The organism is Microbacterium sp. B35-04 (genome assembly GCF_010634885.1).
Lineage (GTDB): Bacteria > Actinomycetota > Actinomycetes > Actinomycetales > Microbacteriaceae > Microbacterium.
The window spans coordinates 1-45,909 of sequence record NZ_MWLP01000087.1; the positions used below are offsets into that span (position 1 = coordinate 1).

The window sequence follows — 45,909 nt, forward strand, 5'->3', positions numbered from 1 at the left end:
CGTCGTCCTCGCCTCCCTCCAGGACGCGGCGCGGATTCCCGAGGACCCCGAAGACCCGGCCCTCCTGGAGCAGGTCGAGATCCGACTCGAGTACCCCTCGGCGCAGGCCTGGCTCCGCACTCTCGCGGCGGTCCGGCTCGTTCTGGCGACCAGGCTCGGCATCGAGGCGGAAGACGACCATGACGTCACCGATCCCCGCTTCGGCATCTACGACTGGATCGGCTACCGGCTGGACGGTCTCGTTGCCGCGCTCGACCTCGACCGCTGACGAGCGAGCTCAGGGCACCGGGAAGACCAGCGTCGCGAGGCGCATCGGATCGTCGCGTGCGACATGCCGCTGCTCCTGCCGCGCCCATCGCTCCCAGTGCGGGCGGAAGGCCTCCCCGTCACGCGCGAGAGCGCGCTGCTTGCGCGACGCGGCGGGTGACTCGAGCCACACCCGAACGTCCCCGAGGCGGGCCGTCGCCGGTGTGAGCAGGCCGGCGCCCTCGACGATCAGAGGCAGCGAGGGATCGACCGCGTGTGCCTCCGCCGGCTCGCCGACCGTCCAGTCCCAGCGCTGCCAGACACCTACGAGGCCACGCGCATGCGGTGTGAGGATCAGCTCTCTCGCCAGCTCCACGCCGTCGTCGAGGCCATCCCAGCCGGGGTAGACGGAATCCAGCGCCACGACCTGCACACGCCCCCGCAGTGGCCACTGAGCGACGAGCGCACGCGCCAGGGAGGACTTGCCGGCACCGCTGCGGCCATCGATGAGGATGACCGGATTGGATGCCGCCACCCCCGCGATCGCCCTGGTGATCTGGTCGACGGCGATGGCGAGCGAGTTGCCGACCGCGTCAGGGCTACTTCTTGAGGGCGCGGATGACACGGCTGAGCGCGCGGCCGGCGAAGAACACGAACGGGACCGCGACAGTGAGCAGCGCGATGAGGTTCGGCTCGAAGCGAAGGTCGTCGCCGCGGCGGATATAGGCGCCGACCGGGATCGCCCAGCCGCCCCCGCCGCCCCCGCCGTTTCCCGCCTCGTCGGAGCCGCCGCCGAAGCCCGACCATGTCAGGGCGACAGGGATGATGCGGACGCCGTCGACGTCCTGCTGCTCGCCGTATGCGCTCTTCACGCCGAAGGAGGCGGACTGCTGGCCGAGTTCGAGTGCGATGTTGGGCATGGGTCAACGGTAGCGGGCGCGGGCGCTCCGGCACAGCTGCCGCCGCAACACCGCCCAGAGCCGGCAGAACGCACCGCCCGGCTCGTCAGCCCTGGTCGAGCCGCGGCGCAGGTGGACTCGTGGGGATGGTGCCGCCGCCGCGCGTGCCGAGCAGGGTGGCGCGCGTGACGGCGCCGCGGCCGAACTTCGCGGCCGCGCCGTCGAGCGCATCCTCGATGCGCCGCCAGCCGGCGTCGTCGTCCCACAGCGTGGGCGCCGCCGCTCCGGCGGGACGCAGCTTCTCGGCGCGCACGCCGATCAGACGCACGGGCAGTGCGCGATCCACCGACGCGAACAGTTCGAGTGCGGCATCCCCGATCCGCTGGCCCACCGCCGTGGGCTCGACCAGGGTCTGCGAGCGGGAGATCGTTGTGAAGTCCGCGAAGCGCACTTTGATCGCCACGGTCGAAGACTCCCAGCCGTTGCCGCGCAGCCGCGCGCCGACCCGGTCGGCCAGCCGGCGCAGCTCCGAACGCAGCACCGCTGTGTCTGCGATGTCGTGATGGAACGTCTCTTCGTGACCCACGCTCTTCTCGACACGCCCGGTGTCGACGTGGCGGGCGTCGATGCCGCGGGCCAGGTGCCAGACACGATCGCCCATCGCCGGACCCAGGGCTCGATCAAGCAACTCGCGCGGTGCCTCGAGCACGTCGGCGATGGTGCGGATGCCCCGGCCCTCGAGAGCCTCCGAGGCCTTCGGACCGACGCCCCACAGCGCACGCACCGATCTCGGGGCGAGGAACGCCGCCGTGTCGGCCTCAGCGATGACGAGGAGTCCGTCGGGCTTGCTGATGGTGGAGGCCATCTTCGCGACGTGCTTCGTCGCGGCGGCTCCGATGCTGCAGGTGAGCCCCGTCTCGTCGAGCACCCGCTGGCGCAGCATGCGTGCGATCCGCCCGGGACTCCCCCACATCCGGCGCGCTCCGCGCACGTCGAGGAACGCCTCGTCGATCGACAGCGGCTCGACGAGCGGTGTGACGTCGCGGAAGATCCGCATGACCTGCGCCGACATCTCGAGGTAGCGCTCGAAATGCGGCGGGACGACGATCGCGGTCGGACACAGGCGGAGCGCCTGACTGACCGGCATCGCCGATCGCACGCCGAAGCGGCGGGCCTCGTACGAAGCGCTGGAGACGACGGACCTGCTCTCGGGCGCGCCGATGATGATCGCCTTGCCCCGCAGCGACGGGTCGTCGAGCTGCTCCACCGAGGCGTAGAACGCATCCATATCGACGTGCAGGATGCCGGCACCGGTGTCGTCGGCGTTCTCCGGCGAGACGAGACGCCCGGATCCGTCACCACGCCCCATATGATCCATTCTCGCAGCAGCCGCCGACATCGAAATCGAGAGGGCGGACCCGGCCGGGTCCGCCCTCTCGGTTCACGCAGGTGTGTGCACCTGGATCAGTGCCTACGCGCCGGTCGCGCTCGCCCGCTCGAGCACCAGCTCGCGCACGCGTGCGGCATCCGCCTGCCCCTGCATGGCCTTCATGACGGCGCCGATGACCGCACCGGCTGCCTGCACCTTGCCGTCGCGGATCTTCGCCAGCACGTCGGGCTGCGAGGCGAGCGCCTCGTCGATGGCCGCGATCAGCGCCCCGTCGTCAGAGACCACCGCGAGCCCGCGGGCGTCCACGACCTCCTGCGGCGAGCCTTCGCCGGCGATCACGCCTTCGAGCACCTGGCGCGCCAGCTTGTCGGTGAGCGTGCCCGCGTCGACCAGCGCCTGAAGCGCGGCGACCTCGGCGGGCGTGGCCAGCTCGGACGCCTCGCGGCCCTGCACCTTGGCGAGGCGCGCGATCTCGCCGGTCCACCACTTGCGTGCGGACGCGGGCGACGCACCAGCCGCGACGGTCGCAGCGATCTCGGGAAGGATGCCGCTGTTGGCCGCATCCTGGAATTCGAGGTCGGTGAAGCCCCACTCCGTCTTCAGACGGCGGCGGCGCGCAGCCGGCGGCTCGGGCAGCGCCGCGCGGAGCTCTTCGATCAGCTCGATCGGGGGCGCGACCGGCAGCAGATCGGGCTCCGGGAAGTACCGGTAGTCGTCGGCGTCCGACTTGGGACGGCCCGGCGACGTGGTGCCGGTGTCTTCGTGCCAGTGCCGGGTCTCCTGCGTGATCGTGCCGCCCGCGGCGAGGATCGCCGCCTGACGCTGGATCTCGTAGCGCACCGCGCGCTCGACGGAACGCATCGAGTTGACGTTCTTCGTCTCGGTGCGGGTGCCGAGCTTCTCCTGGCCACGGGGGCGCAGCGAGACGTTCGCGTCGCAGCGGAGGTTGCCGCGCTCCATCCGGGCCTCCGAGATGCCGAGCGCGATCACGATGTCGCGGATCGTGGCGACGTAGGCCTTGGCGATCTCCGGCGCACGGTGCTCGGCGCCGAAGATCGGTTTGGTCACGATCTCGACCAGTGGCACGCCCGCGCGGTTGTAGTCGACGAGCGAGTACTCGGCGCCCTGGATGCGGCCGGTCGAGCCGCCGACGTGCGTCAGCTTGCCGGCATCCTCTTCCATGTGCGCGCGCTCGATCGGAACCGTCACGATCTCGCCGTCGGCGAGCTCGATGTCGACGGACCCCTCGAACGCGATCGGCTCGTCGTACTGCGAGATCTGATAGTTCTTGCCGAGGTCGGGGTAGAAGTAGTTCTTCCGCGCGAAACGGCTCGACGGGGCGATCGAGCAGCCGAGGGCCAGTCCGAGGCTGATCGAGTAGCGCACCGCCGTCTCGTTGACGACAGGGAGTGCGCCCGGGAGCCCCATGTCGACGGGTGCAACGAGCGTGTTGGGCGCCGCGTCGTGATTGGCCGAGTTCGCGGGGTTCGCGGCGGCCGAGAACATCTTGGTCTCGGTGTTCAGTTCGACGTGCACCTCGAACCCGAGCACGGGCTCGAAGAGCTCGAGGGCCTTGTCGAATTCCAGCAGCTTGTCCTTCGCCATCAGCGGACGCCTCCGTTCGCGCCGAGGGCCGGGGCCCTGTCCAGGATCGGGCCGCCCCACGAGTCGACCAGCAGTGCTTCGAGCGCCGCACCCACGCGATAAAGGCGCGCATCTTCGTGCGCGGGCGCCAGGAACTGGATGCCGACCGGCAGGCCGTCTTCTGCGGCGAGGCCGGACGGGATGGAGATGCCGGGCACGCCGGCGAGGTTCGCCGGAATCGTCGTCACGTCGTTCAGGTACATCTGCAGCGGGTCGTCGATCTTCTCGCCCAGCCGGAACGCCGTGGTCGGCGCCGAGGGCGTCGCGATGACGTCGACCTGCGCGAACGCCTCGGCGAAGTCGCGCTGGATGAGCGTGCGGACCTTCTGCGCCGAGCCGTAGTAGGCGTCGTAGTATCCCGCCGACAGCGCGTAGGTGCCCAGGATGATGCGCCGCTTCACCTCGTCGCCGAAGCCGGCGTCGCGGGTCTTGGCCATGACGTCTTCGACGGTGCCGCCGGGAACGTCGACGCGGAGCCCGAAGCGCACGGAATCGAACTTGGCGAGGTTGCTGGATGCCTCGGCCGGGAGGATCAGGTAGTACGCGGCGACGCCGTACTCGAAGTGCGGCGCGCTGATCTCGACGATCTCGGCGCCCTGCGCCTCCATGGCGGCCAGCGCCGCGCGGAACGACTCCGACACGCCGGCCTGGAAGCCGCTGTCGGGAAGCTCGCGGATCACACCGACCCTGAGGCCCTTGAGCCCCTGGCCGCTGGCTCCCTCGCGGGCGGCCGCGGCGAAGGACGGCCAATCGTGCGCCAGCGACGTCGAGTCGTGCGGGTCGTGCCCGCCGATGACGTCGTGCAGGAGCCCGGCGTCGAGCACGGTGCGGGTCACCGGGCCGACCTGATCGAGGCTCGATGCGAGAGCGATCGCTCCGTAGCGGCTGACACCGCCGTAGGTCGGCTTGATGCCGACCGTGCCGGTCACGTGCGCAGGCTGGCGGATCGACCCGCCGGTGTCGGAGCCGAGCGCCAGGGGCGCCTCGAACGCCGCGACCGCGGCCGCCGAGCCGCCGCCCGAGCCGCCGGGGATGCGCGTGAGGTCCCAGGGGTTGCGCGTCGGACCGTACGCGGAGTGCTCGGTCGAGGAGCCCATCGCGAACTCGTCCATGTTCGTCTTGCCGAGCGGGACGAGGCCCGCCGCGCGCGAGCGTGAGACCACGGTCGCGTCGTAGGGCGACATGTAGCCCTCGAGGATCTTCGACCCGCTGGTGGACGGCATGTCCGTCGTCACCAGGACGTCCTTGATGGCGAGCGGCACGCCGGCGAGTGGACCGAGGTCGTCACCGGCCGCACGGCGGCGGTCGATGTCGGCAGCCACGTCGAGCGCGTGCTCGTTGACGTGGAGGAAGGCGTGGACGTCGGCATCCACCGCCGCGATGCGGTCGAGGTGCGCCTGCGTCGCCTCGACGCTGGACACCTCGCGGGCGGCGAGCTTGTCTGCGAGCGCGGCAGCGCTCAGCTTCGTGAGATCGGTCACGTGGGGCCCCTTACTGCTCTTCGCCGAGGATCGCTGTCACACGGAAGCGGCCGTCCGCAGCATCCGGTGCGTTCTGCAGCACCTGCGCGGGCGTCAGCAGGTCTCCCGGAACGTCCGGCCGGAACACGTTCTCGAGCGGGATCGGGTGACTGGTGGCGGCGACATCGGGTGTGGCGACCTCGGAGACCTTGGCGATGTTGTCGACGATCGCGTCGAGCTGGCCGGTCAGGCGCTCGACCTCCTCGTCGCTCAGCTGGATCCGGGCGAGCACACCGAGATGGCGCACGAGATCGGGGGTGATTTCAGACACCTCCCCAGCCTACCGGGGCCGCGGCCCGGCCCCACGGCGGTCCCGGCGTAGGCTGATCGCGTGACGACCTACGACCCGCCGCGCCCCTGGATCGCCAGCTACGCCGAAGGCGTTCCCGAGGACCTCGTGCCCGTCACCGGCTCACTCGTCGACATCGTGGACGCATCCGCGCGCGACTACCCGGATGCCGCGGCCCTGCAGTTCTTCGGGCGCGAGACGTCGTACCGCTCGCTGCACGAGCAGATCGAGCGCGCGGCCGCAGGGCTCCGAGAGCTCGGCGTGAAGGCGGGCGACCCCGTCGCGATCGTGCTGCCGAACTGCCCGCAGCACATCGTCGCCTTCTATGCGATCCTGCGGCTGGGCGCCGTGGTCATCGAGCACAACCCGCTGTACACGCCCCGGGAGCTCCGCAAGCAGTTCGAGGACCACGGAGCGAAGCACGCGATCGTGTGGACCAAGGTCGTGGCCACCGTGCAGGAGTTCCCCGCCGACCTGGCGGTCACGGGCCTCGTGTCTGTCGACGTGATCAAGGCCATGCCTCTCAGCACCCGGCTGGCTCTCAAGCTCCCCATTGCGAGGGCGCGCGAGTCACGCGCGGCGCTCACCGAACGCGTGTCGGGCACGGTGTCGTGGGAGCAGATCGTCGGTACGGCGCCGCTGCCGGCATCCCATCCCCGCCCCGCGACCGACGACCTCGCCCTCATCCAGTACACGAGCGGCACCACCGGCACGCCGAAGGGTGCAGCGCTCACGCATCGGAACCTGCTCTCCAACGCCGCGCAGGCGCGCGCGTGGGTGCCCTCGATCGTGCGCGGAGACGGATGCGTCGTCTACGCCGTGCTGCCGATGTTCCACGCCTACGGACTGACGCTCTGCCTCACGTTCGCGATGTCCATGGGCGCCCGGCTCGTGCTGTTCCCCCGCTTCGACCCCGACATGGTGCTCGACGTCGCCAAGAAGCATCCGGCGACCTTCCTTCCCCTCGTCCCGCCGATCGCGGACCGCCTGCTCAAGGCCGCACGAGAGAAGGGTGTCTCGCTCGAGGGCACCGAAGTCGCCATCTCGGGGGCGATGGCGCTGCCGCACGAGCTCGTCGTGCCGTTCGAAGCGGCGTCCGGAGGCTTCCTCGTCGAGGGCTACGGGCTCAGCGAGTGCTCGCCGGTGCTGATGGCGAACCCCGTCGCGAACAACCGCGTACCGGGCACGGTCGGTCTTCCGCTGCCCGGCACTGAGTGCCGGGTGGTCGATCCCGACGACCCGACCAAGGATGTCCCCGCCGGCGAGCGGGGCGAACTCGTGGTGCGCGGCCCCCAGGTGTTCGGCGGTTACTACGGCAAGCCGGAGGAGACCGAGGCGGTCTTCGCCGACGGCTGGTTCCGCACCGGGGACATCGTCACCATCGATGACGCCGGATTCGTGCGCATCGTCGACCGCATCAAAGAGCTCATCATCACGGGCGGCTTCAACGTCGCTCCGACGGAGGTCGAGATCGCCCTGCGCCAGCACCCTCGCGTCGAAGACGCCGCGGTCGTCGGCCTGCCCAGCGAGCATTCCGGGGAGGACGTGATCGCGGCCATCGTGCTGACCCCGGGCGAGGACGTGGATGTCGAGGTCGTGCGCGAGTTCGCCCGCGGCATCCTGACGCCGTACAAGGTGCCCCGGCGGATCTACGTGGTCGACGAGCTCCCGAAGTCCCTCATCGGCAAGGTGCTGCGCCGACAGGTGCGCGACCGCCTGCTCACGCTCACGACCGGAGCGTGAACCGACGCCCGACGGAGCGCTCGTCGGGGCGATGGGAGAACCGGTCCGCAGCGACGTCGAGCGTGGAACCGCCGCGCCCCTTCAGCGCTCCCGCTACCCCGCGTCGGATGCGAGAGCGTCGAGCGCTGCCGGTCCCTCGGTGACCAGCACGTGGAACTGGGCGGCATCGAGGATGCGGATGCCGAGCTCCTCCGCCTTCGCGAGCTTGGATCCGGCGCCCGGCCCCGCGGCCACGAAGTCGGTCTTCTTGGAGACACTCGAGGCCGCCTTGCCACCGGCTTTGAGGATCGCCTCCTGAGCCCCTTCGCGGCTGTACCCGTCGAGCGAGCCCGTAGCCACTACGGTGAGGCCCGCGAGCACTCCCCCGGTGCTGACGGCCGCACCCGGGCCGGGATGACCGGGCGTCGCCAACTGCGCGCCGGCGGCGGCCCAGCGCTCGACGATCTCGCGGTGCCAGTCGACCTCGAACCAGTCGATGAGCGAGTCGGCGATGATTCCGCCGACGCCCTCGACGCCGGCGAGCTCGTCGCGCGACGCCCCGCGGATTGCCTCGACCGACCCGAACCACTGCGCGAGAGCACGCGCGGCGACGGGTCCGACGTGGCGGATGTTCAGGGCGACGAGGAATCGCCACAGCTCCTTCGTCTTCGCGCGCTCGAGCTGATCGAGCAGCGTGATCGCCTGAGCCGAGGGCTGGGGACCGACCGCCCCCGCCTTCTTCTCAGCGGCCGACGGGTTGCGGCGGAACGGTGCCCGCCGGACGAACTCGCCGGACTTCTCGTCGACGCGCGGTTCGCCGGTCTCGGCATCGCGCACGACCACCTCGATCGGCACGAGCTGATCGAGGGTGAGCTCGAACAGGCCGGCCTCGGTCTCGAGGGGTGGGAGGTCGGGCACCGACGGCTGCGTGAGAGCTGCAGCGGTCACCTCGCCGAGCGCTTCGATGTCGAGGCCGCCGCGTGACCCGATGTGCTCCACGCGGCCGCGCACCTGCGCGGGGCAGGCCCGCGTGTTGGGGCAGCGCAGGTCGATGTCGCCTTCCTTCGCCGGCGCGAGCGCCGAGCCGCATTCGGGGCAGTCGGCGGGCATCACGAACTCGCGCTCGGTGCCGTCGCGCAGCTCGACGACGGGGCCCAGGATCTCGGGGATGACGTCGCCCGCCTTGCGGAGCACGACGGTGTCGCCGATGAGCACGCCCTTCGCACGGACGACGTCCTGGTTGTGGAGGGTCGCCTGCCGCACCACCGACCCCGCGACCCGTGCGGGCGCCATGACGGCGAACGGCGTCGCCCGACCGGTGCGCCCGACCGAGACGACGATGTCGAGCAGCGTGGTGTTGACCTGCTCGGGCGGGTACTTGTAGGCGATCGCCCACCGCGGAGCGCGACTGGTCGCGCCCAGCTCGTCGTGGAGCGCGAGCTCGTCGACCTTCACGACGACGCCGTCGATCTCGTGTTCCACGTCGTGGCGGTGCTCGCCGTAGTGCGCGACGAAGTCCAGCACGCCGTCGATGTCGTCCGTGGTGCGGAAGTAGGGGCTGGTCGGCAGACCCCACTCCGCGAGCAGCGCGTAGATCTCGCTCTGCGAGTCGACCGGGGGCCGGCTCCACGCGCCGATGCCGTGGACGAACAGCCGGAGTGAGTCGAGGCGGGCCTGCCCGGCCTCGTGCTCCAGACCGTCCTTCTTGTCGAGCTGCTGACGCAACCCGCCCGACGCGGCGTTGCGCGGATTCGCGAACGACGGGAACCGGCGCTCGGCGCTGACACGCGCCTTCGCCTCGTCGAACGCCCTGCTGCGGGCTCGCGTCTCGTCGACGGCGCGGTCGCGCATCTCGGCCTGCAGCGCGTTGAGCCGCGCGAACGCCGCCACGGGGATGAACACCTCGCCGCGGACCTCGACGATGTCGGGGTGGCCGGTGCCGGCCAGGCGCTGCGGGATGCCGGCGACGCGGACGGCGTTCATCGTCACGTCCTCGCCGACGCGGCCGTCGCCGCGTGTCGCCGCCGACGTGAGCACCCCGCGCTCGTAACGCAGGCTGATCGCGAGGCCGTCGATCTTGAGCTCGGTCAGCCACCGCACCTTCCTGCCCGCGGCCGCCTCGGCCTTGACGCACCACTCCCGCAGCTCTTCGGCGCTGAACACGTTGTCGAGGCTGAGCATGCGCTCGGCGTGCTCGATCGGCGCGAACATCGAGCTCTCGGCGGCTCCCACCGTCTGGGTGGGCGAGTCCTGCCCCTGCAGCTCGGGGTGCATGTGCTCGATCTCTTCGAGCCGCCGCATCCATCCGTCGTAGGTGGCGTCGTCGACGATCTCCGCGTTGCGCCCGTAGTACGCGTCACGCGCGCCGAGGATGCGCTCGGTCAGATCCTGGGCTTCGACTCGCGCGACCTCGAGGCCGGCGTCTGCGGGAAGTACGGCATCCGTCACCCCGCCAGTCTAGGAGCGGGCTCCGACAGCACCCAGGCGCGGGAGCGATACACCGCCCGACGGCCAACCCGGCGGGTGAGCGCCGCGGCGCGGCATCCGTCCCGCCTCTATGCCTCCACCGGCACGGCCGAGACGGTGCGATCGATCGTGAACTGCCCGATCACACGCGTGCCGTCGTACAGCACCGCCGTCTGCCCCGGGGCGACGCCGTCGAAGGGCGTCTCGGGCACCACTGTCAACAGTCCCGCGGCGAGCGTGGCCGACGCGGGCACCGGGTCGGCGTGGGCACGGATCTGCACGTGGCAGGCGAACTCCCCCGCCTGTTGCGGTCGGCCGGCCCACGAGTACCGCTCCCCCGCGATCTCGGCGGTGGCGAGGGCCTCCTTGGGCCCGACGACGACGGTGTTCGAGACCGGCCGCACCTCGAGCACGAACCGGGGCTTGCCGTCGGGTGCCGGCACGCCGAGCTGGAGGCCGCGGCGCTGGCCGACCGTGAACGCATGGGCTCCCTCGTGCGAGCCGACGACGGCGCCGGTGCGGTCGAGGATGTCGCCGCGCTCGGCGCCGACCTTGTCGGCGAGCCAGCCGCGGGTGTCTCCGTCGGGGATGAAGCAGATGTCGTGACTGTCGGGCTTGTGCGCCACCGTGAGGCCGCGCTCCTCGGCCTCGGCCCGCACGAGCGCCTTGGACGGCGTCGCACCGAGCGGGAAGTAGGTGTGGGCCAGCTGCTCGGCGTTCAGCACTCCCAGCACATAGGACTGGTCCTTCGCAGCGTCCGACGCGCGGTGCAGCTCGAGACCCTGGGGTCCGTCGACCAGCGTCGCGTAGTGGCCGGTGCAGACGGCGTCGAAGCCCAGCTCGAGCGCGCGCTCGAGGAGCGCGGCGAACTTGATCTTCTCGTTGCAGCGCATGCAGGGGTTGGGCGTCCGGCCGGCGCGGTACTCGGCCACGAAGTCGTCGATGACGTCATCGCGGAAGCGCTCCGAGAAGTCCCACACGTAGAACGGGATGCCCAGGCGATCGGCCGCGCGCCGGGCGTCCATGGCGTCCTCGATGGTGCAGCAGCCGCGGCTGCCGGTGCGGAGCGTGCCGCCGGCCCTCGAGAGGGCCAGATGCACGCCGACGACGTCGTGGCCGGCGTCGACGGCCCGCGCGGCCGCCACCGCGGAGTCCACTCCGCCGCTCATGGCCGCAAGGATTCGCATGGGTCCAGTCTACGAACCCGCACCTGACCGTGGCCCGGATGCCGCCCGCGCGCGCTCGACCGCTTCCGGCAGCACCGCCAGCACCGCGTCGACGTCGGCGTCGACGGTGGTGCGTCCGAGCGTGAGCCGGAGCACCTGCCGGGCCTCGGCCTCCGTCCGTCCCATCGCGATCACGACGTGCGACGGCTCGGGCACCCCGGCCTGGCACGCCGACCCAGTCGACACCGCGATGCCGGCACGGTCGAGCAGGAAGAGCAGGGTCTCGCCCGCCGCACCGGGGAAGAGCACGTGCGCGTTCCCCGGCACACGGTCCACGGGATCGCCGAGCAGCTCGGCACCGGGGATCGTGTGCCGGATGCCGCTCACCAGCCGCTCACGCAGAGCCCCGAGCCGCACCGCCTCGGCCTCGCGCTCCGCCTCGGCCGCCTCGGCGGCCACGGCGAATGCCACCGCCCCGGCCACGTCCTGCGTGCCGGCGCGCAGCCGCCGCTGCTGACCGCCGCCGTGCTGGAGCGCCGTGAGGTCGGCGCCGCGCGCGACCACGAGCGCGCCGACGCCGGTCGGCCCGCCGATCTTGTGGGCCGACACGCTCAGCGCCGTCAGCCCGGCGCGGCCGCGGGCATCCCCTCGCCAGCCGCGGAACGACACGGGCACGTGCCCGAAAGCGGCGACGGCGTCGAGGTGCAGCGGCACCTCGGCCGCCGCGGCCGCCGCGGCGAGCGCCGCGGCGTCGTTGATCGTCCCGGCTTCGTTGTTGGCGACGAGGGCGGTGGCGAAGGCGGCGTCCGGCAGCGCGGCCGAGAAGGCGTCGAGGCGGATGCGGGCAGCGGCATCGATGCCGACGTGCCGCACGTGGGCGCCCTGCGCCTCGAGCCATTCCACAGCGTCGAGCGTCGCGTGGTGCTCGCCGTCCGGCAGCACCACGGCGTCCGCGTCGGCGGGTCTTGCCCACCAGAGTCCCTTCACGGCGAGGTTGACGGCCTCGGTGCCGCCCGATGTGAAGACGACCTCGATCGGGTCCGCGTCGATCACTGCGGCAAGGCGCTCGCGCGCCTCTTCGAGCACCCGGCGCGCGTGCTGCCCGGCCCCGTGAATCGACGAGGCGTTGCCCGCCACCGTGGCCGCGTCGATCCAGGCGTCGCGCGCCTCGGGACGCAGCGGCGCGGTGGCGGCGTGGTCGAGGTAGATCTGCTGGTCGCTCATGCGCACCCGCTCCCCTCTCGATCGCGTTGCCGACGACTGCGCCCGAGTCCCGTGAGGCACGGCACCGGGTCTCGTAACAAGTCCGACTCCGACCATGGTTATGGTAGTCCGCATGGTCAGCCCGGAGTCCGTCCTCTCGCCCCCGGCTGCGGGCTTGCTCAGCCCGCAGCTCGATGGGCTGGGCGTCGTGCTGCTCCCCCACGGCGGTCGGCTGCGGGTGTGGTCGGGCGCGGCGGATGCCGTCGACCTCGTCGTCTTCGACGACACCGACCTCGACTGGATCACCGCGACCGAGCCGCTCAGCCCGATCGGCGGCGGCGTGTGGGAGATCACGACACCGCTCCTGCGCCCGGGCGCCCGATACGCGATCCGCGTCGATGGACCGCAGGCGCCCGGCAACACCTTCAACCGCGGCACGCTCCTGCTCGATCCGTACACGCGCGGCGTCGTCCGCACCGGTTACGACGGCTGGCGCTCCGCCGTGGTCGAAGGCTCCTTCGACTGGGGAGGTGTGCACAAGCCCGCGGTGCCCATGGATCGCACGGTGCTGTACGAAGGTCATCTGAAGGGCCTGTCGAAGCGGCATCCCGACGTCCCGGGAGCACTGCGCGGCACCTACGCCGGACTCGCCCATCCGGCGATGGTCCAGCACTTCCTCGATCTGGGCGTCACGAGCATCGAGCTGCTGCCCGTCCACGCCTTCACCACTGAGCCGCGGCTGCTCCAGCACGGTCTCACGAACTACTGGGGCTACAACTCCCTGGGCTTCTTCGCCCCGCACGCCGCCTATGCCACCGAGGATGCTCGCCGGCAGGGCCCCGAGGCGGTCCTCCGCGAGTTCAAGGGCATGGTGAGGCTGCTGCACGAGGCCGGGCTGGAGGTGATCCTCGACGTCGTGTACAACCACACGGCCGAAGAGGGCATCGGCGGACCGCGCTCGAGCCTGCGCGGTATCGACAACCGCGCGTACTACCGCCAGGAGGACGACGGCGCGTACATCGACGTCACCGGCTGCGGCAATTCCCTGGACACGTCGACGGATGCCGCCGCCCGCCTGGTCCTCGATTCGCTGCGGTACTGGGCGAACGACGTGCAGGTCGACGGGTTCCGGTTCGACCTCGCCGCGACGCTCGGCCGGGACTCGGCCCACCACTTCACGCCGGAGCATCCGCTGCTGCGCGCGATCCTCGACGATCCGGCTCTCGCCGGCGTCAAGAAGATCGCCGAGCCGTGGGACGTCGGCATGGGCGGCTGGCAGACCGGGAACTTCGGCGACGGATGGAGCGAGTGGAACGACCGCTACCGCGACCGTGTCCGCAACTTCTGGCTGAGCGACGTGGACTACGCGCGCCGCGCGTCCACCTCCCCTGTCGGCATCGGCGGTTTCGCGAACCGGCTCGCCGGCTCGGCGAACACCTTCGCAGACGAGCGCGGGCCGCTCGCGAGCGTGAACTTCGTGACCGCTCACGACGGCTTCACCCTGCGCGATCTCGTCTCGTACGACGTGAAGCACAACTTCGGCAACGGCGAGCACAACCGGGACGGCGCCGACACGAACCGCTCCTTCAACCACGGCGCCGAAGGCCCGACGGACGATGCGGGAATCCTCGCCACCCGCCGCAAGGCCATGCGCAACCTGCTGGGCACGCTCCTGCTCTCGGCCGGCGTGCCCATGATGACGGCGGGCGACGAGTTCGCCCGCACGCAGCGGGGCAACAACAACGCCTACTGCCACGACTCGGTGCTCACGTGGCTGTCGTGGGAGCACGCGCCCTGGCAGCGAGACCTGTACGCGCACGTGCGTCACCTGCTGCGCCTGCGACGCGAGAACCCGGCGCTGCGCCCCAGCCGCTTCGCGCGGCTCGGCGAGCGCACACCCTCGGCATCCGTCATGGAGTGGTATGACGAGCACGGCGAGACCATGTCTCTCGAGCGGTGGACCGATCCGGCTCACCGCACGCTCCAGTACGTCGCGGCCTCCACTCCGGAGTTCGAGGGGTTCAACCGGGTGCTTCTCATGGTCCACGGCAACGAGCGGCCGATCAGAGTCACACTCCCCGACATCGACGGCGTGACCCGGTACATCTCACTGTGGTCGAGCGCAGACGAGAGGCCGTCCGAGCTGACACCCGCCTTCCCCCCCGGCGACACGATCGCCCTCCCGGGCACGACGATGCGCCTCTTCCGTGCCGAATAGCTCAGCCGACATCCGGAGGACGAGCGACGTCACGTCGCTGTCGTCCCGGTTCGGCGCGCGATAGGTTCGACACGTGGTCACGACGACGCGCTCCGCGCGCTCCCGCCCGTGGCGGAGCGCCTCGGCCCTCCCTGTCCGCGATATCCGTGCCTGGCAGGCTGAACGCGACACCGCAGCGCGGCGCGTTCCCCTCGCCCAGCCCTCACCGGCGGTGCCCTGGGGCGATTACCGTCCCAAGGCTTTCGACGGCGAGGTTGTGCCGTTCCGTGTGACGGCGTTCCGCGAGGGCCACGACCGCATCGGCGTCCATCTGCGCCTCTTCTCGCCCAGCGGCGACGAGTCCCTGCATCGCCTGCGTTCGCTCGACGACGGCTTCGATCGCTGGCAGACCGAGGTCGCGCTGCTCGAGCAGGGCATCTGGCGTTTCCGCTTCGAGTCGTTCGGCGACGACTTCGCCACCTGGGAGCACGCCGCCTCGCTCAAGATCGCCGCGGGAGTGGATGCCGCGCTCATGCGCGAACTCGGAGCGCTGCTGTTCGACCGCGCCACGGCCGAGAAGGGCCGCCCGGTGGCCGAGCGGCGCACGCTCGCCGCGGCTGCGGCATCCCTCCGCGACAGCGCCGTCGACGACGCGGCCGCGCTCGTCATCGTCGAGGACCCGACGCTGGCCGGATACTTCCGTCAGCGCCCGCTCATGTCTCTCGCCACGGTCGGGGACGACCTCGAGCTCCTCGTCGAGCGCGAACGCGCCGGCGTCGGGGCGTGGTACGAGTTCTTCCCCCGCTCGGAGGGCGCGCGCCGCCTCAAGGACGGCACGGTGAAGAGCGGCACCTTCCGCACGGCGGCGAAGCGACTGCCGGCTGTGGCCGAGATGGGCTTCGACGTGCTGTACCTGCCGCCGATCCACCCGATCGGCACGGTGAACCGCAAGGGCCCGAACAACACGCTCGAGGCGGGACCGGGCGATCCGGGCTCGCCCTGGGCGATCGGCTCGGCGGCCGGCGGACACGACACCGTCCACCCCGACCTCGGCACGCTCGCCGACTTCCGCGCGTTCGTGCGCAGCGCGCGCGCCGCGGGCCTCGAGATCGCCCTGGATCTGGCGCTCCAGGCGGCTCCCGATCACCCCTGGGTCACCGCCCACCCCGAATGGTTCACGACGCTTCCCGACGGCTCCATCGCCTACGCCGAGAACCCGCCGAAGAAGTACCAGGACATCTACCCGGTCAACTTCGACAACGACCCAGCCGGCATCCGTGCCGAGGTGCTCCGAATCGTCCGCCACTGGATCGCGCAGGGCGTGCGCATCTTCCGCGTCGACAACCCGCACACCAAGCCGCTGCAGTTCTGGGAGTGGCTCATCGGGACGGTGACCGCGGAAGACCCGGACGTCGTGTTCCTCGCCGAGGCCTTCACGCGCCCCGCACCGCTGCAGAGCCTCGCCTCCGCCGGCTTCCAGCAGAGCTACACGTACTTCGCGTGGCGCAACACCAAGGCGGAGCTGGAGGAGTTCCTCTCGGCGCTCGCGCACGAGACCGATGACTTCGTGCGGCCCAACCTCTTCGTCAACACCCCCGACATCCTCACCGAGTACCTGCAGTTCGGCGGCCGCGCCGCGTACCGCATCCGTGCGGCCATCGCAGCCACCGCAGCCCCGAGCTACGGCGTGTATGCCGGCTACGAGCTCTACGAGAACGTGGCGCGCCCGGGATCCGAAGAGAACATCGACAACGAGAAGTACGAGTACAAGTTCCGCGATTGGGCCGGCGCCGAGGAGCACGGCGACTCGCTGGCGCCGTTCCTCGCCCGACTCAACGACATCCGGCGCGCGCACCCCGCCCTCCGCCAGCTGCGCAACCTCAGCGTCCACTGGAGCGACGACGACGCGATCCTGGTGTACGCCAAGCACCTCGACGCCGCGCTCTCGCCCGACGGTCGCAGCGACACCGTCATCGTGGTGGTCAACACCGACCCCCACTCGGTGCGCCAGACGATGGTCCACCTCGACACCCGCGCCTGGGGCGTCGAGCCCGGTTCGCCGTTCGAGGTCGAGGACCTCGTCACCGGCGCCCGCTGGACGTGGTCGGATCACAACTACGTGATGCTGGACGCGTTCACCGAGCCGGTCCACATCCTCCACGTGAAGGAACCCCGATGACGCTCACCGACCAGATCCTCGATGCCGTCGCGACGGGCTCCTACCACGACCCGCACACCGTGCTCGGCATCCATCCCGACACGGATGCCGAGGGCAACAGGACCTGGATCGTGCGTGCCCGCCGGCCGCTCGCACGCAGCGTGACCGCTGTCTTCGCCGACGGCACACGCGTCCCCCTCGAGCACGTGCGCGCAGGAATCTGGGAGGGCACGCGCGCCGGCGCCCTCACGCGGTACGAGCTGCACGCGGCCTACGCACAGGGGCCGGACTACATCGCCGACGACCCCTACCGCCACTCCCCGACGATCGGCGAGCTCGACCTGCACCTGATCGGCGAGGGCCGCCACGAAGAGCTGTGGCGCGCGCTCGGCGCGCATGAGCGCGCGCACGACGGGTCGATGGGCACTGCCTTCACGGTGTGGGCGCCGAATGCGCGCGCCGTGCGCGTGGTCGGCGACTTCAACGGGTGGGACGGTCAAGGGCACGCCATGCGCTCCATGGGCGGCACCGGAGTGTGGGAGCTCTTCGTCCCCGGCATCGGCCAGGGCACGTCCTACAAGTTCGAGATTCGCGGGCGCGGCGGCGACTGGGCGCTCAAGGCCGACCCGATGGCCCGGTTCGCCGAGGTGCCTCCCGCCACGGCATCCGTCGTCGTCGGCTCGTCATATTCCTGGGGCGACGCCGCCTGGCTCGCCGAGCGCGCTCGCTCGACGCCCGTGTCGCGGCCGATGTCGGTGTACGAGCTGCATTTCGGATCATGGCGGCAGGGGCTGTCGTATCGCGACGCCGCGGATGAGCTCATCGACTACGTCACCGGCCAGGGGTTCACCCACATCGAGTTCCTCCCGCTCGCCGAGCACCCGTTCGGTGGGTCGTGGGGCTACCAGGTCACCGGCTACTACGCGCCGACCAGCCGCTTCGGGCACCCCGACGATCTGCGCTACCTCATCGACAGACTCCACCAGGCCGGCATCGGCGTGATCATGGACTGGGTTCCCGGCCACTTCCCCAAGGATGCCTTCGCGCTGGCCCGGTTCGACGGCGAGCCGCTGTACGAGCACGCGGATCCCCGGCGCGGCGAGCACCGCGAATGGGGCACGTACATCTTCGATTACGGCCGCAGCGAAGTGCGGAACTTCCTCGTGGCGAACGCGCTCTACTGGTTCGAGGAGTTCCACGTCGACGGCCTCCGGGTGGACGCGGTGGCGTCCATGCTCTACCTCGACTACTCCCGCGAAGACGGCGAGTGGTCGCCCAACGTGCACGGCGGTCGCGAGAACCTGGAGGCCATCCGGTTCCTTCAGGAGGTCAACGCCACGGCGTACAAGCGCTACCCCGGCATCGCGATGATCGCCGAGGAATCGACGAGCTTCCCGGGAGTGACGGCGCCGACGAGTCAGGCGGGTCTCGGCTTCGGGTTCAAGTGGAACATGGGCTGGATGAACGACTCGCTCCAGTACATCAAGCGCGATCCGATCTACCGATCGCATCACGAGGGCGAGCTCTCGTTCTCGTTCGTCTACGCCTTCAGCGAGAACTACGTGCTGCCCATCAGCCACGACGAGGTCGTCCACGGAAAGGGCAGCCTCTTCGCACGGATGCCGGGCGACCACTGGCAGAAGCTGGCCAACATGCGGGCCTTCCTGGCGTACATGTGGGGGCACCCGGGCAAGCAGCTGCTGTTCATGGGTCAGGAGTTCGGCCAGCTGTCGGAGTGGTCCGAGGGTCGCTCGCTGGACTGGTGGCTGCTCGACCAGCCGACGCACGCGCAGCTGCAGCAGTTCGTGGGTGTGCTCAACCGCGTGTACCGAGACCAGTCCGCGCTGTGGTCACGCGACAGCGACGGCGCGGCGTTCAACCGGCTCGGGGCGCCGAAGTGGAATCCGAACGTCGTCGCCTTCGCACGGCGCGACTGGCACGGCAACACGATCGTGGTCGCCGCGAACTTCTCCGGCCAGCCGCTCACCTCGTACGAACTGGACCTGCCCGAGAGCGGTGTCTGGCACGAGATCCTCAATACCGACGCGCAGGCGTACGGCGGATCGGGCGTCGGAAACCTCGGCGTCGTCCACGCCGGTGCGGGTGGACGTGCCTCCCTCGTGCTGCCGCCGCTGGGTGTGCTGTGGCTGCGTCACGAGACGAGCGCGCACATCCCCTCACCCACCCAGGGGTGAGCGGGCGTTCGTGGTCAGAACAGCAGCGAAGCGAGGCGGCTGCGCGCAGCGATGACGCGCGGATCGGCGTCGCCGACGAGCGCGAAAAGCTCCAGCAGACGCTCGCGCACCGGCGTGCGCTCCTCGTCGGGCAGTGCCGCGAACAGATCGAGCAGACGACCGAAGGCGTCCTCGACGTGCCCGCCCGAGATGTCGAGATCGGCGACGGTGAACTGCGCCTCGATGTCCTGCGGAGCGGATGCCGCAGCCGCACGCGCCGCCTGGAGATCCACGTTCTGCACGCGCAGCAGCAGACGCACCTGACCGAGCCCGGCGCGAGCCTCGGCGTCGCGAGGGTTCTCGGCGAGGGCCGTCTCGTATGCGACGACCGCACGGGCGTAGTCGCCCTCTTCGATCGCCTCGAATGCCTCGGCGTGCAGCGGGGGGAGCGCGGGTTCGGCGGGCGCCTCGTCCGGCGCCTGTCCGTCGACGGCTGCCGAGCCTGTCACGCCGTTCTGCGCCGCGAGCTGGAGGAGCTGGGCGAACACCTCGCGCACCTGCTGCTCGGGCACTGCGCCGGTGAACATCTGCACGGGCTGCCCGGCCACGAGGGCGACGACCATCGGGATCGACTGGGCGCGGAACGCCTGCGAGAGCTGCGGGTTGGCGTCGACGTCGACTTTCGCGAGGACCAGTCGTCCCCCGAGCTCGAGCACGACCTTCTCGAGGACCGGGCTCAGCTGCTTGCACGGGCCGCACCACTCGGCCCACAGGTCGACGACCACGGGGACGGTCCGCGAGAGCTCCAGAACCTGCGGGAACGTCTCATCGGTGACGTCCAGCACGAGCGACGGCACCACGACGGCGTTGCCCGCAGGAGCTTCCTCACCCGGGGCGGCCGCCGCGGTGGAGGCGGGCCGGTTCCGAAGGGTGGACAGGTCGACGGCACCGCGCAGCGAGGCGCCCAGAGTGGGATCGGTCACGGAAGAACCCTCGCATCGAGAATGTCGGATGAGTAACCGAGCAGGCGGATCTTCTCGTTCGACCCGGGCCCGGGGACGTAGAAGAACACCTGATCGCTGTACGTGGTCTCGAACCCCGTCGGGGACTGGTCGGCGCCCGCCAACGTCTTCACGGGCGGGTTGTCGGCGACCTTGATCACCGCTTCCACCACCGTGGGCGTGGCGGTGTCGATCTCGTTGATGTTCACCGCGACGATCGCCCCGCTCTCGACCGTCTGCAGGGCGAACGGCGCCTGGGGTCCTGCCGCGGAGGAGAACTCGAGTTTTCCGGTCGAGGCGGCGGTCTTGTTGAAGTCTGCGAGCCGCCGATCCCGGTCCGCGGCGATGCTCGTCCGCAGCTGGTCGCTCTCGACCTCGAAGAGGTCGTAGTAGATGCTCGCCTCACCCTGGTTGATGATGTCCGCGTACGCGGCGGCGACCTGGTCGGGTTGCATGACGAGGAAGGGAGAGTCGGGCTCGACCGCCGGCGCACCGATGTACGAGGGTGCCAGGTCCGGCAGCGAGGTCGATGCTTCGAGGCTTCCGACGTAGGCGAGCTTGTAGTCCGCCCACTGGTCCTTCTGCGTCAGCACCATGATGCTCGACGTCTTCGACTCCTCGTCGTCGGCGACCGCGATCACCGAGCGTGGCCAGCCGTCGTAGGCCTGCGGGAGGACGATCTCGAGCGGCTTGGAGAGGATGGGGGCCGGAGCCGGGTACTCCGGGAGCGTGGCGCGCAGCTTGTAGTACGTGTCGCGGGCGGCGAGCGCCGCGCCCTCGAGGCGCGTCTCGGCGAGGTTGCCGTCGAGCGCCGCGTCGGCTTCGGCGACCGTCGAGGCGACGCGGGTCAGGATCCGCTCGGCCTGCGCCTTGGTGACCGCCGGGGCCTGCTGGCCTTCCGGAGCGATGACCGTCGCCGTCGGGGACGGCGTCGGCGAGGGGGCGAGCTGGGGCCAGGCGTCGGCGGAGCAGCCCGTGAACAACAACGCCGAGACGGCGACGACCGGCAGCACGGCGAACGCACGCCGACCGCTCGCCACGGCGCGACGTGACGCGGGCGAGCTGCTGATGACGCCCTTGTCGTCGCCGTCGATCGCGATGTCGATGGGCTCCGTAACCGGCAGTGGCAGCCCCTTGCGGCGCGGCCCGCGCTTCCGGCGGGCGTGACGGATGCCGAGGATGTAGAGGAACACGCCGATCGCCATGAGGATGGCGCCGCCGACGATGAGCGGACCCGCCCACGGCGTCGAGGTCTGCAGCGGCCATGTCACCGTCACCCTGCTCGGGGCGGGTGCGGTGCCGTCAGCCGCGACGAGCACGCTCATCTCCGCGGGCAGCTGCAGCGGCGCGATGAGAAGGTCCTTCTGCTGGTATTCGTCGAGCCAGAGGTCCGACCCGACGGGGCTGCGGCCGGGCGCATCGGCGGCGGCGTCGGCGTCGGCGGCCGCCTCTTCGGGCGCGGCACCCTCGGCGGGGGCCTCCGGCGTGGCGCCGGCGATCGCGTCGACCTCGGGCTCGACGACGACGATCTCGACCTCGCCGTCGCCGGTCGACGTGACATGCGTGTACGTCGTGTCGGACAGCCAGGACTCCATATCTGCCGTCCGGCCGTAGGAGGCGAAGATGTCGCCCTCGGCCTGGGCGCGCAGTGTCTGCGTCCCCGGCATCTGGTTGAGTACGGCGCCGTCGATCAGGAGATACGGGGTCTCCTCCTCGACGGAGATCGCCGTGGTCTCAGTCCTGGGTCCCTGGAAGATCGTCCGCTGGGCGATCCCCGCACCGATCATCACGGTGGCGAGCACGAACGCCGCCACGGCCCACACGAAACGCACGAAGAACACCTTTCCCGGACGCGCAGACGCAGCGCGACCCTTCGATTCGACATTTCAGACTAGCGGGGATGACCTGGGAGGCGCGTGGGAGGGATCATTCCACGGACTGGACGCCCCGCATGCGTATCCTTGGCGGACAGAACGATCGACGCGGCGTCGATCGGCAGGGGGACCTCGATGAAGCTGCACAGCCCGTTCCGCACCGCGCTTCTTGCGACGCTGGGTGTCGGTCTCGGACTGCTACTCATCGGCAGCATCCAGAACCTTCAGACGATCCTGCTCTACGTCGGGACCGCGCTGTTCCTCTCGCTCGGCCTGGATCCGATCGTCGCGTGGCTCGAACGCCGCAAGCTGCCCCGCTGGGCGGCCGTCCTCGTCACGATCCTCGGGGTGCTCGCCGTCTTCGCCGGCATCATCCTCATGGTGGTGCCGATCATCGTGCAGCAGATCGGACAGCTCGTCGTGGCCATCCAGACGCTGGCCGAGGACGGGATGTTCGACGACCCGGTCGGCGCGATCCAGGACTGGCTGCAGACGGTCTTCCCCGCGCTCAACGTCGACGAGGTCTGGGGCTATATCGAGGACTGGTACGCGTCCCTCGATGTCGGCGCGATCGGCAGCGAGGTCGGCGGCAGCATCATCACGATCATCGGCGCGCTCATCGCGGGCTTCGCCGGCGCGTTCATCGTGCTGATCCTCACCATCTACTTCACCGCGTCCACCCCGAGCCTGAAGCGCTCCGTCTACCAGTTGGTGCCCGCATCCAAGCGCGCCCGCTTCATGGATCTCGGCGAGCAGATCACCGATTCGGTCGGCTACTACGTCATCGGGCAGGTGACGCTCGGTCTCATCAACGGCGTGTTGAGCGCGATCTTCCTGTCGATCATCAACGCGCCGTTCCCCGCCGTGCTCGCCGTGATCGCGTTCTTCTTCTCGCTCATTCCGCTCGTCGGCACGCTCACCGGCTCGATCATCATCGTGCTGACATGCCTCGTGGTGGGCTCCCCCACCATCGCGCTGATCGCCGGCATCTACTACCTGATCTACATGCAGATCGAGGCGTATGTCATCTCCCCGCGCATCATGGGGCGGGCCGTCTCGGTGCCCGGAGCAGTGGTCGTGATCGCCGCGCTCGCGGGCGGCTCGCTGCTGGGCCTGCTCGGTGCGCTGGTCGCGATCCCGGTGGCCGCCAGCATCCTGATCCTCTACCGCCAGGTCGTGATCCCGCGCCAGAACGAGAGGTGACCCGGCGCCGGCACACGACGTCGCTACAGTCGCGTCATGCCTCTGAGTCGAGGGACCCGTTCCACTCCAGCGGCAGCGGCAGCGCGTCGGGGTTGACCGCAGCCACGATCTCGGTGAGCACCCGGCGGGTCTGGTTCTCGCCCACCCACAGGTGCTTCCCGCCTTCGACGGGGATCAGCACCGCGTCCGGCACGCCGGCGAAGCGCTGGGCCGCGGCATCCGGTCGCAGGTAGTCGTCGAACTCGGGAACCAGCACGATCAGGCGCCGGTCGTCGCCCGCCCACGCCGCGACCTCCTCGGCGGTCGCCCGGTGCAGCGGCGGCGACAGCAGCACGGCGCCCTCGATCAGGTGATCGCGCCCGTACTTGAGGGCGAGCTCCGTGCCGAAGGACCATCCCAGCAGCCACGGCCGCGGCAGCCCGCGGGCATGCACGAAGTCCATCGCGGCAGCGACATCGAATGCTTCGGCCCGCCCGCCGTCGAACGCGCCCTCGCTCGTGCCCCGCGGCGAGGTGGTGCCACGCGTGTTGAACCGGAGCACCGCGAGATCGGCGAGGGCGGGAAGACGCCCCGACGCCTTGCGGAGGATGTGCGAGTCCATGAACCCTCCCGCTGTGGGAAGCGGATGCAGCGTCACGAGCGTCGCTACCGGCTCGCGGGTCTCGGGAAGCGCGAGCTCACCGACCAGCGTCAGGCCGTCGAGCGTCTCGAGCTCGATGTCTTCCCGCCGAGCGGGAAGCTGCATCGGTCCGCGGATCTCCATGTCATGCCACCTTCCAGCAGTGCTGATGCCAGTGCCGACGTGCGGCGAGATCCGCCGCATCGCCCAGGACGCCGTCCGCGCGCCACGCCACGAGGTGCGCGACGCCGATATCGATCTGCCGACCGCATCCCGGGCACGTGTACGGCTTCTGGGCCTGGAGGGCCGAGACCGGCTGCACCAGCCACTCGACACCGCGGCGCACCTCCGTGCGCTTCCAGCCCGCGAGGAGTCGCTCGAAGGACCCGTCGCCGCTCGGGTCAGGACGGCGGCGGTTCGACCTCGGCACGGCTCAATACCAGCCCGTGCGCTGCGAGTGGTCCCACGCACCGCACGGCGTGCCGTAGCGTCCGCCGATGTAGCCGAGGCCCCACGTGATCTGCGTCGCGGGATTGGTCTCCCAGTCGGCGCCGGCGGTGGCCATCTTGCTGCCCGGCAGCGCCTGCGGGATGCCGTAGGCGCCGCTGCCCGCGTTGTAGGCGTTGACCCGCCAGCCGGACTCCTTCTTCCACAGCGCCACCAGGCACGCGAACTGGTCGTCGCCCCAGCCCCGGGCCAGCACCATGTCGTAGGCGATGGCCTGTGCGGTGCCCGGATCGGGCGTCGCGAACGGCGGCCGCCAGCCACCGCCGGATGTGGCCGCGGGCGCCTGGACGGTCGGGGTGGGCTTCGGCTTGACGTAGACGGAGTAGCTGCCTCGATCGAGTGCTGCAGGCTCCGCCGCGGCAGCGCTGTCGTCGCCGGCGATCGACTGGACGTCGTCCAGCGAGCTGGCGTACAGCGACACCTGCGGCTCACCCTCGGCGCTGGCCTGCGCCAGCGCGAAGCCCGTCGGACCGATGTAGGCGACGACGAACCCGAGCACGGCGAATGCGGCGAACCCACCCAGCACTCCGCGGCGTCGAGACCACCGAGGTGCGGGCCTGCCCGCCCGTGCGGCGGGCGCCGGAGCGGCCGCTGCGGGTGGGGGCGAGACGACGCGACCCGCGGTCCGCGTCGATACCTCGTGACGACGGGCGCGTCTGGTCGGGTACAGCTCGTTTCCAGAAGTCACAGTGCCCCGATTCTCGCATACCGTCACGACGACGTGCCATCCGAGAGGCCGCGCGTCCTACTTGACGGCGAGCATCACCTCGACGACGGCATCGAGCACGGCATCCACCTGCGTTTCGCGATAACCGCCGCGCTGCATGCGGAACGCGACGGCGCGCACCTGTTCAACGGTCACCGCGTCTCCGGTCTCGAGAAAGCGTGCCAGCTTGTCCGTGACGAGATCCACTTCGGCGACGCGGTACCCGTACCTCAGCCGCGACACCCGGTCGAAGCGGCGGCCGGTCGGGCGCGACAGGCGGTCCAGCACCTCCTGTGCCAGCTCCCGGGTGTGGCCGACCCACGCGCTCGCGCCGGCGGCGGCCATCGCCGAGGAGCGCTCGCGCGCCGCGAAGGCGTCTTCGATACGCCCCAGCGCGGCATCGACCGACGCGATCGCGTACCCGTGCTTCACGAGCGGGAAGGCGACCTGGCGGATGTCGGCCGCGGTGAGCGACTCCGCGCCCTGCTCGAACGACGCCCGCGCCCGGGCGAGGAACTCGTCCACGGGCTGCTTGTCATAGCCCTTCTCGCGGCCCCGCGCCTCGGGGAAGGAAGTCCGGGACGTCGTCTCGGAAGTCGTCATGATGCCACCATCGGGGTGAAGAGGTAATACAGGGTCAGCGCCGCCACGACCGACAGCAGGATCGAGTCCAGTCGATCGAGCACTCCGCCATGGCCGGGAAGCCACGAACTCATGTCCTTGATCCCGAGATCGCGCTTGATCATGGACTCGCCCAGGTCGCCGACCGTCGCCGTGGCGAGGATCAGGATGCCGAACACGGCGCCCATCCACCACGCGAGGCCCAGCATGAAGATGCCGACGAGAACACCGGCGATGATGGCGGCGGCCGCAGCTCCGGCGAAGCCCTCCCAGGTCTTCTTGGGACTGATGCGCGGAGCCATCGGGTGCTTGCCGAGCGTGATGCCGGCCACGTAGGCGCCGGTGTCGACGCCGACCGCGACGATGATGAACGACAGCACCCACCACTCGCCGCCGTCCTTGCTGAGCAGCACGAGGCACAGACTCCCGAGGAAGGCCACATAGAGCTGCAGGAACGCGGCGAGGAGGACATCGCCGAGCACCGTCGCGTATGTGCGTCCATCATGGGACGCCATCTGCGCGACGAGCCGCCAGACGACGAGGAACGCGAGTGCCACGAACAGCAGCACCCAGTGCAGCCACGCGTCGACGAAGTAGGCGGACAGCACGACGACGGCACCCGCGATGAGCTGCGGAACAAGGTCGACACGGCGCCCGCTCGCGATGAGCGCGCGGGAGAACTCGAACATCGCCAGCAGCGCGGCGGCCAGGGCGAACGGTACGAACGCCCACTTCACGAAGATCAGCGAGCCGAGGAGCGCCACGCCGATGGCCAGTCCGATCAGGGTGGCGACGATGAGATCGCGTCCCGTGCGCTCTTTGATCCGCTCGTTCGCCTCTTCGAAGTCGGCCTTCGCCTGCGCGACCTGATTCTCCAGCTCGCTGCGCGCGGCGCGCAGGTGGGCCTGCAGCGCCGGGCCGCTTTCGTGGACCTCGGCGGCACGCCGCGCGTCGCCCGCTTCACGCCGCGTCTGCGGGGAGGCGGTTTCGTCGCCGCGCGGCGGGTCCGATGCGTCGGTCATGGGCAGACTTCAGACCTCGAGGAGCTCGGCCTCTTTGCGCTTGAGCGCCTCGTCGATCGCGTCGACGTGGGCGCGCGTGAGCGCGTCGAGCTCCTTCTCGGCACGGCCGAGCTCGTCTTCTCCGACCTCGCCCTTCAGCGCGTCGATGTCGTCCTTGGCCTTGCGGCGGATGCCGCGCACGTGCACCTTGGCGTCCTCGCCCTTGCCACGCGTCAGCTTGACGTACTCCTTGCGGCGCTCCTCGGTGAGCTCCGGCATCGTGATGCGCACGAGATTGCCGTCGTTCGTGGGGTTCACGCCGAGGTTAGGGATGTCGCGGATCGCCTGCTCGATCGCCTTCAGCGCCGACTTGTCGTACGGCGTGATGATGAGGGTGCGGGCCTCGGGGTTGTTGATCGACGCGAGCTGCGCGAGCGGCGTCGGGCTGCCGTAGTAGTCGACAAGGACCTTCTGGAACAGCTGCGGGTTCGCGCGTCCGGTGCGCACCGTGGCGAAATCCTCCTTCGCAGCCTCGACAGCGCGGTCCATGCGCACTCCGGCATCGGCCAAGACGTCCGCGATCACAGTGTCTCCTTCAGGTAGATGGGGCTGGTCAAGTGTATCGGCGGCAGCGGGCTCACGCCGTGACGAGCGTGCCGATGGTCTCGCCGAGGAGCGCCTTCGTCACGTTGCCGGCCGGTTCCATGCCGAACACCCTCATGTCCATGCGGTTGTCCATGCAGAGACTGAACGCGGTCGAGTCCACGACCTTGAGCCCCCGCTGCAGCGCGTCGAGGTACGTGATGCGATCGATCAGGGTGGCCGAGGCATCCTTCTTCGGATCTGCCGTGTAGACGCCGTCGACGCCGTTCTTCGCGACGAGGACCTCCTGCGCGTCGATCTCGAGGGCGCGCTGAGCTGCGACGGTGTCGGTGGAGAAGTACGGCAGGCCGGCGCCGGCACCGAAGATGACGACGCGTCCCTTCTCCATGTGGCGCTCGGCCCGGCGGGGGATGTACGGCTCTGCGACCTGCGTCATCGAGATCGCGGACTGCACGCGCGTCGCTGCGCCGGCCTGCTCGAGGAAGTCCTGCAGAGCGAGGGCGTTCATCACGGTGCCCAGCATGCCCATGTAGTCGGCCCGGCCGCGGTCCATGCCGCGCTGGCTGAGCTCGGCACCGCGGAAGAAGTTGCCGCCTCCCACGACCACCGCGATCTCGACGCGGTCGACCGCCGCGGCGATCTCGCGTGCCATCTGGCTGACCACGTCGGGGTTGACGCCCAGCTGTCCGCCGCCGAACGCCTCGCCGGACAGCTTCAGAAGGACGCGCCGGCGCCCGGTGTTCTCGTTGATCACAGTGGTCCTCTCGATGACGACAAACTATCCGGCGGGGACAAACTACCGAAGGGCATGAGAAAAGGCCCGCATCGGATTGCCGATGCGGGCCTTCTCAATGGATCAGGCGCCGACCTTGTAGCGGGCGAAGCCCGTCAGGGTCAGACCGGCGTCCTTCGCGACCTGCGCGACGGACTGCTTGTTGTCCTTCGCGTAGTCCTGGTCGAGAAGCGAGACCTGCTTGAAGAACGCGTTGACGCGGCCCTCGACGATCTTCGGGAGGGCGGCCTCGGGCTTGCCCTCGTTGCGCGAGATCTCGGTGACGATCTCGCGCTCCTTGTCGACATCCGCCTCGGGGACCTCGTCGCGGGACAGATACGACGGGTTCGCGAACGAGATGTGCTGCGCGAGGCTGCGCGCCGTCTCGGCGTCGTCGCCCGAGTAGGCGAGCACGACACCGACCTGCGGCGGCAGGTCCTTGCTGGTCTTGTGGAGGTAGATCTCGAACTTGTCGCCCGTGAGGGTGCTCACGCGGCGCAGCTCGACCTTCTCGCCGATGATGGCGGCCTCGTCCGCGATCAGCTCGGCGACCGTCTGAGAACCGGCGAGCGCGGCGAGGGCGGACTCGGCCGAGTCCGCGTGAGCGGCAGCTGCGGCGTCGAGCACCTTGTCGGCGAGGGCGATGAAGCGCTCGTTCTTCGCGACGAAGTCGGTCTCGGTGTTGAGCTCGATGATCGTGACCTGACCATCGACCTCCTTCGCCGCGACCAGTCCCTCGCTCGTGGAGCGGTCGGCGCGCTTGGCGTTGCCCTTCGCGCCCTTCAGGCGCAGGATCTCGACGGCCTTCTCGAGGTCGCCGTCGGCCTCCTCGAGCGCCTTCTTGGTGTCGACCATGCCGGTGCCCAGCTGCTCGCGCAGGGTCTTGATGTCGGCGATCGTGAAGTTTGCCATGGGTGGCGGCTCCTTGATTGTGAGAGTTCTGTGGATGCCGCGGCGGAGTCGTCCGGAGACGACTCCGCCGGGCGGGAAGATGCGATTACGCGTCGGCCTTGCCGGCCTCGGCCTCAGCCTCGAGCTCCTCGGCGATGACCTCGGCCACGACGGCCTCAGCGGCGAGCTCCTCGGCGATGGCCTCGGCCACGACGGCGTCGGCGACGTCGCCCTCGGCGGCGAGCTCCTCGGCGATGGCCTCGACCACGAGGGCCTCGGTGGCGAGCTCGACGGCGTCGCTCTCAGCGGCTGCGGCGCCCTGCTCGAGCAGTTCGCGCTCCCAGTCGGCGAGGGGCTCCGCGTCAGCGGCCTCGTCGGTGGGCTGGTGACGCTGGATCAGGCCCTCCGCGGCGGCGTCGGCGATGATGCGGGTGAGCAGGCCCACCGAGCGGATCGCGTCGTCGTTGCCGGGGATCGGGTACTGGAACTCGTCCGGGTCGGCGTTCGTGTCGAGGATGCCGATCACGGGGATGCCGAGCTTGGATGCCTCGTTGATCGCGAGGTGCTCGCGCTTGGCGTCCACGACCCAGATGGCCGACGGGGTCTTCTGGAGGTTGCGGATGCCGCCGAGCGACTTGTGCAGCTTGTCGAGCTCGCGCTTCTTGAGGAGCAGCTCCTTCTTGGTGAAGCCGCTCTCAGCCGGGTTCTCGAAGTCGAGCTCCTCGAGCTCCTTCATGCGAGCGAGACGCTTCGACACCGTCGAGAAGTTGGTGAGCAGACCGCCGAGCCAGCGCTGGTTGACGTAGGGCTGGCCCACGCGGGTCGCCTGCTCGGCGATGACTTCCTGCGCCTGCTTCTTGGTGCCGACGAAGAGGATGGTGCCGCCGTGGGCGACCGTCTCCTTGACGAACTCGTACGCCTTGTCGATGTACGTGAGCGACTGCTGCAGGTCGATGATGTGGATGCCGCTGCGCTCCGTGAGGATGAAGCGCTTGACCTTCGGGTTCCACCGGCGGGTCTGGTGTCCGAAGTGCACGCCGCTGTCGAGCAGCTGGCGAATGGTGACGACGGCCATGGCCGTTCTCCTGTTCCGGCGCGTGTGCGCCTGTTGCGGTTGTTCTCGCGCCGGCGTGGGGCCGGCGAGCCTGGTGCCCGGCACATTCCCACCCCGCGCCCGCTCGTGAGCGTTCGCAGAGACCGTAGGGAGTGGATGCCGCGCCGCATCCTTCGTCAGACTCAGGATGTGCGGCGCTGTGGGCACGCGGAGTCACCCCGACATGCGGAGTGCGCATCCAGTGTATCAGCAGGCGGACCGGGCCGACCCTCCTCCCCCGCCGGTGTGCGGCCACGGTTCTCCACGGGTCCGCGTCGCGCCGAGCAACGCGCCCTCGCCGTACGGGATGGTCGGATCATGACGAGGTCCGCAGGCATCATCGGCCGGGGCGCTCGCGCGGTCGCCTCGTGCGCCCTGGCACTGTGCCTTGCCGCCGCCTGGTCGCCAGAGACCGCGCGGGCGGACGGGCGGGCCGATGAGGCAATGGCGGCGGCGGGCGGCGGACCGGTCTCCAGGGCGGAGCGGTGGCTGTGGCCGGTGCAGCCGTTCCGCCTCGAGCGCCCGTTCGTGGCACCGCCTCACGAGTACGGCCCCGGCCACAGGGGAATCGACCTGACGGTGCTGGGCGAGAACATCGTGCGCGTGCCGGCCGAGGGCGTCGTCGCGTTCTCGGGGCAGGTCGCCGGGCGCGGCATCCTCACGATCGATCACGGCGGGGGGCTCGTCTCAACCCTCGAGCCGGTCGACTCCGCCCTTCTCGCCGGCACGCCGATCGCCGCCGGCGCTGAGGCGGGGACCGTGTCCACCGGCGGCCACACCGCCCTGGGCGCCCTGCATTTCGGGGTGCGCCTGGACGGCTCCTACATCAATCCGCTCGTGCTTCTGGGCGGCGTCCCGCGAGCGGTGCTGCTGACCTGCTGCTGACCACAGGCTCAGGCTCGGGGATGCGCGAGACGGTAGGAGGCGGCCAGACGCTCGCTCGAGACATGGGTGTAGATCTGCGTCGTGCCGAGGCTCGCGTGGCCGAGGATCTCCTGGACGGCGCGAAGGTCGGCGCCGCCGTCGAGCAGGTGCGTCGCTGCCGAATGGCGAAGCGCGTGCGGTCCGACGTGAGCTCCGAGCTCGGGACCCAGCTCGCGCGAGACGAGGTCGTACACCGCCCGCGGCCCGATGCGGCCGCCTCGCGCGCCGAGGAAGAGCGCCGGTGCGACGGGGTCGCCGGTCCGCCGGGCGAGGAGCGCCGGTCGGCCGCGCACCAGATAGGCGTCGATGGCGCGCAGCGCCGGGACTCCGAACGGGACGACCCGCTCCTTCGAACCCTTTCCGAGCACACGGGCCGTGCGCCGGTCACGATCGAGGTCGTCGACGTCCAGCCCGCACAGCTCCGACACGCGCAGCGCGGCGCCGTAGAGCATCTCGAGCATCGCATGGTCGCGCAGGGCGAGCGGGTCGCCCTCGGCGGCCGCCGCCTCGAGCCGTTCGAGCACGCTGTCCAGGGCGTCCGCTGTGGCGACCTTCGGCAGCGTCCGGCCGCGTTTGGGGGCGACGAGCCGCAGGCTGGGGTCCGTCGGCACGACCCCGGTTTCGGTCGCCCACGCGAAGAAGCCGCGCACGGCGGCGGTGCGGCGCGCGATGGTGGCGCGGCTGTCGCCGCGCTGCACCGCTTGCCACAGCCACTCGCGAAGGTTGTCGAGGTCGACCACGGCGAGGTCGATGTCTCCGCACGCGAGGGCGAGTCCGGCGAGGTCGGCGCGGTACGCCCTCACCGTGGCCGGTGACAGCCGGCGCACCTCGCTCAGATGGCGGAGGTACGCCTCTGCTCCCTCGATGATCTCCACGGCTCCAGCTTGCTCCCGCATCCCCGGTGTACGACGCTGCGACCCGCCCGAGCACGCGCCTCCGCCGCGTGCCGACGCCGCGCGCGGACGCCGCCGCGCCAGCCACCCGCAGCGTCAGCCGCCCAGCCGTCCGGAGGCCTTTCCGCGTCAGCCACCCACCCTCCGCGTCAGCCTCCAGCCGTCGGCACCCGCCTCGACGGAGCCATCGAGGCGCAGCAGCCCGAGAAGGCCCTCGACCGCATCCGCCGCCATTCCGGCGCGCCGTGCGATGTCGGCGGACTCCCGCCACGCGCGCGTGCTCAGCGCGTCCATCACGCGCGTCGACTCACCGGTGTACCCGGTCTGGACGCCGGCATGGTCATCCATCCCGGAACCCATCCCCAGCAGTTCGCGCACATCGTCGGCGCCGGTGATGCATTGCGCGCCGTACTCGCGGATGAGGCGATGCGTACCCGCCGAAGTCGCGGAGGTGATGGGACCGGGGACGGCGCCGAGCGGCCGCGACAGCGCGGCCGCGTGGCCGGCGGTGTTGAGCGAGCCGCTGCGCCACCCGGCTTCGACGACCACCGTCGCCGCCGAAAGGGCGGCGATCAGCCGGTTGCGCTGCAGGAATCGCCACTTCGTCGGCGCGGAGCCGCACGCCACCTCGCTCGCCACGACACCGCGCTCTGCGATGTCGTCGATCAGCTGGGTGTGACCGGCGGGGTATGAGCGGTCCGCGCCACCGGCGAGCAGAGCGACCGTGAGCCCGCCCGCGGACAGCGCCGCGCGATGCGCGGCGCCGTCGATGCCGTACGCGCCGCCCGACACCACGCCGATGCCGCGACCGGCGAGTTCGGCCGAGAGCTCCATCGCCACGTGGTCGCCATAGCGCGATGCGGCCCTGGCGCCGACGATCGCGACGGAAGCCTCGAGCCGGCGCAGCGCAGCGACATCGCCGCGCACCCACAAGCACACCGGCGCGTGCGCGTCGAGGTCGTCCAGTTGATTCGGCCACTGCGGGTCGCTCCGCGTCACCAGCGTGACGCCTCGCGCCGCGGCCGTCGTGAGGGAGTCGGCGACCGCGCGTGCGGACAGGCGCGGCAGCCAGCGCTTGCGCCCCTCCGCCAGCTCTCGCGGGGTGACGTCGGGCAGCGTCCCCTCGGCCAGGACGGCTTCGAGCGCGGGCGCGGCGCCACGAGCGGCGATGAGGCGACCCGCCACCGAGTCCCCCGGCTCGATCAGCTGGCACCACACCGCTGTCGCATATCGCTCGCGGGCGTCGTCGCGGTCGTCGTCTGCCCCTGTCGGCGCCAGGGCGCGCCGCGCGGCGCCGGCGCTGAGATCGAACGCGGTCACAGGGCGAGTCCCTTCTTCAGGTAGAGCGCGCGGCCGATGTGCTCGGCGCTGAGCTGCGCGCGCCCCTCGATGTCGGCGATGGACCAGGCGACACGCAGCACGCGGTCGTAGCCGCGCAGCGTGAGCGCGCCGCGGTGCAGGGCGGCATCCAGCGGACGTCGAACCACCGGCGCCGGCGCACCGGGTCCTTCGCGCAGCCACGATCCCGGCACGTCGGCGTTCACCCGCCAGGGCGTACCGGCCAGCCGGTGGCGGGCGCGCGCCCGCGCGTCGGCGACACGGTCACGCGCGGCGGCGGTCGAGATCGACGGCCCGCTGTCGCGCTGCGCCACGGACACCCTGGTCAGCGTCAGCTCGATGTCCATACGGTCCAGCAGCGGCCCGGACAGCCGGCCGAGGTAGCGGCGGATCGCGGCAGGCGGACAGGTGCAGGTGCCACCCCGGATGCCGTAGTCCCCGCAGGGACACGGGTTCGTCGCGAGCACCAGCTGGAAGCGTGCCGGATACTGTGCCTGCGCACCCGCCCGGTGAATCGTGATGGAGCCGGACTCCAGTGGCTGCCGCAGCGCGTCGAGCGCGCTCGACGCGAACTCGCCGGCTTCGTCGAGGAACAGCACACCCTCGCTCGCCCGCGCGATCGCCCCGGGGCGGATGAAGCGCGTGCCGCCGCCCACCAGTGCGGCGACGCTCGCGCTGTGGTGCGGCGCCTCGAACGGCGGGGTGCGCGACAGCTCGACCACGCGGGATCCGGCGAGGCTGCGGATCGAGGCGCTCGCGAGCGCGGCGCCGTCGTCGAGTGCCGGCAGGATGCCGGGGAGCCGACGCGCGAGCATGGTCTTCCCCGCGCCGGGCGGCCCGCACATCAGCAGGTGGTGGCCGCCCGCCGCGGCCACGATGAGCGCCTCGACCGCGTCGCGCTGGCCGATCACCTCCGAAAGATCCACGGTGGACCCGGGTTCCGGCTCGTCGTCCGGCAGGGCGACGGGCTCCTCGTCGGGGACCTCGACGTCGCCGCCGTGCCACGACACCACTTGGGCGAGATTGACCGCGGCGAGCACCTCGATCCCCCCGACGAGCGCAGCCTCGGCCCCGTTGGCGTGCGGCACCACCACGCGGCGATGCCCCGCGCGTCGGGCGGCGACCACAGCGGGCAGGACCCCCGGCACCGGACGCAGCCGGCCGTCGAGGCCGAGCTCGCCGATATGCACCGCCGACGCCACCGACGACGGGTTCATCGACGATTCCGTCGCGAGCGACGCCACCGCGATCGCGACGTCGAAGCCGGAGCCCTGCTTCGGCAGGCTGGCCGGCGACAGGTTCACCGTGAGCCGCCGCCGCGGCATCGGCGTGCCGCTGTTGGCGCACGCGTTGTGCACCCGCTGCACGGCCTCGCCGAGCGCCTTGTCGGGGAGCCCGATGATCTTGAACTCCGGCGTCTGCTGCGACAGATCGGCCTCGACTTCGACGCATTCGCCCTCGGCACCGACGAGCGCGACGGCCCACGTGCGCGCGACGCTCACGGCACCTCCACGTCGACGAGGTGCTCGAGCCGAGCTGTCGCCGGCTCCGTGCCGGTCAGCCCGATCGCGTCGATGCGCAGCCGGCGCCCCTGCACCAGGTCGCGGTGCGCGCCCACCCAGGCGATCGCGAGGCGCCAGAGCCGCACGCGCTTGCGGGCATCGATCGCTTCGAACGGATGCCCGAACCCTTCGCCCCTGCGCGTCTTGACCTCGACCACGACCACCGCGGCGCGATCGGCGACCACCAGATCCAGTTCCCCCTCGCGGCACCGCCAGTTGCGATCGAGGACGGTGAAACCCTGCTGCTCGAAGTACCGCGCGGCTCGGTCTTCGCCCGCGCGGCCGAGCACGTCTTTGTCTGCCATTCCGGCATCGTCGCGCGCCAGGATACGCGCGCGGACGCGCGGCTGCGGCATCCGTTCAGAACTCGGAACGGGTCCCGGAATCGCGACGGCTGGGGAGGAGCCGGCGGCTCAGGTGTCGAGCGACAGCTCTTCGGGAAGGTGGAAGTCGCGGCGCGACAGCTCTTCGACGTTGACGTCCTTGAAGGTGAGCACGCGCACGGCCTTCACGAAGCGATCGGCACGATAGATGTCCCACACCCAGACGTCGGTCATCGAGATCTCGAAGTAGAAGTCGTGCTCGGTGTCGCGGCGCACGACGTTCACCTCGTTCGCGAGGTAGAAGCGCCGTTCCGTCTCGATCACGTACTGGAACTGCGAAACGACATCGCGGTACTCGCGGTACAGTGCGAGCTCGAGTTCGCGGTCGTAGTCTTCGAAGACCTCGTCATCCATGGTGGTTCCATCCTATGGGCGCGGACAAGCGCGGCGATCCGGGTCCGCGCGTGGCGAACGCTAGAAGAGCGTCGGTGCGTCGGCGATCGACCACGACGCGCGGTGGTGCCGGCTGATGCCGTGCGTGCGGATGGCCTCGCGGTGATCTGGGCTCGCGTACCCCTTGTTGCGCGCCCACTCGTACGCCGGCAGCTCGTCATGCAGTTCGGTCATGAGCCGGTCGCGTGCGACCTTGGCGATGACGGATGCCGCAGCCGCCGACGCGCAGTCGCGGTCGGCCTTGATGACCGGCTGGACGGTCAGCCCCCACGCGCCTGCGGGGCGGATGTAGTCGTAGTTGCCGTCGAGGATCACGATCGCGTCCTCGGGCACGACCCCGTGGGCGCGGAGATCGGCGATCGCGCGGATCGCCGCCAGACCGAGGGCGCGCATGATGCCGATCTCGTCGATCTCCTCGGAGCTCGCCCAGCCCACAGCGCTCGCCGCGACCCAGGAGGCGGCACGGGCGGCCACGTCTGCGCGTTTCGGCTCGGGGACGAGTTTCGAGTCGCGCAGCCCCTGGGGGATGCGCTTGCGCGAGCGCGGAGCATCCACAACGGCGGCGCCTACGGCCACCGGTCCGGCCAGTGCGCCCCGGCCGACCTCGTCGCACGCGATCACGAGCGTGTGCTCCCGCAGGAGACGGCGCTCGAGGGTGAGGCGAGGCTCGGCGACGGTCACTGCTCGCCGCCCTCCGGCTCCGGATCGGGAATGCCGGCGAAGACGTCGTGATGGAAGTCGAGGAGCCCGAAGCGATCGAACGGCCACGTCACCAGGAAGGCGCGCCCGACGAGGTTGTCGAGGGGCACGAAGCCCTTTCCGGGCTGGTCCGTGTTGTACCGCGAGTCCTTCGAGCGGTAGCGGTTGTCGCCGAGCACCCAGAGGCTGCCGTCGGGGACCACGATGTCGAACGCATCGCCGGATGCCGCGGACTCCCCCGCCGGGAGCTTGATGTAGGCGCTCTCGTCGATCGGCACGTCGTTCACTGTGATCTGGCCGAGGGCGTTGCAGCAGACGACGTGATCGCCGGGGAGCCCGACGATCCGCTTGACGAGGTGATCGTCACTGTCAGGAGCGGCGAGGCCGACGAGCGACAGCACCCATTCCACGCCCTCGACGATCGGTGGCCGCGCGGGCTCGGTGCTCGGCGGCAGCCAGCCGCCGGGATCTTGGAAGACCACGATGTCGCCGCGGTCGTACCCGCCGAAGTCGGGGGTGATCTCGTCGACGAGGATCCGGTCCTTGATGTGGAGGGTGTCCTCCATCGAACCGGAGGGGATGTAGAACGATCGGACGAGGAAGGTCTTCACCACGAGCGAGACCAGCACGGCGATCAGGATGATCACGATCACGTCGCGCAGGAACACGACCCAGCCCCGACGACGCGGCTGAATGGTCGCCTCAGGCTGGGGCCCGGGCGCCGGCTCGGCGGGAGCCGACTTCTCGGTCGTCATGGAGTTCCTTCGCGGATGCCGGCGGTCGCGGCGACCCGTCTTCAAGGGTCGCACATTCCGGCCCGCACGGAGAACGGACGAAGCCCCGGACGCCAGAGGGTCCGGGGCTTCGAGAAAATGCTGCAGGCAGCGGGCGTCAGCCGCGCTTCTCCTTGATCTTGGCCTTCTTGCCACGGAGGTTGCGCAGGTAGTAGAGCTTCGCGCGACGCACGTCACCGCGGGTCACGACCTCGATGTGGTCGATGACCGGGGAGTGCACCGGGAAGGTGCGCTCGACGCCGACCTGGAAGCTGATCTTGCGGACCGTGAAGGTCTCGCGAACGCCGTCGCCGGAGCGGCCGATGACGACGCCCTGGAAGACCTGGATACGCGAGCGGTTGCCCTCGGTGATGTTGACGTGCACCTTCACGGTGTCGCCGGCGTTGAAGTCGGGGATGTCGGAGCGGAGTGAAGCCGCATCGACGGCGTCGAGGATCTGCATGATCGTCTCTCTCTGCGGCCGCCACAGGTCGACCACGGGAAGGGTTGTAGAAGGATGTGAAGTGCCGCAGGCCTCCGGCGTGACGCCGTACAGCTGATTCCCCTGAGGCAGAACCGGTCAGGGCACAAGCATCCATTCTGCCATGGATGCCGCACCCCGCCAAAACACGTCAGCTCGCGGGCGGCGTCTGCTTCTCGGTGATGACGATGACCTCGCGTTCCGCGGCCTCCGGCGCATCCGCCTGCGCGGGGATGTAGGCCAGCCCGTCGGACGTGCGGAGCACGATCCTCGTGGGCCGCGCCTCACTCCACAGCTGCCAGAGCTCGAGCCAGAACAGCCCGACGCCGGCGAGGATCGTCACCACCATCAGGGGCGCCCACCAGGCCTCGTCGAAGAAGCCGAGGGAGATGACCAGACCGTGCCAGACGGTGAACCCGAGGACGTCCCACCACGAGACCGCGCGGTGCGCGCGCACTGTCCCGCGCGCCCGGACCAGCAGCGTGAGGATCAGCTGCCAGACGAACACGCCGGGGATCGCGAGGAACAGCACCCAGAGGAACGCCCACCCGCCGGCATTGAAGACGGCCCATCCGACGAAGAGCCAGAGCGGCAGCAGGAAGGCCGCCGGGATGAGCCAGCCGAAGAACGCGCGACGCAGCCACATGCCTCTGATGGTACGCCGCGGAGGCGGGTGGTGGCACGCATGCGCGGGCCACGGGGCATCCTCCCAGCCCGGAGCCGCCGCGTCCGACAGAATGGACGGGGAACGAGAGGAAACTCCACATGATCGAGTTGCGCACACCTGCCGAGATCGAGGCGATGAAGCCCGCCGGGCGATTCGTCGCCGAGACGCTCGCGACGCTGCGCGACGAGACCAAGGTCGGCACGAACCTCCTGGCGATCGATCGTCGCGCGCATGAACTGATCCGCCGGGCCGGCGCCGAGTCGTGCTACATCGACTACCACCCGTCGTTCGGCGCCAGCCCGTTCGGCAAGGTCATCTGCACGTCGGTGAACGACGCGGTGCTGCACGGCCTCCCCTTCGACTACGCCCTCCGCGACGGAGATCTGGTGTCGCTCGACTTCGCGGTGTCGATCGACGGCTGGGTCGCCGACTCCGCCGTCTCGTTCGTCGTGGGCACTCCGCGAGACGAGGACCTCGCGCTGATCGACACGACCGAGCGGGCGCTGGATGCCGCGATCGCGGCCGCCACGGTCGGCAACCGCATCGGCGACATCTCCGCCGCGATCGCCGCCGTCGCCCACGGCGACGGCTACTCGATCAACACCGACTTCGGCGGCCACGGCGTGGGCCGGGAGATGCACGGGGACCCGCACGTCGCCAACGACGGGAAGGCCGGGCGCGGCTATCCGCTGCGGGCGGGGCTCGTGCTCGCACTCGAGCCGTGGTTCCTTCAGACCACCGACCAGCTCGTGACCGATCCCGACGGCTGGACGCTTCGCTCGGCCGATGGCTCCCGCGGCGCCCACTCCGAGCACACTGTCGCCATCACCGAGGACGGTCCGCTCATCCTCTCGGACCGCTCGTTCCTCGGCGTCCGCTGAGCTCAGTCGGCCGGGGACGCGACAACCACCGCTGAGCGCGGCGGCAGCGTCACGAAGCCGTCGTCCGACGTGGCGGCGGCGTCGGTCGACAGCAGCAGCCGCCGCGAGCCGTCCACGGGCAGACGTGCGAGGTCGGCCGAGAAGTTCACCAGGATCTCGGTGCCGCCACGCCGCAGCCGGAACCATCGCGCGCCGTCGTCGGCGGTCGCGGTGAGCGCGTGGAAGTCCGGGTCGGTGAGTTCGCGGCGTGCGCGTCGCAGCGCGAGGAGATCGCGGTAGAGCCCCAGGATGCGGGCGTGGGTGCCGGCATCCTTCTCGTCCCAGCGCAGCTTCGACCGCAGGAACGTCTCGGGATCCTGCGGGTCTGGCACGAGCGACTCGTCCCAGCCCATCCGTGCGAACTCGGCCTTGCGCCCGCGCGCGGTCGCTGCGCCCAGCTCTGATTCGGGGTGCGACGTGAAGAACTGCCACGGCGTGGACGCCGCCCACTCCTCGCCCATGAACAGCATCGGCGTGAACGGTGAGAGCACGGTCAGCACGGCGGCGATCGCGATGCCGCCCTCGTCGAGGGTCTGCGACAAGCGGTCGCCCGCCGCCCGGTTGCCGATCTGATCGTGATCCTGCGAGAAGGTCACGAGCCGCCAGACGGGGATGCGCGGATCGATGGGATGCCCATGCGCGCGACCGCGGAACGACGACCACGTCCCGTCGTGGAAGAAGCCGCGGGTGGAGGCCTTCGCGAGCGAGGCGAGCGAGGCGAAGTCGGCGTAGTACCCGGTGGTCTCCCCCGTGAGCGCGACATGCAGAGCGTGGTGATAGTCGTCGTTCCACTGCGCGGTGAGCCCGTAGCCGCCGGCCTCACGCGCCGAGATGAGCCGGGCGTCGTTGAGATCCGACTCCGCGATGAGGGTGAGCGGCCGGCCGAGGTGCGTGCTGAGCGCATCGACGGACTCCGCCAGCTCCTGCAGGATGTGCACCGGCCCGCTGTCCTTCAGCGCATGGACGGCATCGAGCCGCAGCCCGTCGACGTGGTAGTCGCGCAGCCACATCTGGGCGTTCTCGACGATGTAACGCCGCACTTCGGACTCGTCGAGGTCCACCGAGGAGCCCCAGGCGTTCGAATCGGCGTCGCGGAGGTACGGTCCGAACTCGGGCAGGTAGTTTCCGCTCGGGCCGAGGTGGTTGTAGACGACGTCCTGGATCACGCCGAGCCCCACCGCATGACAGGCGTCGACGAAGCGCTGATACGCCGCCGGGCCGCCGTACGGCTCGTGCACGGCGTACCAGAGCACGCCGTCGTAGCCCCAGTTGTGGACGCCGTTGAAGGCGTTGACCGGCAGCAGCTCGACGAAGTCGATGCCGAGGTCGACCAGGTGCCCGAGGCGCCGGGCGGCGGCATCCAATGTTCCCTCGGGGGTGAAGGTGCCGATGTGAAGCTCGTAGACGACCCCGCCGGCGAGCTGCCGCCCCGTCCAAGAGGAATCGGACCACTCGTGGGCCGCGGCGTCGAAGACGGCGCTGAGTCCGTGCACCCCGCGCGGCTGACGCCGTGACCGCGGATCGGGTCGCGCGACGACGGCGTCGTCGATGACGAAGCCGTACTCCTCACCGCCGGCCAGCTCGAGCCGGCCGCGCCACCAGCCGCCGTCCTCGCGGGTCATCGGGGCGTCTTCGCCGCGCGCTGGTGCGCGCAGCGCGACCTTCGATGCCCGAGGCGCCCAGACCTCGGGGATCACGACGGCTCACCCGCGACGAGCAGCGCGACCGGATAGACGTCGAGCAGCTCCGCCAGCGCGATGTGACCGGTGAACTCCCGACCGGTGAGGACGTCGACGGTCGGCCCCTCGTGGCGCAGCAGGGTCGTGTCGCCCCACGGCGATCCGGTGAGCTCGCCTCGCCGCGCCAGTGCGACGGGGAGGCGCGTCGCCACCGCCACGGCGCCGCCGCGATCGACCGCGATCGCGTGCTCCGCCGCCGCTCCGACCACCGTCATGGGCGTGTAGCGCGTGAACAGCTCGGGGCGATCGCGACGGAGCCGCAGCGCGCGCGACGTCATGAGCAGCTTCGCGGCGCCGGTCCGATCGACGATCGGGTGCTCGCCGGCGTCGATCCGCTCGAGCAGACGCCGCCGCTCCTCGAAGTCGACGGGACGGCGATTGTCGGGATCGACCAGGCTCTGCTCCCACAGCTCGCTCCCCTGGTACACGTCGGGAACGCCGGGCCCGGTCAGCTGCAGCAGCTTCGCCGCCAGGGCATTCGACCATCCGGCGCCCTCGATCTCCGCGACGAACGACTCGAGCCGCGCCGCCACCGCGGGATCGTCGAAGGCCGCGTCCACCGCCGCGTGCAAGCGACGCTCGAACGCCGCATCCGGCTCCAGCCAGGTCGTCGCCTCGCCCGCCTCGCGGGCGGCCTTCTCGGCATACGCATGCAGGCGCTCGCGAGACGCGGGCCACGCACCGACGAGGGCCTGCCAGAGCAGGGCGTCGAAGGGTCCGTGGCCGGTGGAGGCGGCATCCGTCAGCTCGTACAGCACCTCGCCCCATCGCTCGGGGATCTCGGACAGCACCGCCAGCCGGGCCCGCACGTCTTCGCCTCGCTTCGTGTCGTGGGTAGACAGCGTGGTCATGGCGTGCGGCCAGGCCGCGTGCCGCGCGGCCTGGGCGGCGTGGAACCCGTCGACCGAGAGTGCGAACACCGACGGATCGGCGCCCACCTCGGTGAGCGTGCCCAGCCGCGTCGCCCGGTAGAAGGCGGTGTCCTCGACGCCCTTCGCCATCACCATGCCGCTCGTCTGCTGGAAGCGGAGGGCGGCGGGATGCCCGGGGTCGGCGAGTGCGGTCAGCACACCGTCGAGCGCTCCCCCGAGGTCGGGACGGTGGGCGCGGACCTCAGCCGCCGCGCGGTCGAGGTGCTCACGTCCGGCAGGCAGATAGGACCGGTACACCGGGAAGCGCGCGAGCAGCTCGACGACCGCGTCCTCGGTCGCGGCGTCGTCGGGCGCGCCGAGGTCGCGGGTGAGCCGGCGCACCTCCGAGCGCAGGATCCCCTCACCGATCGCTCGTTTCGTGCCCGCGATGACCTCGGGCCACGGCCGCGTCGAGGGAAGGCCGGAGCGTTCGCGCAGCCGGGCATCGAGCACGTCGAGCTCCGCCCCGCCATCGGGATCGATCAGCACGCGGTCGATGGCGGCCAGAACCTCGTAGCCGGTCGTGCCGTCGGCCGCGAAGAACTGGGGCAGGTTCTCACCGTGCTCGAGGATCTTCTCGACCACGACGTACGCGCTCCCGGTCAGCGCATCCAGGCGCTCGAGGTACTCCACCGGAGCCTGCAGTCCGTCGGGGTGATCCACCCGCAGGCCGTCCACGATGCCGTCGGCGAACCAGCGGCCGATCTCGCCGTGGCTCGCCTCGAACACCACCGGGTCTTCCACGCGCACGGCCGCGAGACTCGAGACGCCGAAGAACCGGCGGTAGTTCAGGTCGTACGCCTCCCGCCGCCACGACATCAGCTCGTAGTGCTGCCGCGCATGCACGGCGAGGACATCCTCGTGCTCCGACGGTGCGCTCCCGGGCGCGAGCGGGAACCGGTGCTCGTAATACCGGAGTTCACCACTGTCGACGCGCAGTGCGCCGGTCGTCGCCGCCTGCTCGATGTCTTCGCCGAGGACCGGCAACCGTACCTTGCCGCCGCCGAAGTCCCAGTCGATGTCGAACGCCGCAGCCCAGCGGGAACCCCGCCCATGGGTCAGCAGATCCCACCACCACGGGTTCTCGTCGGCGCGTGCGACACCGACGTGGTTCGGGACGATATCGACCAGGATGCCGAGCCCTGCGTCGTGGAAGCCACGGGAGGCGCGCTCGAGCGCCGCCTTACCGCCACGAGCCGGGTCCACAGAGGTCGGATCCACGACGTCGTAGCCGTGGTCGGAGCCCGCGGCCGCGGTCAAGAGGGGCGAGAGATACACCCAGTCCACCCCGAGGGAGCTCAGGTAGCCGCGCAGCGCGACGGCGTCGTCGAGGGTGAAGGACGGGCGGATCTGCAGACGGTACGTGGAGGCGGGACGCGTGCCGGGCATGCCTGTTCCCCCTCAGTGACGCAGCTCTGCGCGCGGTGCGGCGCCTGGCACCTCGTCGATTCCGACGGGGTTCGCGGCCGCGAGCGACGCGGCGACGGAGTGGTCGACCGGCGTTTCGGGAAGCTCGTGTTCGCGCAGCACCATCAGGGAGCGGCCCGGCACCGACAGCGTCGAACCGGGCTCGATCGGGTCGCTGTCGGCATGGACCCCCGCGGTGTCGACGATGACGTCCCACTCCGGACTGAACTCCACGGCCGGGATGAGGAAGTCCACCGTACCTTCACCTGCATTGAACAGCACGATGAAGTGGGCGTCCGAGATCGGCTCGCCCCGGCGGTCGCGCTCACGGATGCCGTCCCCGTTGAGGAACACGGCGACGGCACGTCCGAATCCGGAGTCCCAGTCCTCCGGCTGCATCTGCGATCCGTCCGGACGCGCCCACCCGATGTCGGGGATCGGCGCACCCTCTTCGCGGCGCACGGGTCGGCCGTCGAAGAAGCGCCGGCGACGGAAGGTCGGGTGCTCGCGGCGCAGCCGCGCCAGGGCTGCGGTGAACTCCAGGAGCGGCTGATCCGGTGCCGACCAGTCGACCCAGGTGACCTCGTTGTCCTGCGCGTAGCCGTTGTTGTTCCCACCCTGGGTGCGGCCGAGCTCGTCACCATGCAGCAGCATCGGGACACCCTGCGACAGCAGCAGCGTGGCGATGAAGTTGCGCTGCTGGCGGGCGCGCAGCGCCAGCACGTCAGGATCGTCGGTCGGTCCTTCGACGCCGGCGTTCCACGAGCGGTTGTCGTCGGCACCGTCCCTGTTGTCCTCGCCGTTGGCCTCGTTGTGCTTCTCGTTGTACGACACGAGATCACGCAGCGTGAAGCCGTCATGAGCGGTGACGAAGTTGATGGATGCCACGGGCCTGCGACCCGAGTGCTCGTAGAGGTCCGCCGAGCCCGTGAGCCGGGACGCGAACTCGCCGAGGGTCGCAGGTTCGCCGCGCCAGAAGTCGCGCACCGTGTCGCGGTACTGACCGTTCCACTCCGTCCACTGGGGCGGGAAGTTGCCGACCTGGTAGCCGCCCGGCCCCACATCCCAGGGCTCTGCGATCAGCTTCACCTGCGAGACCACCGGGTCCTGCTGCACCAGCTCGAAGAAGGCGGCAAGGCGGTCGACCTCGTAGAACTCGCGCGCGAGCGTCGACGCCAGATCGAAGCGGAAGCCGTCCACGTGCATCTCGAGCACCCAGTACCGCAGCGAATCCATGATGAGCTGCAGCGTGTGCGGGTTGCCGACGTTCAGGCTGTTGCCGGTGCCCGTGTAGTCGGTGTAGTAGCGCTTGTCGTCATCCTCGAGCCGGTAGTACGCCTCGTTGTCGATGCCCCGCATCGACAGCGTCGGACCGAGATGGCTGCCCTCGGCGGTGTGGTTGTAGACCACGTCGAGGATCACCTCGATGCCGGCCGCGTGCAGGGTCTTGACCATCGCCTTGAACTCCTGCACCTGCTGGCCGCGCTGCCCGCTGGAGGAGTAGGTGTTCTGCGGGGCGAGGAAGGCGATGGTGTTGTAGCCCCAGTAGTTCGCGAGGCCCTTCTCCTCGAGGCCCGAGTCGTTGACGAACTGGTGCACCGGCATGAGCTCGATCGCCGTCACGCCCAGCTTCTCGAGATGCTCGATGATCGCCGGGTGCGCGATCGCGCTGTAGGTGCCGCGAATCTCTTCCGGGATGGCGGGGTGCAGCTTCGTCAGGCCTCGCACGTGGGCCTCGTAGATGAAGGATTCCGCGTACGGCGTCTTGGGCTGGCGGTCGCCGCTCCAGTCGAAGTACGGGTTCACGACGACACCCATCATCTGGTGGGACGCGGAGTCCTCGTCATTGCGCGAGTCGGGCTCTCCGAAGTTGTAGCCGAACACCGGCTGACCCCACTGCACCTGTCCCTCCACGGCCTTCGCGTACGGGTCGAGCACCAGTTTGCTCGCGTTGAACCGCTTGCCGCCGGCGGGGTCGTACTCGCCGTGGACCCGATATCCGTAGCGCTGCCCCGGCTGGATCGTCGGCAGGTAACCGTGGTGGACGAACGCGTCGACATCGACGAGATCCACGCGTGTCTCGGTGCCGTCGTCGTCGAAGAGGCAGAGCTCCACGCGCTCGGCGCCCTCGCTGAACAGCGCGAAGTTGGTGCCGCTGCCATCGAACGTCGCCCCCAACGGGTACGGGGAACCTGGCCAGACCTGCATGCGACCTCCATTCGGCGGGGCCTTCACCCTAGCGGGCGTGAGCGAACGGCGGCGCGGGGTGGCGCTTGCCGCACCGGGACGATATGCGCTCGGCTCCCCCGGTTCTCACACCGCGGCGCGGGGGCCTGTGAGAGAAAAGTTCGCTCGGGGTAACGGCGGGTGGTCGGGGGGTGAAACACCACGCTCGTAGCGTCGCCGTCACCGAGACCTTCCCCCCTGAGGAGGAGCCATGGCCCACCGGGACCCCGTCGACAGCCGGAAACATGACGCTGACGCTGCCGCAACATCAGCCGCGTACGGTGACGACATGAGCGAGATGCCCGCCCTCGGCACCCATGTGGTGGTCGTCGGCGCGGGCATGGTCGCGCATCGTTTCGTCGAGAGCCTGCTGAGCCGGGCCGGCGAGCAGTGGCGCATCACGCTGATAGGCGAGGAAGAGCGTCACCCCTATGACCGCGTGGGGTTGACCGGATTCTTCGCCGGAGCATCCGCCGAGGATCTCGAGCTCGAGCGCGCGATCCTCGAAGACAGCCGCGTGCGATTCGTGCGAGGCGACGCCGTCACCCGTATCGATCGCTCGGCGCGCCGCGTGACGATGCGCAGCGGCACGAGCGCCGCGTATGACCGGCTCGTCCTCGCGACCGGC

At 70.4% G+C, this 45,909-nt stretch carries 41 protein-coding genes; 9 read left to right on the forward strand and 32 right to left on the reverse strand.

What is annotated here, in order from left to right:
* Positions 1–268: DUF2017 family protein (locus B1729_RS16650; RefSeq protein ID WP_163633897.1), on the forward strand; the 268-nt coding region annotated here is incomplete at its 5' end.
* Positions 269–277: 9 nt separating this feature from the next.
* Here the strand turns inward: B1729_RS16650 and B1729_RS16655 are convergent.
* From B1729_RS16655 to gatC, 6 genes are all read right to left on the reverse strand, one after another.
* Positions 278–781, reverse strand: a complete 504-nt coding sequence (locus B1729_RS16655; protein WP_239525802.1) for a hypothetical protein — start codon at positions 779–781, stop codon at positions 278–280.
* Positions 782–845: 64 nt separating this feature from the next.
* A complete protein-coding gene (locus B1729_RS16660) occupies positions 846–1,166 on the reverse strand; it encodes a hypothetical protein (RefSeq protein WP_163617309.1) in 321 nt (106 codons plus the stop codon).
* 85 nt (positions 1,167–1,251) lie between these two features.
* Positions 1,252–2,514, reverse strand: a complete 1,263-nt coding sequence (locus B1729_RS16665) for a DNA polymerase IV (RefSeq protein WP_163617310.1) — start codon at positions 2,512–2,514, stop codon at positions 1,252–1,254.
* 102 nt (positions 2,515–2,616) lie between these two features.
* Positions 2,617–4,140, reverse strand: a complete 1,524-nt coding sequence (gene gatB / locus B1729_RS16670; protein WP_163633899.1) for an Asp-tRNA(Asn)/Glu-tRNA(Gln) amidotransferase subunit GatB — start codon at positions 4,138–4,140, stop codon at positions 2,617–2,619.
* The gene (gene gatA, locus B1729_RS16675; protein ID WP_163633901.1) at positions 4,140–5,660 is read right to left on the reverse strand and encodes an Asp-tRNA(Asn)/Glu-tRNA(Gln) amidotransferase subunit GatA; all 1,521 of its coding nucleotides are present in this window, start codon (positions 5,658–5,660) and stop codon (positions 4,140–4,142) included. The genes gatB and gatA overlap by 1 nt, the downstream gene beginning before the upstream one ends.
* 10 nt (positions 5,661–5,670) lie before the next feature.
* Positions 5,671–5,970, reverse strand: coding sequence for an Asp-tRNA(Asn)/Glu-tRNA(Gln) amidotransferase subunit GatC (gene gatC, locus B1729_RS16680; RefSeq protein ID WP_163617313.1), 300 nt, complete (start codon positions 5,968–5,970; stop codon positions 5,671–5,673).
* Positions 5,971–6,030: 60 nt separating this feature from the next.
* On the opposite strand from gatC, the gene B1729_RS16685 reads away from it, so the two are divergent.
* Complete coding sequence (locus tag B1729_RS16685) at positions 6,031–7,731, forward strand: long-chain-fatty-acid--CoA ligase (RefSeq protein WP_163633903.1); 1,701 nt, start codon at positions 6,031–6,033, stop codon at positions 7,729–7,731.
* A gap of 93 nt (positions 7,732–7,824) precedes the next feature.
* Here B1729_RS16685 and ligA read toward each other — a convergent pair whose 3' ends face one another.
* The 3 genes from ligA to B1729_RS16700 form a co-directional block, all read right to left on the reverse strand.
* Positions 7,825–10,158: an NAD-dependent DNA ligase LigA gene (ligA, locus tag B1729_RS16690; RefSeq protein WP_163633905.1), complete on the reverse strand. Its 2,334-nt coding sequence runs from the start codon at positions 10,156–10,158 to the stop codon at positions 7,825–7,827.
* Positions 10,159–10,265: 107 nt separating this feature from the next.
* Entirely contained in the window at positions 10,266–11,363 is a 1,098-nt protein-coding gene (gene mnmA / locus B1729_RS16695; RefSeq protein ID WP_163617316.1) for a tRNA 2-thiouridine(34) synthase MnmA, read from the reverse strand.
* A 9-nt stretch (positions 11,364–11,372) separates the two neighbouring features.
* On the reverse strand, positions 11,373–12,566 hold the full coding sequence (locus tag B1729_RS16700; RefSeq protein WP_163633907.1) for a cysteine desulfurase family protein: 1,194 nt from the start codon (positions 12,564–12,566) through the stop codon (positions 11,373–11,375).
* 112 nt (positions 12,567–12,678) lie between these two features.
* On the opposite strand from B1729_RS16700, the gene glgX (B1729_RS16705) reads away from it, so the two are divergent.
* The 3 genes from glgX (B1729_RS16705) (at position 12,679) to glgB (ending at position 19,095) form a co-directional block, all read left to right on the forward strand.
* Complete coding sequence (gene glgX, locus B1729_RS16705; RefSeq protein WP_163617318.1) at positions 12,679–14,763, forward strand: glycogen debranching protein GlgX; 2,085 nt, start codon at positions 12,679–12,681, stop codon at positions 14,761–14,763.
* A 73-nt stretch (positions 14,764–14,836) separates the two neighbouring features.
* Positions 14,837–16,921 carry a maltotransferase domain-containing protein gene (locus B1729_RS16710; protein ID WP_163633909.1) on the forward strand — a complete coding sequence of 695 codons (2,085 nt, stop codon included), beginning with the start codon at positions 14,837–14,839 and terminating at the stop codon, positions 16,919–16,921.
* Complete coding sequence (gene glgB / locus B1729_RS16715; protein ID WP_163617320.1) at positions 16,918–19,095, forward strand: 1,4-alpha-glucan branching protein GlgB; 2,178 nt, start codon at positions 16,918–16,920, stop codon at positions 19,093–19,095. Before B1729_RS16710 ends, glgB begins: the two co-directional genes overlap by 4 nt.
* A 14-nt stretch (positions 19,096–19,109) precedes the next feature.
* On the opposite strand, the gene B1729_RS16720 is transcribed toward glgB, so the two are convergent.
* Together B1729_RS16720 and B1729_RS16725 are read right to left on the reverse strand one after the other, a co-directional pair.
* Positions 19,110–20,057, reverse strand: coding sequence for a tetratricopeptide repeat protein (locus tag B1729_RS16720; RefSeq protein ID WP_163617321.1), 948 nt, complete (start codon positions 20,055–20,057; stop codon positions 19,110–19,112).
* Positions 20,054–21,907, reverse strand: coding sequence for a glycosyl transferase (locus tag B1729_RS16725; RefSeq protein ID WP_163633911.1), 1,854 nt, complete (start codon positions 21,905–21,907; stop codon positions 20,054–20,056). The genes B1729_RS16720 and B1729_RS16725 overlap by 4 nt, the downstream gene beginning before the upstream one ends.
* Positions 21,908–22,084: 177 nt before the next feature.
* Between B1729_RS16725 and B1729_RS16730 the strand changes: the two genes are divergently transcribed.
* Positions 22,085–23,152 carry an AI-2E family transporter gene (locus B1729_RS16730; protein ID WP_163617323.1) on the forward strand — a complete coding sequence of 356 codons (1,068 nt, stop codon included), beginning with the start codon at positions 22,085–22,087 and terminating at the stop codon, positions 23,150–23,152.
* A gap of 34 nt (positions 23,153–23,186) precedes the next feature.
* Here the strand turns inward: B1729_RS16730 and B1729_RS16735 are convergent, their stop codons facing one another.
* The 9 genes from B1729_RS16735 to rpsB all read right to left on the reverse strand — a co-directional run bounded on the left by B1729_RS16735 (position 23,187) and on the right by rpsB (position 29,947).
* On the reverse strand, positions 23,187–23,915 hold the full coding sequence (locus tag B1729_RS16735) for an alpha/beta hydrolase (protein WP_163633913.1): 729 nt from the start codon (positions 23,913–23,915) through the stop codon (positions 23,187–23,189).
* 1 nt (position 23,916) lies between these two features.
* A complete protein-coding gene (locus B1729_RS16740) occupies positions 23,917–24,201 on the reverse strand; it encodes a hypothetical protein (RefSeq protein WP_163617325.1) in 285 nt (94 codons plus the stop codon).
* Between the two features lie 3 nt (positions 24,202–24,204).
* The gene (locus B1729_RS16745; RefSeq protein WP_239539689.1) at positions 24,205–24,804 is read right to left on the reverse strand and encodes a lytic transglycosylase domain-containing protein; all 600 of its coding nucleotides are present in this window, start codon (positions 24,802–24,804) and stop codon (positions 24,205–24,207) included.
* Positions 24,805–25,023: 219 nt separating this feature from the next.
* On the reverse strand, positions 25,024–25,587 hold the full coding sequence (locus B1729_RS16750) for a DivIVA domain-containing protein (RefSeq protein WP_163633915.1): 564 nt from the start codon (positions 25,585–25,587) through the stop codon (positions 25,024–25,026).
* Complete coding sequence (locus B1729_RS16755; RefSeq protein ID WP_163617327.1) at positions 25,584–26,627, reverse strand: phosphatidate cytidylyltransferase; 1,044 nt, start codon at positions 26,625–26,627, stop codon at positions 25,584–25,586. The genes B1729_RS16750 and B1729_RS16755 overlap by 4 nt, the downstream gene beginning before the upstream one ends.
* Before the next feature lie 9 nt (positions 26,628–26,636).
* Positions 26,637–27,191, reverse strand: a complete 555-nt coding sequence (gene frr, locus B1729_RS16760; RefSeq protein ID WP_163617328.1) for a ribosome recycling factor — start codon at positions 27,189–27,191, stop codon at positions 26,637–26,639.
* Between the two features lie 52 nt (positions 27,192–27,243).
* Complete coding sequence (gene pyrH, locus B1729_RS16765; protein WP_163617329.1) at positions 27,244–27,963, reverse strand: UMP kinase; 720 nt, start codon at positions 27,961–27,963, stop codon at positions 27,244–27,246.
* Between the two features lie 102 nt (positions 27,964–28,065).
* Positions 28,066–28,893, reverse strand: coding sequence for a translation elongation factor Ts (tsf, locus tag B1729_RS16770; RefSeq protein WP_163617330.1), 828 nt, complete (start codon positions 28,891–28,893; stop codon positions 28,066–28,068).
* A gap of 85 nt (positions 28,894–28,978) precedes the next feature.
* Entirely contained in the window at positions 28,979–29,947 is a 969-nt protein-coding gene (gene rpsB, locus B1729_RS16775; protein WP_163617331.1) for a 30S ribosomal protein S2, read from the reverse strand.
* A gap of 336 nt (positions 29,948–30,283) precedes the next feature.
* On the opposite strand from rpsB, the gene B1729_RS16780 reads away from it, so the two are divergent.
* Entirely contained in the window at positions 30,284–30,850 is a 567-nt protein-coding gene (locus B1729_RS16780; protein ID WP_163633917.1) for a M23 family metallopeptidase, read from the forward strand.
* 8 nt (positions 30,851–30,858) lie between these two features.
* Here the strand turns inward: B1729_RS16780 and B1729_RS16785 are convergent, their stop codons facing one another.
* The 9 genes from B1729_RS16785 to B1729_RS16825 all read right to left on the reverse strand — a co-directional run bounded on the left by B1729_RS16785 (position 30,859) and on the right by B1729_RS16825 (position 38,057).
* A complete protein-coding gene (locus B1729_RS16785; protein ID WP_239525767.1) occupies positions 30,859–31,764 on the reverse strand; it encodes a tyrosine recombinase XerC in 906 nt (301 codons plus the stop codon).
* Between the two features lie 147 nt (positions 31,765–31,911).
* On the reverse strand, positions 31,912–33,102 hold the full coding sequence (gene dprA, locus B1729_RS16790; protein WP_163617334.1) for a DNA-processing protein DprA: 1,191 nt from the start codon (positions 33,100–33,102) through the stop codon (positions 31,912–31,914).
* A complete protein-coding gene (locus tag B1729_RS16795; RefSeq protein ID WP_163617335.1) occupies positions 33,099–34,622 on the reverse strand; it encodes a YifB family Mg chelatase-like AAA ATPase in 1,524 nt (507 codons plus the stop codon). The genes dprA and B1729_RS16795 overlap by 4 nt, the downstream gene beginning before the upstream one ends.
* Complete coding sequence (locus B1729_RS16800) at positions 34,619–34,987, reverse strand: YraN family protein (protein ID WP_163617336.1); 369 nt, start codon at positions 34,985–34,987, stop codon at positions 34,619–34,621. The genes B1729_RS16795 and B1729_RS16800 overlap by 4 nt, the downstream gene beginning before the upstream one ends.
* Positions 34,988–35,095: 108 nt before the next feature.
* Positions 35,096–35,419 carry a DUF2469 family protein gene (locus tag B1729_RS16805; RefSeq protein WP_163617337.1) on the reverse strand — a complete coding sequence of 108 codons (324 nt, stop codon included), beginning with the start codon at positions 35,417–35,419 and terminating at the stop codon, positions 35,096–35,098.
* 60 nt (positions 35,420–35,479) lie between these two features.
* Positions 35,480–36,139, reverse strand: coding sequence for a ribonuclease HII (locus B1729_RS16810; protein ID WP_163617338.1), 660 nt, complete (start codon positions 36,137–36,139; stop codon positions 35,480–35,482).
* Positions 36,136–36,912 (reverse strand): signal peptidase I, encoded by a 777-nt coding sequence (lepB, locus tag B1729_RS16815; RefSeq protein ID WP_163617339.1) that lies wholly within the window; start codon positions 36,910–36,912, stop codon positions 36,136–36,138. Before lepB ends, B1729_RS16810 begins: the two co-directional genes overlap by 4 nt.
* Positions 36,913–37,048: 136 nt before the next feature.
* A complete protein-coding gene (rplS, locus tag B1729_RS16820; RefSeq protein WP_163617534.1) occupies positions 37,049–37,393 on the reverse strand; it encodes a 50S ribosomal protein L19 in 345 nt (114 codons plus the stop codon).
* Positions 37,394–37,562: 169 nt separating this feature from the next.
* Positions 37,563–38,057, reverse strand: coding sequence for an MFS transporter permease (locus B1729_RS16825; protein WP_163617340.1), 495 nt, complete (start codon positions 38,055–38,057; stop codon positions 37,563–37,565).
* A gap of 119 nt (positions 38,058–38,176) precedes the next feature.
* Here B1729_RS16825 and map point away from each other — a divergent pair, with 119 nt between their 5' ends.
* Complete coding sequence (gene map / locus B1729_RS16830; protein WP_163633919.1) at positions 38,177–38,959, forward strand: type I methionyl aminopeptidase; 783 nt, start codon at positions 38,177–38,179, stop codon at positions 38,957–38,959.
* 2 nt (positions 38,960–38,961) lie between these two features.
* Here the strand turns inward: map and treZ are convergent, their stop codons facing one another.
* The 3 genes from treZ to glgX (B1729_RS16845) are packed head-to-tail and all read right to left on the reverse strand — an operon-like array spanning position 38,962 to position 45,263.
* Complete coding sequence (gene treZ, locus B1729_RS16835; protein ID WP_204318955.1) at positions 38,962–40,695, reverse strand: malto-oligosyltrehalose trehalohydrolase; 1,734 nt, start codon at positions 40,693–40,695, stop codon at positions 38,962–38,964.
* Positions 40,692–43,037 carry a malto-oligosyltrehalose synthase gene (gene treY, locus B1729_RS16840; RefSeq protein WP_163617342.1) on the reverse strand — a complete coding sequence of 782 codons (2,346 nt, stop codon included), beginning with the start codon at positions 43,035–43,037 and terminating at the stop codon, positions 40,692–40,694. Before treY ends, treZ begins: the two co-directional genes overlap by 4 nt.
* Positions 43,038–43,049: 12 nt before the next feature.
* Positions 43,050–45,263, reverse strand: a complete 2,214-nt coding sequence (glgX, locus tag B1729_RS16845; protein ID WP_163633921.1) for a glycogen debranching protein GlgX — start codon at positions 45,261–45,263, stop codon at positions 43,050–43,052.
* Between the two features lie 307 nt (positions 45,264–45,570).
* Here glgX (B1729_RS16845) and B1729_RS16850 point away from each other — a divergent pair.
* On the forward strand, positions 45,571–45,909 hold a 339-nt coding region (locus B1729_RS16850; protein WP_239539690.1), incomplete at its 3' end, for an FAD-dependent oxidoreductase.

Coding starts and splice junctions, on each gene's coding strand:
- B1729_RS16660 (WP_163617309.1), bottom strand. CDS start 1,166: ATGCCCAACATCGCACTCGAACTCGGCCAGCAGTCCGCCTCCTTCGGC.
- B1729_RS16665 (WP_163617310.1), bottom strand. CDS start 2,514: ATGGGGCGTGGTGACGGATCCGGGCGTCTCGTCTCGCCGGAGAACGCC.
- gatB (WP_163633899.1), bottom strand. CDS start 4,140: ATGGCGAAGGACAAGCTGCTGGAATTCGACAAGGCCCTCGAGCTCTTC.
- mnmA (WP_163617316.1), bottom strand. CDS start 11,363: ATGCGAATCCTTGCGGCCATGAGCGGCGGAGTGGACTCCGCGGTGGCG.
- B1729_RS16700 (WP_163633907.1), bottom strand. CDS start 12,566: ATGAGCGACCAGCAGATCTACCTCGACCACGCCGCCACCGCGCCGCTG.
- glgX (WP_163617318.1), top strand. CDS start 12,679: ATGGTCAGCCCGGAGTCCGTCCTCTCGCCCCCGGCTGCGGGCTTGCTC.
- glgB (WP_163617320.1), top strand. CDS start 16,918: ATGACGCTCACCGACCAGATCCTCGATGCCGTCGCGACGGGCTCCTAC.
- B1729_RS16730 (WP_163617323.1), top strand. CDS start 22,085: ATGAAGCTGCACAGCCCGTTCCGCACCGCGCTTCTTGCGACGCTGGGT.
- B1729_RS16735 (WP_163633913.1), bottom strand. CDS start 23,915: ATGGAGATCCGCGGACCGATGCAGCTTCCCGCTCGGCGGGAAGACATC.
- B1729_RS16750 (WP_163633915.1), bottom strand. CDS start 25,587: ATGACGACTTCCGAGACGACGTCCCGGACTTCCTTCCCCGAGGCGCGG.
- B1729_RS16755 (WP_163617327.1), bottom strand. CDS start 26,627: ATGACCGACGCATCGGACCCGCCGCGCGGCGACGAAACCGCCTCCCCG.
- tsf (WP_163617330.1), bottom strand. CDS start 28,893: ATGGCAAACTTCACGATCGCCGACATCAAGACCCTGCGCGAGCAGCTG.
- rpsB (WP_163617331.1), bottom strand. CDS start 29,947: ATGGCCGTCGTCACCATTCGCCAGCTGCTCGACAGCGGCGTGCACTTC.
- B1729_RS16780 (WP_163633917.1), top strand. CDS start 30,284: ATGACGAGGTCCGCAGGCATCATCGGCCGGGGCGCTCGCGCGGTCGCC.
- B1729_RS16800 (WP_163617336.1), bottom strand. CDS start 34,987: ATGGCAGACAAAGACGTGCTCGGCCGCGCGGGCGAAGACCGAGCCGCG.
- B1729_RS16805 (WP_163617337.1), bottom strand. CDS start 35,419: ATGGATGACGAGGTCTTCGAAGACTACGACCGCGAACTCGAGCTCGCA.
- lepB (WP_163617339.1), bottom strand. CDS start 36,912: ATGACGACCGAGAAGTCGGCTCCCGCCGAGCCGGCGCCCGGGCCCCAG.
- rplS (WP_163617534.1), bottom strand. CDS start 37,393: ATGCAGATCCTCGACGCCGTCGATGCGGCTTCACTCCGCTCCGACATC.
- B1729_RS16825 (WP_163617340.1), bottom strand. CDS start 38,057: ATGTGGCTGCGTCGCGCGTTCTTCGGCTGGCTCATCCCGGCGGCCTTC.
- map (WP_163633919.1), top strand. CDS start 38,177: ATGATCGAGTTGCGCACACCTGCCGAGATCGAGGCGATGAAGCCCGCC.
- treY (WP_163617342.1), bottom strand. CDS start 43,037: ATGCCCGGCACGCGTCCCGCCTCCACGTACCGTCTGCAGATCCGCCCG.
- glgX (WP_163633921.1), bottom strand. CDS start 45,263: ATGCAGGTCTGGCCAGGTTCCCCGTACCCGTTGGGGGCGACGTTCGAT.